This window comes from Pseudomonas sp. AC252 (assembly GCF_979258105.1).
In genome coordinates this window covers 1707551-1762449 of the sequence record NZ_OZ409837.1, presented here as the reverse complement: position 1 = coordinate 1762449, position 54899 = coordinate 1707551, and the positions used below count along the sequence as shown (strand labels likewise).

Sequence of the window (54899 nt, the reverse complement as noted above, 5' to 3'; positions counted from 1 at the left end):
GTGGTATCGCGACAACCTCATGCGCATCTTCTTTCGTCTGCACCACGCCATGCCACTGGCGGATCGCGAGCACTGGTTTGCGCCGCATCCGGATGTGCGCACCCGCGATGGCAGCTTTTGGCAGGACGGTCGCGAAGGTGCGGAGCAGGCCACCGGGTTCATGATTTATCCGGGGCAGGTGCAGGGCATTTTGGGCGAGGATATTTTGCTCGAAGACACCCTCGATCCGGGGCGGCACGCGCATTACCAAACGGCGCGGGCAGTGATTGCACGGATGGGGGGCGGCTGTCGCATGGCTCGACGTTGCTGCGCGAATTGCGCAAGCCATCGGCGGTGATGCCGCAGGTGGATCCGGCGTGGGTGGGGTGTGAGGTGTTGTATCGGGATGGTGAGTTGGAATTGATCAATTCGAAGGATGCGAAGTGAAACGACTGTTGTTGATGTGTTTGGCCTGGTTGCCGATGGTGAGCATGGCAACGGATCTGTGCAATTCGGAGACCGATACGAAGAATTTTCTCTCGCAATGGGTGGAAAGACCCGATTACGTCCTGGACATACATTCAAGTTTTCAAACTGATGGATTCAGTCTGGAGGAGGGCAAGGTGGTGTATCGCGGCGATCTCAACGGCGACGGTCAGGAGGACTTCATTTTCACCTCCTACTCAAGCCGTGGTTCAGCGGGTGACTCGACCTTCGCCTTCCTTATCCAGTGCCACGGTTACTTGAAGCATGTCGGCGGCGATTACTTCGCCGAGGTCAAGGTACTGGACGGACCGCCCAAGAACGGCGGCGATGTAAAAGACATCGAGATCTACTCCTACATCCGCGATAAGCGCGACCAGATCCGCTACAAGGGCAAAGAGGCCATGACCCGGCCCCATCTGTGGCAATTCAATCCGCAGACACAGCTTTATGAAGGGCAGTCTGAGTAAGTCGACGGCCCCCACTGCATTTACGGAGTTATTACGTGAAAGGATTTTCAGTTCTTCTCGGCAGCTTGATATTGGCTGCCGCGTCCATGGCATTCGCTGCCGATCCAGCATTCAAGGATTACACCGTCACGCCAGTTTTCACCGGCCCCAACCATAAACTGGTGCCGCAGGAAAACAGTAGCCCAATGATGGATCAGGCACGGGTGCAAGCCCTGAAAGGCAAGGTCAACTTCGCCGGCCATTACATCCTGCACAGGCTTGGCTGTGGCGGCAGCGCCATTTGCGGCGAAGTGCTGAACGTTCAGACCGGTGAAGTGGTTGGCGGTCTGCCGAATGCTTACGACGGCAGCACGTTCGGCATGGTTTACCAGCCCGGTAGTCGTTTGATTATCGTGTCCGGCATCACGCTCGACGGCGAAGAAGATGCGCAGGGGAATGCTTTGGAAAGTGGTAACCGGGACCGTTATTACGAGTTTGTGAACAATGAGTTTCGGCTGCTGAGCATGACCGACGTGGAATCGTCGCCGATGGATGAGGAGTGAGTGGATGAACCGGTTTTTCATTCGGTCTGTGCTGATTGCGCTTTCGCTATTACCTCATTCACTGCCCGCGACTGCCAGTGAAGGGAGTTGCTACGGCTACCTTACTGAGCTTGTCAGGAGCAGCGATTTTCCGTTTCGTTATGTCGGCAAGGACAAGGTCAATTTGCTGATCGATGAGGACGACGGTGAAGTAGTGCGCGCTCAGTTGTTCTTCGACACCGACGGCACCGGCACGATCGGCTGGATCAAATACACCCCGGCTACCCGTGTATTGCTCAATAGCTCGGCGGAGTTGGAGGAGCCAGTGGCATTGTCGTTCGATGCCAAGTTTGCGGACGGCTATGCGAAGTGCTTGGCGGAACAACAGGCCGGCTAACGGCGACAAGGATTTGCTATGACCAGCCTTAAGTGGGTGTTGATGATCGGCGGTTTGTTCAGCGCTACCAATGTCTTTGCCGTTGACCCGCCAATAGTGGGATCCGCCGGAAACACAGTGACGTTCCGGGCTAAAAAGTGGACGTCACCCGTCGTGGAATCTACCACTGCCTGGTTCACCGCGAATGGAAAAACGTTCCCGTTGTTTCATGCCGGCATTGGTGCCCAGGCTTATCCTGAATGGCTCAGCCCTGACAAAAAATTTCTATTGGCGACTGCGGTGGAGTACGGGGTAGTCATCGGTGAGAACGGTGAGGAAATAGCGACATCACAAGGGCATTGCGATGTGATCTCGATGGAAACCGGTTGCGTGCTTGCTGAGAGTTACGAGCGGTTTTGTGAGGGTAAATGGGTAGGCAAACAATGGGTTTCCGAAGAGGGCGGGGTGCTCAATCCTGTCTTGGAGACTAAGTCACCCAAGGACCTGCTGAAAAATGCTTCGAGTATCCAGCCTGCGCAGTCCCGAGCAGAGTCCATCGAATGGAGCCTGAGCTTTTTAAGCCCGGAATCCTACATGGCGTGTCATCCCCCGGCGCAAAATGTTCAGACTTACAACGACCTCGGTTTCTACTTGGCCGAGGGCGGCAACGATGAGTTGGCGCTGAAGTTTTATCGAGGCGTTGAAGCAGTCGGCAAACGCACGGTGCTGATGCTGAACATGGCTGATTCGCTGTGGCGACTTGATCGGCAAGAAGAAGCGCAGCGTTATTACCGCGAGTACGGCGAAGCGATGACTGCTGCTGGTAAAGCGCAGAAGATTCCGCAACGAGTCGTTGAGCGATCTGAAATTCAGGGACTGAGACAGTGAATATGTTCTTCCGCTTTATCGTGTTGAGCCTTGGGCTGCTAACCACTTCATGCGGACTCGCTGCCCCACAAGTCCTGAAGGAAATTCCGGCTAGCTTGCTGGGTGATGCATCACGGCAAAAGGTGTTTGTGCTGGCGGGCGATGCGGACGAAGTTTCTAACCGATTGTTGATTGCGCCGGAACAAGCGCGTGACGAGGACATCTTGCTCGATACGTCGAAGGCGCTGCCTCTGATCAAGAGTCAGTACTCGTCTGCGCTTCAGGGTGTATTCAGCGTCCATGTACTTAAAGGCCGCCCCGGCGTCATGACTGTCATTGATCCGCAGGCTGAGGAAGCTGTCGTGAAGCAGCCGTTCTTTGAGGAAGGGGATTACATCGCGCTGGTAACCAGCGAAGAAGATAACGCGGTTTACAACTTCAACCTGTTGTTCGCCTTCAACAGAGGTTCAAAGCAGTTTGAGCTGAAAGCTCTGCTGGAAGTGGCGAACAACGACTCCTGTGATCGGTCGCTTGTCAGCGTAGTGGAGTTGCCGGTGCAGACATTGGGCCCCATCACTCTCGCTTCTTTCGATGGGCGTGAAGCGCTGCAGAGGCTGCAGGTTGCTCGTACTGGCAGTATTGAGGGCGTTAGAAAGAAATTGATGACCGTCGATTCGGCTGATTTGCTGGATATGGCGCTGGCAGCCTACCGAAAGGGTGATGACTCTTCCTTCAAGGATACGATGAGCTACGCGTTGATGGGCGGTGGCTCGCATGACACTTGTCCCCCGGCTAGCTATATCGTCGCAAAGTATTACTACCCGCAGCGTCCCGGCTGGTCCAATGACCTCGGTTTTCTGCTCGGCGAGGCGGGTTACTACGCTGAGTCGATTGAGTTGCTCAATGCAGTGATTGCCAACCACCCAAACAGGACGGTTGCTTACCTGAATCTCGCTGACAGTTATTGGGCCGTGAACGATAAAGAGCGGGCGATGGCGGCATACAAGCAATACTCATCGCGAATATCTGAAGCGGGGAAGGCTTCGAAGATCCCGGCGAGGGTGGGTGAGCGCAGTGCTGGAGTCTCCAAGAAATGATTCGGTCCCTATTCCCGTAAAGTTCGCAGAAATGCACTTTCAATTGCCCATAAGTCGCTAAGGAATGATCGGTTTGAAATCGTCGTTTGCGTTTATTTCTGCGCTTCTGCTAATACCGCTGACTGCCCTAGGTGAGGTTACCACCGAGGTTTCCTGCTTCCGTTCGTTGGAAGGCAAGAACATCAATTTCGAGTTTCGATCCTATTACGACACCGTCTCACGTTGGAGCGGAGCAGGGGTCAAGTACACGAAGTCCCGAAAGGTCATTCCCCTTGTCTATCGGAGCGTCGAAGAGGAAGTCATGGCAGAGGGGCGGCCCTCTCAGTTCACGACAACCTGGGTGGAGGTGTCCGAAGACTCGCTGACAGGCGAATATGAAATGGTCAGCCAAGGTGCTCGAATTTACGGGATGACTTACACGAACTACAAATCCGGAAAGAAGTATTCATTTGAACAAGACATCACCGTGGATGCATCTCCAGAGACAGGCTGTCGGTGGTAAGACAGGGATCATCGAGAAAGGGGACTCAACGCCCCCACTTTTTCATCCGCGAATCTCGCTAAGATTTGGCAGCCAGGTTCCGCACTTCAATATGGTCAAGCGTCCCTTCCACCATCAATCGCACCCCGTCCGCCATTCTGCTCAGGGCCAGTGCAACTGAGCGGCGGGAGCCATCTATGTCGTCCGCAAGATCCGCAGCGATGATGCTGATGGATAGCAGGTCTTCCGAGGCGTTGGCCAGGAGGGCTTCGGCGTCGATGTCCGGGTTCAGGCTGAACAAGCCTTCGCGGCGTGGGACCGGTGGATGGCCGGGGTTGCCCAAATGGTGATCGAGGGCGCGTTCGGCGGCTTCATGTAGTTTTCTTGAATCGAAGGATTCGTAGGGGGAGGTGTCCTCGGTGTTGGTCGTTGAATTGGTCATCGGTGTAAATCCCTTGGAGTAAGAAGAAATTGCTCCCGAATTCGGACTTGCACATCCGGTCACCGAATAGCCGATGACGCAGGAAGCCTATCGGTGATCTTCAAGCTCGCCTAGTTCATGGACAGCCCCGCACTTCGCAGGAAATTTTCCATAGATTCGCGGGCCGGAAGATCAAATGATCGCAGGCTTCGCCAACTCCTACAGGGATGTGTTTCAACAGGTGTAGGAAAGGTGAAGGGGAGACGCGGAGCGTCTCGGGATGCATTCCCACGCGGAGCGGGGAACGATCAGTGGGCGAGCGCTGAATCGTGACTTGGTGGTCATCGTGCGGGAAATGGTCTGCATCCTCTTCCAATAGCGTCAGATACTGGCGTTATCGTCCGAATCCCTTACACTGCCCCGGCCGTTCATTTTCCTTTTGAGGCTGTGCGCATGAAATTTCGTTTTCTCCTGTGGATGATGGGTTTGTTGATGGGTAAGGCCAGCCGGACAAATCCTGCGTTCCAGCAGCAGTTGGGTGACAAGGATCTGGTGTTTCAGTTACAGACGCTGGACGGGAAAGTGGCGCGGCATTTCGTGGTCAAGGATCAGCGCATCACCAGCAAGTCTGGCGTGGTGGCGGAGCCGGCGTTTGCGATTGCGTTTAAAGATGCCGGTTATGGCTTTGCAACGATGCAGGCAAAGAACAAGCAGTTGGCGTTTATGCAGGGCATTCAGGACAAGTCGATCCAGCTGAAGGGTAATCCGGCGCTGGTGATGTGGTTTCAGGGGTTGATGAAGTATTTGAAGCCGAGGAAGGCCAAGCCTAAGGCTTGACGCGCCCCTTTTTGAATGCAGCGAGTAATTGCTTTGGCTTGATAAGTCGGTCAATTGGCACGAAATACCATGAACACCTGTCAGGAATGACAGGTGTTTTTGTTTGAGGGCTGAGGCTTCATGGGGCGTCCAGCAGTAAAGGGACTTAACCGGATTGGAGAATCACCGATATGACCGTACAAGCAGGCGAACTTGATTCAACATTCGGCAATGACGGCATAGTGAACTGGGAGTTTTCCGAGTTTGTCAGCGTTGTCCCCCAAGTTGTACTTTCTTTGCCCGACGGTCGGCTGCTTGTTGTGGCAGATGAGTCAGGGGTGTTCCCTGGCTTCGTAGTCGCACGGCTTACTGAAGACGGGCAGCTTGATGTTGACAACGGGTTTGGCACGAAAGGGCAAGGTTTTGCGCGGATCCTGACAGGGGAAAAACTTTTATCAGGGCAATTGAGCGCAAGCTTGCTGATTAATGGGGGCTTGCTGATTACGTTCGCTTACATGTCGCAGCCGCCTGGTATTGAAAGCGGTCTTGTTGCCATCCAGTTGCTGCGGGACGGTCGGCTAAACGACAAGTTTGGCGAAGACGGTGTGGTCTCTTTCCCGTACGATCTGGTCCCGGAAACATTAAATCCGGGGGCAGGGCTGCAGGCGCGCCTCGTGATGCATCTGGAAATATCGAGTCTGCTGTTCAGAGCACCGCCAATTCTGGAGCGTCAGGTATCGAGTTGCCAGACGGCAAAATAGCGCTGGTCTCGTTTGGCTTTGATCCTGTAACGCAACAAACCAAAGGCTTGGTCATGCGACTGAATCCCGACGGCAGTTTCGACAGGACCTTCAACAAGACCGGTTCGGCCACTATTGAATTGGCGGAGTTAAGTCCGGCAGGTGATTACGCCGCCCGTGGCGTGGCTGTCCAAGCAGACGGTGGCTTGGTGGTGTATGGCGACTTTCATGATGACGGTATCTTCGGTGCCTATGCCGTGCGCTTCACAAAAGATGGACTGCGCGACGACAAATTCAAGGCGGCCATTGTGTCCTCTGACCGGCGGCCGATTTTCCGCGATATTGCCGTGAGGAAAAAGGACGGAATGATTGCTTTGATAGGCGGCCAGGCTGGTGAAGGCTTCCGCGAGGGGGAAGGGGTGATTGTCGTACTCAGGGCGGATGGCTCACCCCACCCTATATTCAACAATGGCGAGCCGTTGTATACCAAAGTTGTGCCTGAAATCGGTCAAAATTGGTCGAGCTGCGCCTTTGGCGACGCGGATGACAGCAAATTGATTGTGGCTGGCACCAGCGGCGGAACGATTGTTACTGATGAGATGCACGCTGTCTGTGCACGTTATCGCCTTACCGGCGAGCTCGATTCGACGTTCAACGGTAGTGGATGGGTATCTTTCGATCAGGCAGAGAAACTGGAAAATTGTTTGGATCTGCACGTCACCGCGCAAAATAAAATCGTCATCTGCGGTGAGTATTGGAACGACCGATTGAGTTCGGCTACAAGCGGATGGATAGCGCGTTTCATTGCTTGATCAATAAACGACGCTCTGATGGGCCGCTCTCACGAATAAAAATGATCTCGTGAGAGCGGGTGTTTATGCCTGGCTGAACTGCGAGGCCAGTTCCCGCAGCAGCACTTCAGCCTCAAGCACTTTGCTGACCACATCGTTGGCTTTGTCACGGCTAAGGCCGACGCGTTCGAGCAGTGCATCCGGAATGTCTTCATCCGGCCCGGAGCCGATCCCGCGGCTGCGCAGCAGGCGCACGGCCAGGCAGACGAGGTTCGGGTATTCGGCGTAGGCGCCGTCGTAGCTTGGGTCATGCTGAAAGCGCAGGGCGGTGGCCAGTTCATCCGGCATGTCCCAGTAGCGCATCAGCCACGAGCCGATCTGTTCGCGGCTGATACCGAGCAGGTGTTGCTCGATGTAGCTGTGGCACAGGTGCGGGTTGACCTCCAGGTGGCGGCAGATCAGTGAGAAGTGCGGCGGGAACACGTGGGCCAGCAGCAGGTAACCGAAGTTATGCAGCAGACCAGCGAGGTAGGTCAGGCCGGCTTCCGGGCGCTGGGCGCGCGGCATGGCGCGGGTCAGGCCTTCGATGACGGCGGCGGTGTAGATTGATTGCTGCCAGTACGGTGTGGTGTGTTGCGGGTGGTCTTTGGGCAGGCTCAGGGTTTTGCCGAGGGCCAGGCCCAGCGCAAGGTTGATCACCAGATCGAAGCCGAGTACGCGGACGATCGCGTCTTCCACCGAACGGATCTTGCCCGGCGAGGCATAGTACGGCGATGCGGCCCAGCTCACCACTTGTGCAGCCAGCGCCGGATCGGTTTCGACCACGCCGGTGATGTCGTCGATGGTGGCGTTGGGGTCGACGCGCAGCTTGATGATTTTTTGCGCCGTTTCGGCCAGCGGTGGAATCTCGATGGTCGCTTCCAGGCGCTGCTGAATCCGGCGCGCGGTGAACGCCTGCACGGCCTGGGTGATTTCCTCGCGGTCATCGTCCGGGCGGTCGAGGTTGGGGCGGATACTGCTCAGGGCTTCGCCGAAGTTGGCGGCGCTGGCTTTGGTCAGCATCGATTTGAAGTCTTCGCTGCTGATTTCCAGCAGCAGGCCCGGTTCGCCGGAGTTGATCAGCAGCTTCGGCTCGCGCAGCAGGCTTTCTTCGTAGAGGCACGGCGAACTGGTCAGCGCCGGCAGGCCCGGCAGCAGACTCAGATTGTGTTTGCCGAGCATCTTTTCCAGGCGCTCGGTGGACACGGCTGTGAGTCGGCGACCAGTGAGTTCGGCGAGGCGATTGAGATCCAGCAACTGGCTCTGTGGAAACAGCACCATCAACGCGCCCACGGCGTCGTCCAGCAACACGGCCTGCACTTTGCGCGAGGCATTGAGGCCGTGGTGGTCGAGCACTTCTTCGTAGGCAACGCCCAGCTTGTTGAGCAGCAGCCGAATAACAGACGGAGCTTGCGGAGATTCGGGGACGAGAGCAGCTTCGGTCATGGTCTGTATCCGTTTTTGAAACAATGGCAGGAGTATAACCAGCTCTGTGGGAACGATCCTGCACAAACTGCGACGGTGCTCACACTTGGCCGTATTGCTGCCCATGCCGCAGCCAACGGTCGAGCAATGGGCTGACGTGAGTCGGCCAGCGTTCCAGCAAGGCTTGCGCGGCGTCACGGACGGCGGGCAGCAGGTCGGCGTCGCGCATCAGGTCGGCGACCTTGAATTGCAGCAGGCCGGTCTGGCGGGTGCCGAGCATTTCCCCGGGACCGCGCAGTTCGAGGTCTTTCTCGGCAATGACGAAGCCGTCGTTGGTCTCGCGCATGATGCCCAGGCGCTGGCGGCCGATCTGCGACAGCGGCGGATGGTAGAGCAGCACGCAATGGCTGGCGGCACTGCCCCGCCCAACGCGGCCGCGCAACTGGTGCAGCTGTGCGAGGCCGAGGCGTTCAGGGTTTTCGATGATCATGAGGCTGGCGTTGGGTACGTCGACGCCGACTTCGATCACCGTGGTGGCGACCAGCAGTTGCAGGTTGCCGGCCTTGAACTCGGCCATCACCGCAGCTTTTTCAACCGGCTTCATGCGCCCATGGATCAGCCCGACTTTCAATTCGCCGAGGGCTGCAGTGAGGTCCTCGAAAGTAGTTTCGGCGGCCTGGCAGGTCAGCTCTTCGGATTCTTCAATCAGCGTGCACACCCAATAGGCCTGACGTCCCTCGGCGCAGGCGCTGCGCACCCGTTCGATGACTTCGACGCGGCGGGTATCGGTGACCAGCACGGTGTTGACCGGGGTTCGGCCGGGCGGCAGTTCGTCGAGGATTGAAGTGTCGAGGTCGGCGTAGGCGCTCATCGCCAGCGTGCGTGGAATCGGTGTGGCGGTCATGATCAGTTGATGCGGGCACATGCGCCCGCCGACGCCTTTCTGCCGCAGGGCCAGACGCTGCTGCACGCCGAAGCGGTGTTGTTCGTCGATGATCACCAGCGCGAGGTTCTTGAACTGCACTTCGTCCTGAAACAGCGCGTGAGTGCCGACCACCATCGGTGTGCCGCTGGCGATCTGTTCCAGCGCGGCGACGCGGTTCTTGCCTTTGAGCTTGCCGGCCAGCCACGCGACTTCAATGCCCAGCGGTTCGAGCCAGCGCTTGAAGGTGATGAAGTGCTGTTCGGCGAGAATCTCGGTCGGCGCCATCAGCGCGACCTGATAACCGGCCTCCAGCGCTTGCAGCGCAGCGAGGGCGGCGACCACGGTTTTACCCGCGCCCACGTCACCCTGAATCAGCCGCAGCATCGGTTCGTGCTGGCTGAGGTCGTAGGCGATTTCGTTGCCGACTCGCTGTTGCGCACCGGTCGGGTTGAAGCCGAGGTTTTTCAGGTATTTCGGTGGCAGTTTCGTGGCTTTCGGCATTGCCGGCGCGCGCAGTGAACGCATGCTTTCGCGCAGACGCTGTTGCGACAGTTGATGGGTGAGCAGTTCTTCGAACGCCAGGCGATGCTGCGCCCAGTGATGGCCGAGGGCGAGTTCGTCGACGTCGGCATCGGCGGGCGGGTTGTGCAGGTAGCGGATCGCATCGGCCAGCGGCGCCAGTTGATAGTCGCGGGCGAGTTCGGTCGGCAGCCAGTCGGGCAGGGTGCTCGGCTTGAGCAGCGTCAGGGTCTGCATGCACAACTGGCGCAGGCGCTGCTGGGTCAGGCCTTCGGTGAGCGGGTACACCGGGGTCAGGGTTTCATCCACTGGCGGCGGTTCATCGCCGGTGATCGCGCGGTATTCCGGGTGATAGATTTCCAGGCCTGAGGCGCCGGGTCGGGCTTCACCGTAGCAGCGAACCCGCGTGCCACGCTTGAGACCTTCTTTCTGCGCGTTGCTGAAATGGTAGAAGCGCAGACTCAGTCCGCCCGTACCGTCCTGCAAGCGCACGACGAGGCTGCGACGCCGACCCATGACCACGTCGGCACCGCTGACGGTGCCTTCGACCACGGCGTCCTGCCCCGGCCGCAACGCGCCGATCGGCACCACGCGGGTGCGATCCTGATAGCGCAGTGGCAGGTGGAACAGCACGTCCTGCAGATTCTCGAGGCCGACCTTGGCCAGTTTCTCGGCCATGGCCTCGCCGACACCCTTGAGTGCCGTCACCGACACTTGCGACAGCTCCGTCATGACGCTCGCTTAACCGGCCGTAACCGGCGCGGCAGGCTTGGCTACCGAGCACAGGCGAATGGAGTCGGCAAGAATCTCGATGGCTTTCGGCCGTGGGAAGCTGGCGCGCCAGGCGATCGCCACGGTGCGGAACGGCACTGGCGCGGTCAATGGACGCACTTCGATCACGCCCGGGGCGTAGTGATGGCTGTCCACTGCCGACAGTGGCAGGATCGAGATGCCCAAGCCGGACGCGACCATGTGGCGAATGGTTTCCAGCGAGCTGGACTCGACCGTGGTGTGCTTGGCGCCGTCGTTGCCTTTGGTCAGGGTCGGGCAGGCCTCGAGAACCTGATCGCGGAAGCAGTGGCCTTCACCGAGCAGCAGCAGGCTCTTGTCGTTGAGCAGGCCGGCGTCGATGGATTCTTTCTTGGTCCACGGATGCTGGGCCGGCATGAGCACGTAGAACGGTTCATCGTACAGCGGCAGGGTCAGCACATCGGCTTCGTTGAACGGCAGGGCGATGATGATTGCATCGAGCTCGCCATTGCGCAGTTTGTCGCGAAGAACGTGGGTGAAGTTTTCTTCGATGTACAACGGCATCTGCGGGGCGACCCGGTGCAGTTGTGGAATCAGGTGCGGGAACAGGTACGGGCCGACGGTGTAGATGGCGCCGACTTTCAGCGGTGCGGTCAGTTGGTTCTTGCCGGCCTGCGCCAGTTCGCGGATGCCCTGAGCCTGTTCCAGCACCTTTTGCGCCTGGGCGACGATGCCTTCGCCGACCGGGGTCAGGCGCACGGCGCTTTTGCTGCGCTCGAAAATCAGCACACCGAGTTCGTCTTCAAGTTTCTTCACGCCCACCGACAGCGTCGGCTGACTGACGTGGCAACGCTCGGCGGCATGGCCGAAATGCTGCTCTTGGGCGAGGGTAACGATGTAGCGTAATTCTGTGAGGGTCATAGCGAGCGTCCATGAAGATGCGCCAAGCATACCGGCTGCAATCGATAGACGCACGTTATCAGACTGCGGGCTGAGTGCGACACCGGTCGAAGTCGGTTTGCCGCTGGCAGATACGCGAAAGGCACCTTTCGGTGCCTTTTTTGATTGGTTCTCTCGGCTGGCGAAGAACCTTGTGGGAGCTGGCTTGCCAGCGATTGCGGTGGGTCAGTTGATAAATCCTTCTCTGACACACAGCTATCGCTGGCAAGCCAGCTCCCACAGGTATTGCGATGTTGCTTAACGGCGGCGTTCGAGGGAGTAAACAAACGGCGCAACAATTTCGATCGAGCCGTTGTTGAGCATGTCGGCCGGTGGTTTGGGCAGCGGTTGCGCGCGGCGGATCATGTCCAGGGTGGCCCGGTCCAGATCAGCGTTGCCAGAGCGGCCCACCAGCTCGAACGACAGTACATTACCTTCGCCATCGACCACGAAGCGCAGACGATTCAAGCCCTCCTTGCCCCGCGACTGCGCACTCTGCGGGTACTTCTTGTACTTGGCCAGATGCGCGAGCAGGGTGCCTTGCCAACTGGCCTTGGCCGCCAACTGAGCCGGCGACGGACCCGGCGCAGGCTGGGCGGATTTCTCCGTTGGCGCCTGAGTCGGTTGCGTATCGGCCGGTTTCTCCTCGGAAGGTTTTTCCTTCGGCGGGTCAGGCAGCTTCTTCTCGACCGGCTTCGGCGGTTTGGGCTTTGGCTTCGGCTTGGGTTTCGGTACCGCGATTTCTGCTTTCGGTGCTTCGGCCAGTTTCGGCATCGGCAGCTCTTCCACCGGCGCCGGTGGCTGCGGCGGTGTGACGACTTTCGGCGGAGCCGGCGGTGGCGGGGCAGGCAATGGAGCCAGCTCGACCATCATTGCCTGCGGCGGCAATTCGATGGGCGGGCGGGCAGTCCAGTTCAGCGCCAGCGCGATGGCCAGCGCATGCACACCCAGCACCACGGCCAGGCTACCGCTGTAACGCGTCAGCTTATGGCGCGTCGTGATCATTTCTTGGCTGCCGTCTCGAGACCGACCAGACCAACCTTCAGGTAACCGGCGGCGCGCAGGCTGTCCATCACGCTCATCAGGTCGCCGTAATCCACGCCTTTGTCCGCCTGGAAGAAGATGGTGGTGTCTTTCTTGCCTTGGGTCTTGGCGTCGAGGGTGGCACCGAGGGTTTCGGCTTTCACTTCGTCGTCACCGAGGAACAGGCGCTGGTCAGCTTTCACACTGAGGAACACCGGTTTCTCTGGCCGCGGCGCCGGTTTGGCGGTCGAGGCGGGCAGGTCGACTTTGATGTCCACAGTGGCCAGCGGCGCGGCCACCATGAAGATGATCAACAGCACCAGCATCACGTCGATGAACGGCGTGACGTTGATTTCGTGATTCTCGGCCAGATCGTCGTCTGCGCCTTCTTTTAAATGCAGGCCCATGGCCGATTACCCCACTTTAACCATGTGCGGCTGCGAGCTGCGCTCAGGCTGGTGGTCGAGATCGCGGCTGACCAGCAGCAGGACTTCTGCCGAGGCATCGGAGACCTGCGCCTTGTAACCGGCGATGGAGCGGGCGAAGACGTTGTAGATCACTACCGCTGGAATCGCCGCAACCAGACCCAGTGCAGTAGCCAGCAGCGCTTCAGCGATACCCGGCGCGACAACGGCAAGGTTGGTGGTCTGGGTTTTGGCGATGCCGATGAACGAGTTCATGATGCCCCACACGGTACCGAACAGACCGACGAACGGCGCGGTGGAGCCGATGGTGGCAAGCACGCCGGTGCCGCTGCTCATGTTGCGACCGCAGGCCGCGACGAGGCGCTCGAGGCGGAAGCTGACGCGTTCCTTGATGCCTTCTTTCTCGCGGCTGTTGACCGACAGGCGCATTTCCTCGAGCGCGTCGTGCACCAGCAGGTTGGCGAGGGTGCCTTCCTTGCCGGCCGTGGCGCTGGCTTCTTTGAGAGTGGTGGCTTTCTTCAGTGCGGCGATCTCGCCACGCAGACGACGCTTGGCGCCCATCAGCTCGAAGCCTTTGGCGATCCAGATAGTCCAGGTGATGATCGAAGCGATGGCCAGGCCGATCATCACGATTTTCACGATGATGTCGGCGTTCTGGTACATGCCCCATGGCGACAGGTCGTGGGCCATGCCCAGGGTGTTGTCGGCTTCGAGAACTTCAGGTGCCTCGGCGGCGTCGACAGCCTGCACCGGATCGGTGGCGGCCGGTGCAGCCGGAGCGGCAGCGGGTGCGCTCTGTTCGGTGGCGGCAGGGGTGGCTGGCGCTTGAGCGTCGGCGAAGGCCGCAGTCGGTGCCAGCATCAGGCTGAGCAACAGAGCCGCGACGGCGCTCCAGGCGCGAGGTCGAGTGGTTGGCGAAGCGGGAGTTTGATTACGTGTCATGCTGGCCGGACCTGAGATAGAAAAACGTTGTTGCTCTTCCAGGCCTCGTGAGGCCGAGAACAAAAGTGGCGTGCATTATTGCAAGTAATTCTTGTTAACAAAAGTAATAGAGTATCTTTTTTTCCTTCATTGCTAGCCGTTCGTCCTCTGCCAGCGCTAGTCTGTGCCTTTCCGATGGGAGTTTTCTGATGTCCGCGCCTTCTGTTTTGATTGCCGGTTGTGGTGATGTCGGCAGTCGTCTGGCCACGCAATTGCTGGCGGCTGGCTGGCAAGTCCATGGCCTGCGCCGCGACGTTTCCAAGCTGCCGAACGGCGTCATCGGCGTCGCTGGCGATCTGTTCAACGAAGAATGCCCGGCGACCTGGCCGGTGGGTGCCGTGGATTATCTGGTGTATTGCGCTGCGGCCACCGACCACGATGAAGAGGGCTATCGCAAGGCCTACGTGCAAGGCTTGCAGAACGTGCTGAGCTGGCTGGACGACTATGGGCAAGTGCCCGAGCGACTGATCTTCGTGTCGAGCAGCAGCGTGTACGGCCAGCAGGACGGAGCATGGGTCGATGAGACCTCCGAGACTGTCGCGGCCGGATATTCAGGTCGCTTGATGCTCGAAGCCGAGCAGGTCGTGCTCAATAGCGGCATCCCTGCCAGCGTGCTGCGCCTGACCGGGATTTACGGCCCGGGCCGCGAGTGGCTGTTGACCCAGGTGCGTCGTGGCTATCGCGTGGCAGTCGAGCCGCCGCTTTATGGCAACCGGATTCATGCCGATGATGCAGCGGGGCTGCTGGCGTTCTTGCTGGAAAAAGACCGTGAGGGCGTCAAGCTGGACCAGCTCTATATCGGTGTGGATGACGCGCCGGCGCCGTTGGCTGAGGTGGTGGGCTGGTTGCGCGAGTATCTGGGGGTGACTGAATGGGCGGAAGACGCCAGCGTGCGCCGCACAGGCAGCAAGCGTTGCAGCAATGCGCGGGCGAAAGCGTTGGGGTGGGTGCCGAAGTATTCGAGTTATCGCGAAGGCTATGCAGCGATCCTGGAAGGTAAGTGCTGACTTTCTGCCTTCACAAAACAGCTGTAGGAGTGAGCCTGCTCGCGATACCGTTGTGTCAGTCGACATCAATGTGTCTGACATACCGCTATCGCGAGCAGGCTCACTCCTACATGGGTTCTATGTGAATTCAGAACCGGGTTACTGCTTTTCCAGCAACCACTTGCGCTCACCCGCGGCAAACTGCGGTTGCTCATCCGCCAGCGCAGCATTCACTGCCTGCAGAATCTCCAGCTCTTTGCCCTTGCGCACAAAGATCCAGTTGTTGCCTTGACCGTTGAGTTGCAGCCACATGCTGTCGTTGCCATTGCTCATCGATGCGCAATCACCAGCCAGACACAAGGCATAACGATCAACGCCCGGCAGGCCGGTTACTTGGCCGTCGGCCTGGAACTGTACAGTGCCGCCTTCACCCTGGCCGCTGGCGATGGTCCAGTTGCCGCCCAGATACGCTGAATACAGCGCGCGTTCGAAGCTCGCACCGATTGGCGCGCCTTCGGGCACGGGGATCTGTGCGCGATCGAAGAGTTGTTCGGGTTCGTTGTCGCTGGCAGCTTGCCGCAGGCGTCCGCCATCGCGTTTCAGTTCGCTGGCGGAGCTGCCGTAGAAATCGACTTTCCAGGCGCCGGACTCTTCGCCCAGCAGCCGTCCTTCGACGTTCTCAAAACCGTTGGTGTAGCGGGCCTGACCGGCCTTGGTGTTGACGTCCCATTCCAGGTTCGGGCCGTAGGCCTGCAGCGCTTCACGCAGGGGACCGCCCTTGGCGGCGGCATCGATCGCCACCTGGTTGATCCAGGTGCCGCTGATGTCACGGTCGGCAGGGTCGCTGGCGCAGCCGCCGAGAAACAGGGCGAGCAGCGAGAGAGCTAGCGCTTTGCGCATGGTGGAATCCTTTCAAAACCTTTTCTTGCGGCAGTCGGCGCGGCGTGAAAGCCGCGCCGTGCGCATCACTCGATGACCAGAATGGCATCCATTTCAACCTGCGCACCCTTCGGCAGGGCGGCCACGCCAATGGCGGCGCGGGCAGGGTAAGGCTGGTCGAAATACTTGCCCATGATCTCGTTGACCTTGGCGAAGTGGCTCAGGTCGGTGAGGAAGATGTTCAGTTTGACGATGTCCTTGAACGAACCACCGGCGGCTTCGGCTACGGCTTTGAGGTTCTCGAAGACCTGGACGGTCTGGGCTTCGAAGCCCTCAACCAGTTCCATGGTTTTCGGGTCCAGCGGGATCTGGCCCGACATGTAAACAGTGTTGCCTGCCTTGATCGCCTGGGAGTAAGTGCCGATGGCGGCCGGGGCCTTGTCGCTGGTGATGACGGTTTTGGTCATGTAGGACTCCTTGTAATAGGCAGGTTATGCGCGCATGCGGGTGATGCGGATCACCCCGGTCAAGGCGCGCAGTTTCTTGATCACGCGGGCCAGGTGCACACGGTCGTGGACGCTGACCACCAACTGCACGACGCTGATGCGACCATCGCGTTCGTCCATGCTGATTTTCTCGATGTTGCCGTCGGCCGCGTTGACGCTGCTGGCCAGCAGGGCGATCAGGCCGCGCTGATGTTCCAGCTCGACCCGCAGCTCGACGTTGAATTCGCCGGTGACATCCTTGGCCCATGAGAGCTGGATGCACTTTTCCGGGTTGTGCCTGATTTCGCTGATGTTGCGGCAGTTGTCCAGGTGCACGACCATGCCTTTGCCCGCCGACAGGTGCCCGACGATCGGGTCGCCCGGGATCGGCGTGCAGCACTTGGCGTAGCTGAGCACCAGACCTTCGGTGCCGCGAATCGCCAGCGGGCCTTCCGGGCTCGGCAGCTGCTCGCCTTCGCCAAGCAGACGGCGGGCGACCACGTAAGCCATGCGATTGCCCAGACCGATGTCTTCGAGCAAGTCTTCGATCAGTTCGAGGCGGTATTCGGTGAGCATCGCCTTGACCCGCTCGGCCGGGATCTTTTCCAGCGAGCTGTCGAAACCGTTGAGGACCTTGTTCAGCAGGCGTTCGCCGAGGCTGATGGATTCGGAGCGGCGCTGCAGTTTCAGCGCATGACGAATGTGCGTGCGGGCCTTGCCGGTAACGACGAAGTTGAGCCACGCCGGATTTGGCCGTGCGCCGGGAGCGCTGACAATCTCGACCGTGGAGCCGCTTTGCAGCGGTTCGGACAGTGGCGCGAGACGACGGTTGATACGGCAGGCGATGCAGCTGTTGCCGACGTCGGTGTGTACCGCGTAGGCAAAGTCGACTGCCGTGGAGCCTTTTGGCAGCTCCATGATCCGGCCTTTGGGCGTGAACACGTAGACCTCGTCCGGGAACAGGTCGATCTTCACGCTTTCGATGAATTCCAGCGAGTTGCCGGCGCGCTGCTGCATTTCCAGCACGCCTTTGACCCATTGGCGAGCGCGTGCGTGCGTGCCTTTGGGCTGCTCGTCGCCGCTGGATTTGTACAGCCAATGAGCGGCAATGCCGTTGTTGGCCATCTCTTCCATTTCGCGGGTGCGGATCTGGATCTCGATCGGTACACCGTGCATGCCGAACAGCGTGGTGTGCAGCGACTGGTAGCCGTTGGCCTTGGGAATCGCGATGTAATCCTTGAAGCGTCCCGGCAACGGTTTGTACAAATTATGCACAGCACCCAGTACGCGGTAGCAGGTATCGACCTTGTCGACGATGATCCGGAACGCGTAGACGTCCATGATCTCGTTGAAGGCCCGACGCTTGCCGCGCATTTTCTTGTAGATGCCGTAGAGGTGTTTCTGCCGACCGCTGACTTCGCCCTGGATGCCGTCGATGGCGAGGCAGTGGCCGAGGGACTCTTCGATCTTGTTGACGATTTCCTTGCGGTTGCCCCGGGCGCGTTTGACCGCCTGGTAGATCCGCGCGGAACGCATCGGGTGCATGGCCTTGAAACCGAGGTCTTCGAATTCGATGCGGATCGCGTGCATGCCCAGGCGGTTGGCAATGGGCGCGTAGATTTCGAGGGTTTCCTTGGCGATGCGCCGGCGTTTTTCGCCGGACAGCACTTCCAGCGTGCGCATGTTGTGCAGGCGGTCGGCGAGTTTGACCAGGATCACGCGAATGTCGCGCGCCATGGCCATGGCCATCTTCTGGAAGTTTTCGGCTTGGGCTTCGGCCTTGGTCTCGAAATTCATCTGGGTCAGTTTGCTGACCCCGTCGACCAGTTCGGCCACAGTTTCACCGAACTGCGCCTGCAGCGCTTCCTTGGCGATACCGGTGTCTTCGATCACGTCATGCAGCATTGCGGCCATCAGGCTCTGATGGTCCATGTGCATGTCGGCAAGAATATTGGCCACGGCAAGAGGATGCGTGACGTACGCCTCGCCACTGCGACGGCGTTGACCGTCATGGGCTTGTTCGGCGTAGAAATACGCTCGGCGGACCAGGTTGACCTGGTCATTGCCGAGGTAGGTCGATAAGCGGTCGGCGAGGGCGTCTATGCTCGGCATGATGAATCCTGCCGAAAGCTCTGACCCCGCGCCGTGCTACGTCGACCAGGCATAGGCTTAGACGGCCTCGTTCGACTCGTCCTCGAACGCTGCGAACAGCGGTTCATCCTGGACGATTTCCTGCTCGGCGATGTACTCGTAGCTCATCACGCCTTCAGCAATTTCACGCAGCGCGACAACGGTCGGCTTGTCGTTTTCCCACTGAACCAGTGGCTCTTTGCCGCCGGTGGCCAGTTGACGGGCACGCTTGGTAGAGAGCATGACCAGCTCAAAGCGGTTTTCCACGTGTTCTAGGCAGTCTTCAACGGTTACGCGGGCCATGGTATTCCTCGGAGCGAATGCAATATGCGCGCTGCCCGGTTGGGCGAGCGGACTGAGCAGTTTAAAAATCACCAGCGATTAGGGAAGCGCTGATTTTTTGACCAGACCCTTCAACGCGCTGCAAGCACCAATGTAAAGCGCCTGCGGGCATTTTGGGAAGTGTTGATTTAACCGAGCAGTTCAGCCAGCAATTTGCCGAAACGTACTTGCTGACGTTTCTGTTGCAGCTGATTGGCGCGGAAAATTGCCTTGAGATCGTCCAGCGCGTGGGCGAAATCGTCGTTGATGATCAGGTAGTCGTAATCGACGTAGTGGCTCATCTCGCTGACTGCTTCACGCATGCGGCCGTCGATGATTTCGTCGCTGTCCTGGCCGCGGTTGGTCAGGCGCTGGTGCAAGGCTTGCAGCGACGGCGGCAGGATGAAGATCGAGCGCGCCTGCGGCATCAGCTTGCGCACTTGCTCGGCGCCTTGCCAGTCGATTTCCAGAATCAGGTCGTGTCCTTCGTCCAGTGTCTGCTGCAGGCGGCTTTGCGAGGTGCCGTAGAAGTTGCCGAAGACTTCGGCGCGCTCAAGAAAGTCGCCATGCTCGCCCATCTTCACGAACTCCTCGCGAGTCACGAAGTGGTAGTTCACGCCGTCCACTTCACCCGGGCGCATGGCGCGGGTGGTGTGCGAAACGGAAACGCGGATCTCCGGATCGGCGTCGGTCAACGCCTTGACCAGACTGCTCTTGCCCGCGCCCGACGGCGCAGAAATGATGTACAGGGTGCCGGTGTGTTGGGTCATGTCAGGGTAGCCTTACTCAATATTCTGCACTTGTTCGCGCATCTGCTCGATCAACACTTTGAGGTTGACGGCGGCCTGGGTGCTGCGCGGGTCGAAGGCTTTGGAGCCCAGTGTGTTGGCTTCGCGGTTGAGCTCCTGCATCAGGAAGTCCAGGCGCCGCCCGGCGGCACCACCGGACTTGAGCACCCGGCGAACTTCGATGATGTGCGTGCTCAGGCGATCCAGTTCTTCGGCCACGTCGCTTTTTTGCGCGAGGATGACCATTTCCTGTTCCAGACGCTGCGGGTCGAGCTCGGCCTTCATGTCGGCGAAGCGATCGAGGACTTTCTGGCGCTGGGTGGCGAGCATCTGCGGGACCAGTTCACGCAGGGTCACGACGTCTTCTTCGATGGAAGTCAGACGATCATTGATCAAGCGAGCCAGCTCCGCACCTTCGCGCTCGCGGCCAGCCTTCAAGTCCTTCAAGCCCTGATTGAACAGCGCCAGCGCTTCGGCGTTCAGCGCTTGCGGGTCGGACGCATCGGCTACCAGCACGCCGGGCCAGGCCAGCACTTCCAGTGGATTCAGCGCAGCGGGATTCTTGATCAGCCCGGCTACGGTCTCCGCAGCGGCAACCAGTTGCGCGGCGCGTTCGCGATCGACTTGCAGCGGCTTGCCGGTGCTTTCCTCGGTGAAGCGTAGCGTGCACTCCAGTTTGCCTCGCGACAGGCCCTGACGCAGCGCTTCACGCACGGCACCTTCGAGGTCGCGAAACGATTCGGGCAAGCGCAGGTGCGGCTCCAGATAGCGGCTGTTGACCGAGCGCAGTTCCCAGCTCAGGGTGCCCTGAACGCCGGCTTTCTCGACGCGGGCGAAGGCGGTCATGCTATGCACCATGGCGGTGACCTCGTAATGCAGATCGGCGCGAAACGCTGTTTCGCAGGCGCGATTCCAATGAATATAAGCCGACTGGCAGCAAAGGCGCAGGATTGTAGCGCAGTGCGGCGAATGCGCCCAAACACACGGTGTGACAAAGCGCTGCAGCCCGTCGGTTATGCGCGTTTGAGGGGTTTCGGTCGTCGGCCGGCGGTTTTAACCAGTGCCCACTCGCGGTGCAGCGCTCTATAATGCTCGGCAGTTTTCCGTCCTCAGTACAGGTATCCCTATGAAACGTCCAAGTGGTCGCGCTGCCGATCAGCTCCGCTCGATCCGCATCACCCGCAACTACACCAAACACGCCGAGGGATCCGTACTGGTCGAATTCGGTGATACCAAAGTCATCTGCACCGTCAGCGTCGAGAATGGCGTACCGCGCTTCCTCAAAGGCCAGGGCCAGGGCTGGCTGACTGCCGAATACGGCATGCTGCCGCGCGCCACCGGCGAGCGTAACCAGCGTGAAGCCAGCCGTGGCAAGCAGGGCGGTCGTACGCTGGAAATCCAGCGTCTGATCGGCCGCTCCCTGCGCGCAGCGCTGGACATGTCTAAACTTGGCGACGTGACCCTGTACGTCGATTGCGACGTGATCCAGGCCGATGGCGGCACCCGCACCGCGTCCATCACCGGCGCCATGGTTGCGCTGGTCGATGCACTGAAAGTGATCAAGAAGCGCGGCGGCCTGAAAGGCGGTGACCCGCTCAAGCAGATGATCGGCGCGGTCTCGGTGGGCATGTACCAGGGCGAGCCGGTGCTGGATCTGGACTATCTTGAAGATTCCGCAGCCGAAACCGACCTGAACGTGGTGATGACCAGCACCGGCGGTTTCATCGAAGTGCAGGGCACCGCTGAAGGTGCGCCGTTCCAGCCTGACGAGCTCAATGCCATGCTGGAGCTGGCCAAGCAGGGTATGAACGAAATCTTCGAATTGCAGAAGGCCGCACTGGCCGACTGAGGTTCTTGACCACAAGGAGAGCGTGATGAGTGACGAGCAAGAATTGCTGCCCAAGCCGAGCCAGGAGGTTCGCCAGTGGGCGATGTTCTGTCACTTGTCCGCCTTGCTGGGGATCTGGATTCCGTTCGGCAACCTGATCGGGCCGCTGATCCTTTGGCAGATGAAGCGCGAGAAAGACCCTTTCATCGATGCGCAGGGCAAAGAGGCGCTGAATTTTCAGATCACGGTGGCGATAGCCTCAATGATCTGCTTCTTGCTTATGCTGCTGATCATCGGTTTCTTCCTGTTTGGTTTGCTGGCGATCGCCGCACTGGTCCTGACGATCATTGCAGGGGTCAAAGCCAACGAAGGTTTCCCGTACAGATATCCGTTCACTTGGCGACTGATCAAGTGAAAGTTTGTTGTATCGCAATATGAAAATGCCCCGACTTATCGGGGTATTTTTATTTGTGCAACTTAATAATTGGTTTTTGTTGTAGGACTAGTCTGTTAACGATGTGCGGTTTGGCATTTATTTGCTGATATTTCTCTATTACATCTTTGGTCACAACTAAGTGGGCAAGTGTATATCCCTGTCCTTGTTATTCGCGCGAGCTGGTTGTTAAAGTTGCCCGACGCAATGTTTCGATTGAAACATTTCGATATGTTCAAGGCATCGATGGCACTTGAATTCCCCAGTAATCAGTGTTGAGAAAATCAGCCGGTTCACTAGTCGGGCTCAGGTAAATGCTCGCCTCGTGAATACTTAGCCAAGAATAATCCACATGATTGAGCTCGATTTCTACGGCACGCTCGTGGCCGCTTCTTTAGTACTACTGCTCGGACGCGGACTTGTTGCGCGTGTTGGCTTTCTGCGAAGTTACAATATTCCTGAACCGGTAGCGGGTGGCCTGGTGGTTGCCGTGCTCCTGTTGATATTGCGTACTTTCGATATTGAAGTCCGCTTCGATACATCATTGCAAACACCCTTGATGTTGGCTTTCTTTGCCACGATTGGCTTGAGTGCCGACCTTGCCAGTCTGAAAAAGGGCGGCCGCATAGTCGGTATCTTCCTGCTGGCGGTCATTGGCTTGCTCGTGGTGCAGAACGCCATGGGCATCGGATTGGCGACCCTGCTCGGTCTCGATCCTTTGATGGGCTTGCTGACGGGTTCGATCACATTGGCCGGCGGCCACGGTACTGGCGCCGCATGGGGCGCGGTATTCAGCGAGAAATATGGCCTGGCCTCGGCTTCGGAGCTGGCGCTGGCCTCAGCGACGTTCGGTCTGGTGCTCGGTGGGCTGATCGGTGGGCCCGTCGCCCGGTTGCTGATCAAGCGCGTGCAAGTGCCGGGCTGCACACCCCAGCAAGCGCCGCGACTGCCAAGAGGTTTTGAACAGCCGAACAAGGAACGTTCGATCACGCCGTTTTCGTTCGTCGAGACGCTGGCGCTGATTGCCGTCAGCCTGCTCGCTGGCAATCTCTTGAATGGCTTGCTGCATGGCACTGCGTTCGAACTGCCGACGTTTGTTTGCGTGCTGTTTGTGGGTGTGGTGTTGCGCAACAGTCTGTCAGCGCTTGGCTTGTATCAGGTATTCGAGCGTGAAGTGTCTGTGCTCGGCAATGTCAGCCTCTCGCTGTTTCTGGCAATCGCGCTGATGTCGCTGAAGTTGTGGGATCTGGCGGCGCTGGCATTGCCGATCTTCATCATTCTGGCCGTGCAGGCGCTGGTCATGGCGCTGTTCGCGATTTTCGTGACGTTCCGGGTGATGGGCAGCAACTACGATGCCGCAGTGCTGGCTGCAGGACATTGCGGCTTCGGTCTGGGCGCCACGCCGACGGCGATTGCCAACATGCAAGCGGTGACGCAGCGCTATGGGCCATCGCAAATCGCGTTTCTGGTAGTGCCGATGGTAGGAGCGTTCTTCATCGATATCGTCAACGTCATTGTGATCAAGCTGTACCTGACCCTGCCATTCTTCGCTGCGATCTAGAAAAGGACAGCACATAAAAAATGCCCGCATCTCACGATGCGGGCATTTTCTTTGGCTGCGATACGACGCTTAGATGGTCAGCGTCCAGTCGTAGTCGACGATCAACGGCGCGTGCTGTGAAAACCGTGGCTGACGCGGCAGGCGCGCACTGCGCACCGAGCGACGCAGGCCCGGGGTCAGGATCTGATAATCGAAACGCCAGCCCAGATTGAGCATCTCGGCCTGTTCGTTATCCGGCCACCAGCTGTACTGATCGCCTTCGCGACTGACTTCGCGCAGCGCATCGACATAGCCCATGTTGCCGACAATCTCATCCATCCAGGCGCGTTCCGGCGCCAGGAAGCCTGGAGATTGCTGGCTGTCGCGCCAGTTCTTGATGTCGAGTTTCTGCTGCGCAACGTACAGCGAGCCACAATAAATGTACTCGCGACGTTTGCGTCGCTGTTTGTCCAGGTACTTGCCGAAATCGTCCATGAGCTTGAACTTCTGGTTCAAGTCCTCATCGCCGTTCATCCCCGAAGGAAACAGCAAGGTGGCAATACTGACTTTGTCGAAATCTGCTTGCAGGTAGCGCCCGTAGCGGTCGGCCGTCTCGAAACCGAGACCGCTGATGACAGCCTTCGGTTGCAACCGCGAGTACAAAGCCACGCCGCCTTGGGCAGGGACTTCAGCATCGCAGGCATAAAGGAAGTAGCCATCCAGTTGGAAGGCTGGGTCATCCAGTTCAAAGGCGGAGGCACGGGTGTCCTGCAGGCAGATGACGTCGGCATTCTGGGCTTGCAGCCAACTGAGCAAACCGCGCTCGACTGCCGCCTGAATACCATTGACGTTCACACTGATGATCCGCATAAATGGCCCCAAAAATCGCGTGCGTGTATGATACACGGCGTCAAGCTAATTAGCTAAATCCGTGGTATTTGGGGTTTTTTTCATGCAAGCGTATCAGCGCGATTTCATTCGTTTTGCCATCGATCGCGGCGTTTTGCGCTTCGGTGAGTTCACCCTGAAGTCCGGGCGCACCAGTCCCTACTTCTTCAATGCCGGCCTGTTCAACTCGGGTTCGGCCCTGGCGCAGCTGGGGCGTTTCTACGCCGCCGCCATCGCCGAGAGCGGCATTTCTTTCGACGTTCTGTTTGGCCCGGCTTATAAAGGCATTCCGCTGGCGGCCACGACCGCCGTTGCGCTGGCCGAACATCACGGCCGTGACCTGCCATGGTGCTTCAACCGCAAGGAAGCCAAGGCCCACGGCGAGGGCGGCAGCCTGGTCGGCGCACCGCTGACTGGCGAAGTCTTGATCATCGACGACGTGATCACCGCTGGCACTGCCATTCGCGAAGTGATGCAGATCATCGCTTCCCAGGACGGCGCCAAGGCCGCCGGTGTGCTGATCGCATTGAACCGTCAGGAGCGTGGCAACGGCGAACTGTCGGCGATTCAGGAAGTCGAGCGCGACTTCGGTATTCCGGTGATCAGCATCGTCTCGCTGAATCAGGTGCTGGAGTTCCTCGCCGATGATCCGCAGCTCAAGCAGCATCTGCAAGCCGTGGAAGCGTATCGCGCCCAATTTGGCGTTTGACCAATGTGGGAGCGAGCCTGCTCGCGAATGGCCGTCACCTATCAGCGGTGAGGCAAATTACGCTTTCGCGAGCAGGCTCGCTCCCACAGTAAAAAGACCCGGTTCAGTCAGGCTGAACCGGGTCGTTTTTGTTGGCGATCAACGCAGACTTCGCCATTTCATGAGCAGCCTCAGCGCCAATCCGATATTGACCAGCGCAAACACCAGCAGCGCAACTACCACCATGACGTACAGCGTGCGATCCACATCGAAATCCCACAGATCCAGCGTGCTGCTGCGCACGATTCCGACTGCCGCCGGCAAGTTAACGTAAAACAGCGCCACAAAAGCACACGTCAACGGCAATGCTCGCCAGTAGACAGTGGCCAGAATCCTGTCTCGACTACGTTTTCGAGCCTGCGAACCCTTTTGATATTCATCCTCAGCCAACGCTTCGTTGAGCGCTGGCCACGCCAGATTGAACATGAACGTGGTCAGGGTCAGCAGCAAGCCACTGACCGCGACAATGTCACTGAACGGCATTCAGCCCCAGCGTTGCGCAGAGCAATGCGTGGGAATCTTCGCTGATTTCGAACTGTCCGGCGCTGCCCTTGCGTTTGGTGATGGGTTTGAAGGTCGGCTCGTTTTGGGTAATGAGCATGTTCAGTTCGTCGCGAATCACGTCCGAGCTGATCACCACCAGATACACATTTTGCGCATGTTCGGCGGACTCGATCACCGCGCGCATACTGTGCTGCAGGATGTCGTCGAGTTGGTTGCGAAAGCGCGAAACGGTGTTCTTCAGCAGGGTTTTGCTTTGGCTCTGGGTCAGTTGAAAGATCGTCGATATCTGCGATTCGGTCGGCAGGGTTTGCCCGAAGTAACTCTGGATCAGATACAGCAGGCGATCCTGTTTGGCTTCATCAGCCCGGCTGGGCATGCCGCCCTCGACCAGCATTTTCAGGTACTCGGTCAGGCTGGCCTTGGCGATGCGCTCCAGCGCATGGGCGATTTCAGCGTCGCCGATGCGCAAGGTCTTTTTCACCGGTTCTTTCTGTTCCTGCTCGAAAGCGTCGGCGTCGATCGTGAACGAGATCTGCATGGCTCGGGCGCTCCGGGATTATTTTTTGCTGGCGGCTGGTGTTTCGGATTTCTCCGGGTACGGATCCTGTGGCGCGTCACCTTGGCCGGTGAGGGTTTTCCAGCCGTTCAGGACATGCGCCGATTTGCGAAACTGCGGGCAGGGCGGCATTGAAGTCTTGGCTTGATTGGAATAACGATGGCCGCAGTCCACGCATTCGTAGGTGCCTGCTGAAACATCGCTGCCGTAAGGAACGTAATCTTTCTGCATGAGTGAATCTCCGTTGGATGAGAGGAAGATCCTATGGAGATTTGTTCTGGAGGGATGTCGGACGTTTCGCTGTGTCGAGTCAGGCTTTTCCTGCGCGCACAAAAAGATCGCAGCCTTCGTCAGTTCCTACAAAAGCGGATTCTCGCGTGTGCGAAATCCCTGTAGGAGCTGTTGAAGGCTGCGATCTTTTGCTTCACCGATTGGCGATCAAGGACGCTTGCGATTACTGATCAGCGTGCCCACACCGGTATCGGTGAAGATTTCCAGCAGGATCGCATTCGGCACACGACCATCGATGATCAACGAACTGCCAACCCCACCTTGAACCGCTTCCAGTGCACAACGGATCTTCGGCAGCATGCCGCCGTAGATCGTGCCGTCAGCGATCAGATCGTCGACCTGCTGCGTGCTCAGGCCGGTCAGCACGGTGCCCGACTTGTCCATCAGGCCGGCAATGTTGGTCAGCAGCATCAGCTTTTCAGCTTTCAGTGCTTCGGCAACCTTGCCCGCCACCAGGTCGGCATTGATGTTGTACGACTCGCCGTTCTCACCCACGCCAATCGGCGCGATGACCGGGATGAAGTTGCCTTTGACCAGCAGGTTCAGCAGTTCGGTGTTGATGCCGACGACTTCGCCGACGTGGCCGATGTCGATGATTTCCGGCTGAGTCATCTCCGGGGTCTGACGGGAGACGGTGAGCTTCTTCGCCCGGATCAGCCCGGCATCTTTACCGGTCAGGCCGATGGCGCTGCCGCCATGGCGGTTGATCAGGTTGACGATGCTCTTGTTGACCTGACCGCCGAGAACCATTTCCACCACGTCCATGGTCGCGGCGTCGGTGACGCGCATGCCGTCGACAAAATGGCTTTCGATCGACAGACGCTTGAGCAGATCACCGATCTGCGGGCCGCCACCGTGCACGACTACCGGGTTGATGCCCACGGCTTTCATCAGCACGATGTCGCGGGCGAAGCCGGTTTTCAGCTCCTCGCTTTCCATCGCGTTGCCGCCGTATTTGATCACCAGGGTCTTGCCGACGTAGCGTCGGATGTAAGGCAGCGCTTCGGACAGGACCTTGGCAGTGTTGGCGGCGGCTTCGCGTTCGAGGGTCATTCAGGGCTCCGGGTGGATCAGAACGGTAGTTGGAGATCAGGTGCAACGCGTTTCAGTTGGGCGTGGAACACATCCTTGATGCGCTGCAATTCAGCCTCGTCATCGGCCTCGAAGCGCAGCACCAGCACCGGTGTGGTGTTGGATGCGCGCACCAGGCCCCAGCCTTTGGCGTAATCGACCCGCACGCCGTCGATGGTGGTCAGGTCGGCGCCTTCGCCCCACTGAGCATCGTGCAGTGCATCAATGATGCTGAATTTGCTCTCTTCGGTCACATGGATATTGATTTCCGGCGTGGAAATATCGTTCGGGAAGGTCGCAAACAGCTCTTCCGCAGTGGATTTTTCCTTGCTGAGGATCTCCAGCAGACGTGCGGCGCTGTAGATGCCGTCGTCGAAACCGAACCAGCGCTCCTTGAAGAAGATGTGCCCGCTCATTTCGCCGGCCAACAGCGCGCCGGATTGTTTCATTTTCTTTTTGATCAACGAGTGACCGGTCTTCCACATTAGCGGCCGACCGCCGTATTCCTTGATCAGCGGCACCAAACGGCGGGTGCATTTAACGTCGAAGATGATTTCCGCGTCCGGGTTGCGTGCCACCACGTCGCGGGCGAACAGCATCAGCAGACGGTCCGGGTAGACGATGCTGCCGGTGTTGGTCACCACACCGACGCGGTCGCCGTCACCGTCGAAGGCCAGGCCGATATCGGCGTTGGTTTCCTTGACCTTGGCGATCAGGTCGACAAGGTTCTCCGGTTTGCCCGGGTCCGGGTGATGGTTCGGGAAGTTGCCGTCGACTTCGCAGAACAGCGGGATGACTTCGCAGTTCAGCGCTTCGATCAGTTGCGGGGCGATCACGCCGGCAGCGCCGTTGCCGCAGTCGACCACGACTTTCAGGCGACGAGCGAGTTTGATGTCCTGGACGATTTCGGTGTTGTAGCGGTCGAGGATTTCGACTTGGGTGACGCTGCCCTGGCCAGTGCTCAGGTCGTTGTTCTTGATGCGTTCGTGCAGCACCTGAATCTGTTCGTTGGCGAGAGTGTCGCCGGCGATGACGATTTTGAAGCCGTTGTAGTTCGACGGATTGTGGCTGCCGGTGAGCATCACCCCGGACTTGCCGGCCAGTACGTTGGCCGCGTAGTACAGCGCTGGAGTTGGCACCAGGCCGACATCGCTGACGTGGCAACCGCTCTCGGCGATGCCGCGAATGAGTTCCGCGACCAGCTCCGGGCCGGACAGGCGACCGTCGCGACCGACCGACACATTCGGTTCGCCCTGGGCCAGGCTCTGCGAGCCGATGGCGCGGCCGATCCAGTAGGCGGTTTCACCGTTGAGGTATTCCGGCACGGTGCCACGAATGTCGTAGGCGCGGAAAATGCTGTCAGGCAGCTTCGGGGCGATCTTGGCGGGGGTATTCATCTGCGGAAATGCTCCATCTCGAAAAGGGCGGGACAGACCGGCGAAATCTTCGACGGCAGGCTCAAACTGAAGGGTATGACGGCGTTTTCCACAGAGAGTTCGTGCTATGAAAGGGCCATGACGCCTCGCCTGGCCGGGCTCGCGGCCGGCAAAACCTTGATTTTCCGCGCTTAACCGTTCTGGTGAATCTGCACAAATTTCCGTGTAGGAGTTGCCGCAGGCTCGGGCCGCGATCGGACGATCTTTTGATTTTGCTTTTTAAGATCAAGATCAAAAGATCGCAGCCCGAGCCCGCGGCAGCTCCTACAGGGCGGTGCCAATCATTTGGTGCCAGTGTGGCCAAAGCCGCCGGTGCCGCGCTCGGTCTCGACGAACTCTTCAACCATTTCGAAATGCGCCTGCACCACCGGCACCAGCACCAATTGCGCCAGACGTTCGCCGACGGTCATGGTGAAGTCGCTCTGGCCGCGGTTCCAGCAGGAGACCATCAGCGGACCCTGATAATCCGAGTCGATCAGTCCGACAAGGTTGCCCAGTACGATGCCATGTTTGTGGCCCATGCCCGAGCGCGGCAGGATCAGCGCGGCGAGGTTCGGGTCACCGATGTAGACCGACAGCCCGGTGGGGATCAGCACGGTTTCACCCGGTTTGATCACGATGTCCTGTTCCAGCATGGCGCGCAGGTCGAGGCCGGCGGAGCCCGGTGTGGCGTATTGTGGCAGCGGGAAATCTGTGCCGATGCGTGGGTCGAGGATCTTGGCTTGCAAAGCGTGCATGTAAATTAAACCTGGTTCAGACGTTCGGCGATAAAAGTGACCAGTTGGCGAGCGATCTTGCTCTTGCTGGTCTGGGCGAAAACCGTGGCGTGCAGCTCACGGTCGATGACGCTGCAAGCGTTTTCCTCACTGTTGAAACCGATGCTCGGATTGGCGACGTCGTTAGCGACGATCAGATCGAGATTCTTGTCCTTCAGCTTGCGTGCAGCGTAGTCGAGCAGGTGTTCGGTTTCGGCGGCGAAGCCGACACTGAACGGACGGTCGGGACGGGTCGCGATGGTGGCGAGAATGTCCGGATTGCGCACCATTTGCAGGACGAAGCCGTCGCCGCTCGTAGGATCTTTCTTGAGTTTATGCGGCGCGACGACTTCGGGGCGGTAGTCCGCCACCGCTGCCGACGAAATGAACACATCGCAAGGCATGGCCGATTCGCAGGCGGCGAGCATGTCGCGGGCGCTGACCACGTCAATCCGCGTCACGCGATCAGGCGTCGGCAGGTGCACCGGGCCGCTGATCAACGTCACACGGGCGCCGGCTTCCACGGCTGCTTCGGCGAGGGCAAAGCCCATTTTTCCCGAGCTATGGTTGGTGATGTAGCGCACCGGGTCGATGTTTTCCTGAGTCGGGCCGGCGGTGATCACCACATGCTTGCCGGTGAGGGCCAGGCGCTGGAAGCAATCGGCGGCGAGCAGCGCCAGATCGGTGGCTTCCATCATGCGGCCCATGCCGACGTCGCCGCAGGCCTGACTGCCCGAGGCCGGGCCGAAAGTCTTCAAGCCACGGCTTTCCAGCAGTTGCAGGTTGGCCTGGGTCGCCGGATCGCGCCACATCGCCTGATTCATCGCCGGCGCGACAGCAACCACAGCGTCGGTGGCCAGCACCAGTGTGGTCAGCAGATCATTGGCAATGCCTTGGGCCAGACGAGCAATCAGGTCGGCGGTGGCGGGGGCGATCAGTACCAGATCGGCCCATTTCGCCAGCTCGATATGGCCCATGGCGGCTTCGGCGGCAGGGTCGAGCAAGTCGAGGTGAACCGGGTGCCCCGAGAGGGCCTGCATGGTCAGCGGGGTAATGAATTCGGCGCCGCCATGGGTCATGACCACGCGCACTTCCGCACCCTGATCGATCAGGCGGCGAACCAGATCGGCGCTCTTATAGGCCGCAATGCCGCCGCCGACGCCCAGAACGATGCGTTTCCGATACAGCCGCTGCATAGGTCTGCCTTTCATTTCGTTGATGACGGCGGCGCGATACCCCTCCCCAGGGTTGAATCGACCGCCAAAAAGATGGGCTACGATATCACAGCGACCGCTACGGAACAGCGGCGCCCACAGACAAGGAGGTGCTATGAGTATTCGCGATTGGCCGGCGGCGGAACGGCCGCGGGAAAGGCTGTTGGAGCATGGGGCAGGGAGTCTTTCGGATGCTGAGCTGTTGGCGATTTTTCTGCGCACCGGATTGCCCGGAAAAAGCGCTGTTGACCTCGCCAGACATCTGCTGACGCAATTCGGTGGCCTGCGTTTGTTGCTCGAGGCCGATCAGGACGCATTCAGCAAACAAATGGGCCTCGGCCCGGCCAAGTTCGCCCAGTTGCAAGCCGCTCAGGAAATGAGCAAGCGCCATCTGGCCGAGCGTTCACGACAGAAACCGGCCCTGGAGAACCCTCAGGTCGTCCGCGATTACCTCAAGGCAATGCTGCGGCATGAGCCGCACGAGGTGTTCGGCTGCCTGTTTCTCGATTCAAAGCACCAGGTGCTGAATTTTGAGGCGCTGTTTCGCGGCTCTATCGACAACACCAGCGTGCATCCTCGGGAGGTGGTGAAGCGCGCGCTGGCCAATAACGCCGCAGCGGTGATCCTCTGTCACAACCACCCGTCCGGCAATACCGATCCAAGTCAGGCCGATCGGCTGCTGACCAAGCGCCTGCAGAAAGCGCTGGAGCTGATTGACGTGCGAGTGCTCGATCACTTCATCATCGGAGACGGCGAACCGCTGTCGATGGCCGAGTGTGGCTGGATGTAAAAGAGCAGCGGCAAGCCTCTAGCTGCAAGCGGCAAGCTGGAGCCGTGCGCGGAGTGCTCTAGCTTGCCGCTTGCCGCTTGCCGCTTAGGGCTTGAGGCTGATTTTTGAATAATCCTGCCGGCCAAACGGGCTGACGGAGTAACCCTGAACATCCTTGCGCGTCAAAGCGTAGGCCGTCGGGTGCGCCAGTGGCAGCCACAACGCCTGCTGCTGGATCTGCGCCTGTGCCTGTTCATACAGCTTGGTCCGTACGCCTTGCTCGCTGGTGGTCTTGCCGGCGCTGATCAGCTTGTCCAGATCGGCGTTGCAGTACCGCGCGAAGTTGGTGCCGGACTTCACCGCCGCGCAGGAAAACTGTGGGGTGAGGAAGTTGTCCGGGTCGCCGTTATCGCCGGCCCAGCCCATGAACAGCAGGTCATGTTCGCCGGCCTTGGCGCGTCGAATCAGTTCGCCCCATTCGATCACACGGATCTCAGCCTGAATGCCGATCTCGGCCAGATCCGACTGCAGCATCTGCGCGCCGAGGCTCGGGTTCGGGTTGAGCAGGCTGCCCGATGGCCGCGTCCAGATCGTCGTCTGGAAACCCTCCTTCAAGCCGGCCTTGGCGAGCAGCGCCTTGGCTTTGGCGACGTCGTGCGGATAGCCCGGCAGGTTCTTCGCGTAGCTCCAGGTGTTCGGCGGGTACGGGCCGTTGGCCGCCTCGGCGGTGTCTTCGAACACGGCTTTGATGTAGTTGGCCTTGTCGAAAGCGAGGTTGATCGCCTGGCGCACTTCCGGTTTGTCCAGTGGCGGATGCTGGCTGTTGATGCCCACGAAAGCGGTCATGAACGCGTCAGTCTTTTCGACTTTCAGCGTCGGCTCCTTCAGCGCAGCCTGTACGTCCAGTGGTTTTGGCGACAGGGCGATCTGGCATTCATTGCGCCGCAGCTTTTGCAGGCGCACGTTGGCGTCCGGCGTGATAGCGAAGATCAACGGGTCGACGGCAGGCTTGCCACGGAAATATTCCGGGTTTGCCTTGTAGCGGATCGCTGCGTCTTTCTGAAAGCGGTTGAACACGAACGGGCCGGTGCCGATCGGCTGGCTGTTGAGTTTGTCGGTGGCGCCGGCCTTCATCAGTTTGTCGGCGTATTCGGCGGAATAAATCGAGGCGAAGCCCATGCTCAGGGTCGCGAGGAAAGTCGAATCCGGATGGTCGAGAGTAAAACGCACGGTGAGCGGGTCGAGGGCGTCGATCTTCTTGATCAGCGTCGGTAGTTGCATCGACTGCGCATGGGGGAAGCCGCTCTGGGCGACTTTGTGCCACGGGTTGGCCGGGTCGAGCATGCGGTCAAAGCTGAACTTGACGTCTTCAGCGCTCAGCTCGCGGCTCGGCTTGAAATAATCGGTTGTATGAAATTTCACCTGCGGGTGCAGCTTGAACACGTAGGTCAGGCCGTCGGTGCTGACTTCCCAGCTATCGGCGAGGCTCGGGATGACCTTGCCACTGGCGGTGTCGAAATCCACCAAGCGGTTCATCAGTACGTCAGCCGAAGCATTGGTGGTGGTCAGCGAGTTGTACTGCACCACGTCGAACCCTTCGGGACTGGCCTCGGTACAAACGCTCAACGCGGCGGCCAGGGCGAGGGGGCTCAGCAACAGCGGAGCGAGTAACAGGGGTAGGGCAGCGAGGCGCATGGTCGGTTTCCTTTACAGATCGAAGGCCCATCTGCAAGTGCAGTCTGGAAAAGTCCTACCCTAGAGCTCTGAATTGCAAATGACTATCCCCTTTTTGCATTTTCAGGCGCACTCTTGCGCGGTGTCGAGCATGGGCAGCGAAATGAAAAGTCCGAATTGCCGGTAGGAGCGGATTTCTGCGACGAGTGGTCAAAACCGGTCGCGGCCTTTGTTCAAAGCGTTCGCAGGCCGAAAAAGCGGCATTTTATTGATTCATTGCACAGCGATTGTTGTTGCACCCCGGTCTTTCTGGTATAAAGCAGCGCTCTTTTCTAGGGGCCCGGTTCCTTCACTGTAGGTGTAGCCGGTAAGACCTCTAAAGAAACGCGGCGCCTGGCGCCAAATGACTGAGAGATTAAGCGGCCAACCCATGCCGGGTTGGGCATGTGGTTTTAGAGGGCTGAGGCATGTCGAGAGTATGTCAAGTTACCGGTAAGGGTCCGGTGACTGGGAATAACATTTCCCACGCAAACAACAAAACCCGTCGTCGTTTCCTGCCGAACCTGCAGCATCACCGCTTCTGGGTTGAAGAAGAGAAACGTTTTGTGCGTCTGCGCGTATCTGCCAAAGGCATGCGTATCATCGACAAGCGTGGCATCACTGTCGTGCTCGCCGAACTTCGCCGCGATGGCAAGATTTAAGGGAGCTAATCATGCGTGAATTGATTCGTTTGATCTCGAGCGCCGGTACTGGTCACTTCTACACTACCGACAAGAACAAGCGTACTACCCCGGACAAAATCGAGATCAAGAAATATGATCCGGTTGTTCGCAAGCACGTGATGTACAAGGAAGGCAAAATCAAGTAATTGATTTTTCCTGACTGCGAAAAAGGCCCGTATCGTGAGATACGGGCCTTTTTTGTTTGCCGTGGATTCTGCGGTGACCGGTTGGGCCTCATCGCTGGCAAGCCAGCTCTCACATTGATTGCCGGTCTTCAAAGAACCTGTGTCATGCACAAAACCTGTGGGAGCTGGCTTGCCAGCGATGAGGGCCGATCAGTCAGCAAACATCTCAAGCCTTCTGTTCAAAGATCACATAAACCTTGCGGCAAGCCTCCAGCACTTCCCAGGTTCCGCGAAACCCCGCCGGAATCACGAAGCGATCGCCAACGCGCAAGGTCTTTGCATTGCCATCGCTGTCACGCAATACCGAAACCCCCTGCAAAATCTCGCAGTACTCATGCTCGGTGTAATTCACCGTCCACTGACCCACCGCGCCTTCCCACACACCCACGCCCATTTGCCCACAAGGGCTGTCGTATTGATGAAACACCGCCTGCTCAGGATCGCCCTTGAGCACCTTCGCCGGGTCCGGGCGATAGCGCTCGGCTTCGCTGCTGGCGAGGCTGATATCGACGACGTTCTGGATGTTCATTGTTGTTTTCTCCGCTAGTGACGGCGCGTTGGCTGGAATGGGCCAAAGTCTATGTTTATTAAAATGAACACCGCAAGGCCGTATGGCCAGCTTATGTCAAATATATTGAAACAAACCCGGCCGCTGGTTTAGGGTGGCGGGTGCCTCGGGCCGAAAGTGCAGGCTGGCCGGGCAGAATTCTTGAACAGCGCCGCAGCGCTTGTGGCGCTCGTATTCAATAAGAGGAGGACACCCGAATGACCACCCTGACTCGTGCCGACTGGGAACAACGCGCCCGCGATCTGAAAATCGAAGGCCGCGCCTTCCTGAATGGCGAATACACCGACGCCGTCTCCGGCGAAACCTTCGAGTGCATCAGCCCGGTCGATGGCCGCCTGCTCGGCAAGATCGCCAGTTGTGATGCCGCCGATGCTGACCGTGCTGTAGAAAACGCCCGCGCTACTTTCAATTCCGGCGTCTGGTCGCGCCTGGCGCCGACCAAACGCAAAGCCACCATGATTCGCTTCGCCAGCCTGCTGAAACAGCACGCCGAAGAACTGGCGCTGCTGGAAACCCTCGACATGGGCAAGCCGATCAGCGATTCGCTGTACATCGACGTACCGGGCGCGGCCCAGGCGTTGAGCTGGAGCGGCGAAGCGATCGACAAGATCTACGACGAAGTCGCCGCGACTCCACATGATCAACTGGGTCTGGTGACTCGCGAGCCAGTGGGCGTAGTCGGCGCTATCGTGCCGTGGAACTTCCCGCTGATGATGGCCTGCTGGAAGCTCGGCCCGGCGCTGTCGACCGGTAACTCGGTGATCCTCAAGCCGTCGGAAAAGTCGCCGCTGACTGCCATCCGCATCGCTGCGCTGGCCATTGAGGCGGGTATTCCCAAAGGCGTTCTCAACGTGCTGCCGGGCTATGGCCACACCGTCGGCAAGGCGCTGGGTCTGCACAATGATGTCGACACGCTGGTGTTCACCGGCTCGACCAAGATTGCCAAGCAACTGATGGTCTACGCCGGCGAATCGAACATGAAGCGTGTCTGGCTGGAAGCCGGTGGCAAGAGCCCGAACATCGTCTTCGCCGATGCGCCGGACCTGCAGGCCGCCGCTGAATCCGCTGCCAGCGCCATCGCTTTCAACCAGGGCGAGGTGTGCACCGCCGGTTCGCGTCTGCTGGTCGAGCGTTCGATCAAGGACAAATTCCTGCCGATGGTGATCGAAGCGCTGAAAACCTGGAAGCCCGGCAATCCGCTCGACCCGGCGACCAATGTCGGCGCTCTGGTCGATACCCAGCAGATGAACACCGTGCTGTCGTACATCGAGTCCGGCCATAGCGATGGTGCCAAACTGGTCGCCGGCGGCAAGCGCATCCTCCAGGAAACCGGCGGCACCTACGTCGAGCCAACCATTTTCGATGGTGTGAGCAATGCGATGAAGATTGCCCAGGAAGAGATTTTCGGCCCGGTGTTGTCGGTGATCGCTTTCGACAGCGCCGAAGAAGCCATCCAGATCGCCAACGACACGCCATACGGTCTGGCTGCAGCGGTATGGACCCAGGACATCTCGAAGGCCCACCTGACCGCCAAGGCTTTGCGCGCCGGTAGCGTGTGGGTCAACCAGTACGACGGCGGCGACATGACCGCGCCGTTCGGTGGCTTCAAACAGTCGGGCAACGGTCGCGACAAATCGCTGCACGCCTTTGACAAGTACACCGAGCTGAAAGCGACGTGGATCAAGCTGTAAGCCGTTAACGGCAGCCCGGCCGCTCCGGGCTGCCTGAGCAAACAGAGATCCCCTGTGGGAGCGAGCCTCTGTGGTGAGGGGGATTTATCCCCGTTCGGCTGCGAAGCAGTCGCTAAACCATTGCACGCGGTGTACCTGGTACATCGTGGTTGCCGGTTTTGGGGCCGCTGCGCGACCCAACGGGGATAAATCCCCTCGCCACAGGGGCTCGCTCCCACAGTGTTTTGGATGAACACAAAAAGAATATCCACAGGAGCGTGGAACATGCGGTGGGCGACGTATTTCGCCGTGTTGGCGTCTGTCTTGAGTGTCGGCCTGGCCCTGGGGGTCAGCATGCCGCTGGTGTCGTTGCGTCTGGAGGGCTGGGGCTACGGCTCGTTCGCCATCGGTGTGATGGCAGCCATGCCGGCAATCGGTGTGCTGCTGGGGGCGAAGATTTCCAGCCATCTCGCCGCGTATTTCGGCACGGCGAACCTGATGCGTCTGTGCCTGTGGGCCGGGGCACTGTCGATCGGCCTGCTGGCGCTGCTGCCGAGTTATCCGATCTGGTTGCTGCTGCGCCTGCTGATCGGGGTGATCCTGACCATCGTGTTCATCCTCGGCGAGAGCTGGATCAATCAACTGGTGGTCGAGCAGTGGCGCGGACGTCTGGTAGCGCTGTATGGCAGCAGCTATGCGCTGAGCCAACTGTCCGGTCCGTTGCTGTTGGGCGCGCTGGGCACCGAGCATGATTACGGTTTCTGGGTCGGGGTCGGTCTGCTGACGCTCTCGCCTTTTCTGCTGCTGGGTCGCAGTGGCGCCCCGAGTAGCGAGGCCAACAGCGTCACGTTTGGCGCTCTGTGGGGTTTTGCCCGAGAGCTGCCGGCGATTGCCTGGGCGGTGTCGTTGTTCGCCGCGTTCGAGGCGATGATTCTGACGCTGCTGCCGGTGTATTGCCTGCAACAAGGGTTCACCGCCGAAATCGCGCTGGCAATGGTCAGCACCGTGGTGGTCGGCGATGCGCTGCTGCAATTGCCGATCGGCGCATTGGCCGATTATCTGTCGCGACGCACGCTGTTCGCTGGATGCGCGGTGGTGTTGATGCTGTCGAGTCTGGCCATTCCAATGTTGCTCGACACGCTGCTGATCTGGCCGCTGTGGGTGCTGTTCGGCGCCAGTGCTGGCGGCTTGTTTACCTTGTCACTGATTCTGATTGGCGAGCGCTACCGTGACGATGCGCTGGTCCGCGCCAATGCGCATATTGCCCAGTTGTGGGGTGTCGGTTGTCTGGTCGGGCCGTTGGCGGCAGGGGCGGGCAGTCAGTGGATCAACGGGCATGCGTTGCCGCTGTTGATGGCGGCGGGGGCGTTTGGCCTGGTGCTTTTGTTGTTGCGCCAAGGAGCCTTTGGCACAACGGCGGAAGCTGCCTGAGCGCATTCCTGTGGGAGCGAGCCTGCTCGCGAAAGCGGTGCATCAGTCAGCTCATTTGCTGGATGTGAAACCGTTTTCGCGAGCAGGCTCGCTCCCACAAGGGATCACCAACTTATAGCATCCGCTCGAGGCCAACGCTGGTGCTGAACCATGCGTTGAAGCGCCGCCACCAGCTCCCCGGTTCCTTGGTCAGGGTATGCATCTGGCCGTTGTCCTCGGTGACCCAGACGACCTTACCGTCCTCGAGTTTCGCCTGATAACTCAGGGTCGGCGCCATGCCTTGCAACGCCAGTGCGCGCACGTGCTCGGCCAGTTCCGGGCTGTCGACGAGCACGCCGACTTCGGTGTTCCACAGCACCGAGCGCGGGTCGAAATTGAACGAGCCGATAAACGATTTGCGCCGGTCGAAGATCATCGCCTTGCTGTGCAAACTCGAATCCGAACCGCGAAACGACTTGCTGTAGAACACCCGCGGACCGCTGCCATAGTTATCCCCAGGCTGGCGGCGCAATTCATAGAGTTTCACCCCGTGTTCAAGCAACGCCTTGCGATAGGGCGCGTAACCGCCATGCACCGCCGGCACGTCGGTGGCCTCCAGTGAATTGGTCAGCAGGTTCACGGAGACCCCGGCATCGGCGCGCCCGGTCAGGTAGACCAGCCCCGGCTGGCCGGGCACGAAGTACGCGGAAATCATGATCAGCTCTTTGCTGACACCGGTCAGTTCCGGCGCCAGTTGTGTGGTCAGCAACAGATGCGGATCGGGTTCGCCCTTGGACAGCACCTTGCTCGGCGCATCCCACAACGCCTGGTTCCAGGCCCAGATCAGTTCTTTGCGCCAGATATCCATGCGCGGGTCGGTGGTGAATTTCATCAACTGTTGATACAGCGCGTGGTTCTGCTTGCGGGTTTCTTCCAGTGATTCTTCCAGGCGCGTGCGGGTGTTTTGCAGGTCGGCGGCGGTCGGTTGGCTGGAGAGGAATTCGTCGATCGGCTTGCTCAGCGCGCTGTTCCAGTACTGGTCGAAACTGTGCCCGAGCTGCTCGGCGACCGGGCCGATGCTGAGCATGTCGATGTCGGTGAAATTCAGGTTGGGTTCGGCGTCGAAATATTCATCGCCCAGATTGCGCCCGCCGACGATGGCCGCGCTGTTGTCCGCCAGCCACAGCTTGTTGTGCATGCGCCGGTGCTGCACGGACAGATTGAACAGTCGCCCGGCCGCACGCGTGACGCCGGTGCTGCGACCCAGGTGCAGGGGATTGAACAAACGAATCTGGATCTGCGGATGCGCCGCCAGGGTCGCGATGATCTGGTCGAGGCCGTCGCTGGTGGTGTCGTCGAGCAGGATGCGCACGCGCACACCACGGTCGGCCGCCTTGAGCACTTCCTCCACCAACATCCGCGTGCTGATGCCGTCGTGGACGATGTAGTACTGCAAATCGAGGCTGACCTGGGCATGGCGAATCAGTTCGGCCCGCGCGGTAAACGCCTCGCCACTGTCGGAGAGCAGGCGAAACCCCGACTGCCCTTTGTAGGGCGCGGCCTGAGCCTGAATCGAACGGCCGAAGCTGGAGTCCGACGCTGGCAGTGCCTGGCTTGGTTCGCGCGGCACATCGAGGCTGGCGCAGCCGCTGAGGAACGAGGCGAGTATCAGTAAAGCGAGTAGGGGCTGTCTGAAGCTCACGTAGGATCGTTCCGGTTGGCGGTTGAGGTCGGCATTTTGGACGCCAGGGTCGCAAAAAAGGTCAGTCGGTCTCAGCGAGTAATTTGATCGCCGCGGCGCCGACCTTGCGCACCGCTTCTTCGATCTGTGCTGTTGGTTTGGCAGCGTAGTTCATGCGCAGACAATTGCGGTATTTGCCCGAGGCGGAAAAGATGCTGCCGACGGCAATCTGTACGCCTTGATCGTGCAGCGCGCGATTCAGTTTCAGGGTGTCGAAACCCTCAGGCAGTTCTACCCAGAGCATGAAGCTGCCCTGCGGGCGACTGGCGCGAGTGCCGGCGGGAAAGTAGCGCGTCACCCAGTCGATCATCGCGTCACGATTGCGCTGGTACTGCATGCGCATGCGCCGCAAGTGCGGCTCGAAATGGCCGGCCTTGATGAATTCGGCAATCGCGATCTGCGGCTGCGGCGCGGTGGATCCGGTGCTGATGTATTTCATGTGCAACACCCGCTCGAGATATCGGCCCGGCGCCACCCAGCCGATGCGCAGCCCCGGCGCCAGGGTCTTGGAGAACGAGCTGCAGAGCAGCACGCGGCCGTCTTCGTCGAAGGATTTGATCGTTCGCGGACGCGGATAGGTGTAGGCCAGTTCGCCGTACACATCGTCTTCGATGATCGCCACGTCGAAACGCTGGGCCAACGTCAACAGCGCGCGTTTGCGCGATTCGGGCATGACGTAGCCGAGCGGGTTGTTGCAGTTCGGCGTGAGCTGAATGGCCTTGATCGGCCACTGTTCCAGCGCCAGTTCAAGGGCGTCGAGGCTGATCCCGGTGAGCGGGTCGGTGGGGATTTCCAGAGCTTTCATGCCCAGGCCTTTGAGGGTCTGCATGGCGCCGTGGAAACTTGGCGAGTCCACCGCGACGATGTCGCCCGGCTCGCAGATCGCGTGGATGCTGGTGGACAGCGCTTCGTGGCAACCGGTGGTGATCACCAGCTCGCTGGCGCTCAACTGGCAGCCGGAATCAAGCATCAGACGCGCGATCTGTTCGCGCAGTTCTAGGTTGCCGTGGATGTTGTCGTAATACAGACCGGGCATGTCCTGCCGGCGGCTGATTCGCGCCAGTCCGCGCAGCAGCGGCTTCATGGTGGGTGAGCCGACATCGGGCATGCCACGGCCCAATTGCACGACATCCTTGCGCGGTACCGCGCGAATGAGTTCCAGCACTTGATCCCATTGCGAAATCTCGACTGGCCGCTGCGCGGGGCGGCCTACGGCGGGGAGCTCCGGCAACTCGCGGCCGACTGGGACAAAGTAGCCAGACTTGGGTTTCGGCGTGGCGAGGCCGCTGTCTTCAAGCACGCGATACGCCTGCTGCACCGTGCTCAGACTGACTCCGTGTTCGACGCTCAAGGCGCGCACCGACGGCAAGCGATCACCGGGGCGATAGAAGCCTTGTTCGATACGGGTGCCGAGCAATTCGGCGAGATTTACATACAGAGTCATGGTGGCCTCGGTGCGTCTTGGTGGAAACCAGTACAGATGCGGCAAAAATCGATCATTCAGTCGGCGAATCGGCAAATCTGTATGGAGTTAATACAGGTTCTTTGAGTCTGTAATGGTTTTGCTTGCCCGCGCATCATGGAATCTCTGGCTACCCAAGTAAACAGGAGCAACGAAAATGAACGGCTTGAGCGATGTGCGGCTGACGTTACACAGTCAGGAACTGGCGGCAGGGCAGAAGGACAGCGCGCGCAATCTGCTGCGTAACGCACCGTCCGGCCTCAGTCGCTGGGGCCTGTTCTGGCATCGTCTGCACACGCGCAAGGCGTTGCTCGGCCTGACACCGGAGCAACTCAGGGATGTCGGGCTGACGCGAGAGCAGGCAAGGGAGGAGGGGTTGAAGCCGTTTTGGCGGATCTGAATAACACAGATCGTTCCCACGCTCTGCGTGGGAACGCCGCCCCGGACGCTCTGCGTCCGCTGTGACGCAGAGCGTCACTGGATGCATTCCCAGGCGGAGCGTGGGAACGATCCTGATTCGTCAGACCAACTCTTTCAGCCGATGCCACAGCATCCCCAACGCCAACAACGGCGAGCGCAAGTGCTTGCCGCCGGGAAAGGTGATGTGCGGCACCCTGGCGAACAGATCAAAGCCGCCGCCATGCTGCCCGCTGATCGCCTCGGCCAGCAGCTTGCCGGCCAGGTGGGTGGCATTCACTCCATGCCCGGAATACGCCTGGGCGTAATACACGTTCGGCTGCTCGGCGAGCCGGCCAATCTGCGGCAAGCGGTTGGCACCGATGCCGATCATCCCGCCCCACTGATAATCGATTTTCACCCCGGCCAATTGGGGGAACACTTCAAGCATCTTCGGCTGCATATAGGCGCCGATATCCTTCGGATCGCGTCCCGAGTAATGACACGCGCCGCCGAACAGCAAGCGTCGATCCGCCGAGAGCCGGTAGTAATCCAGCGCTACCCGCTGGTCGCAGACCGCCATGTTCTGCGGCAGCAGGTTGTGCGCCTGCTCTTCGCTGAGCGGTTCGGTGGCGATGATGTAGCTGCCGGCGGGCAGGACCTTGCCGCTCAGTTGCGGGTTGAGGTCATTGAGATAGGCATTGCAGCCCAACACCAGCGTCTTCGCTCGCACCGAGCCTTGCGCGGTGTGTACCTTCACTTCGGGGCCGTAATCGATGCGCGTCACGGCCGAACGCTCGAACAACTGCACGCCCAGTTGCTGCGCCGCTGCCGCTTCGCCCAGCGCCAGATTCAGCGGATGCAGATGCCCGGAGCCCATGTCGATCAAGCCGCCGACATAGCGTTTGGAACCGACCACGGTGTGCATTTCACTGGCCTGCAACAGACGGATTTCGTAGCTGTAACCGAGGCCGCGCAACTCTTCGGCGTCTTCGGCAAAACCGTCGAGATCGGAAGGCTTGTTGGCGAGGTCGCAGTAGCCCCAGGTCAGGTCGCAGGCAATGCCGAAACGCTCGACGCGCCGGCGGACAATCTCCACCGCTTCCAGGCCCATGAGTTTCATCTCGCGCACGCCTTCGGCACCGATGACATTGGCGAACTGATCCAGGCCATGGCCGACACCGCGAATCAACTGCCCGCCGTTGCGACCGCTGGCGCCCCAGCCGATCCGGTGCGCTTCCAGTAAAACCACGCTGAAACCGCGTTCGGCGAGTTCCAGCGCGGTATTCAGCCCGGAAAAGCCGCCGCCGACCACGCACACATCCGCCACCACCTCGCCTTGCAGCATGGGATGGTCAGGCTGCGGCAGGCTGCTGGCGGCGTAATAAGAGGCAACGTGGGGTTGGCTCGCGGTGGTCGGGGCGCGGGCGGTCATGGGCATCATCCAACGGCTGAGTGTCGAGAAAATTTGACGGAGCATAAGCCGCACGCCCGAACGTGGGCAACATCGGTCGGCCTCCGGTTTCTGGATCCGGGCTTTTGCGGCACAATCATCAGCCCGCCACTTTGGTCACCGTTTCAATGAGCTGCAACAGCCAGAAAATCCGCACCCTGCGTCAGCAGATTCCCACGTTCAACTGCGTGCCGGGCTGCCACGACTGCTGCGGGCCGGTGACCACTTCGCCTGAGGAAATGGCCCGGCTGCCGCGCAAGACCCGCGCCGAGCAGGATGCCGCGCTGGAAGAACTCAACTGTGTGCATCTGGGGCCGAATGGTTGCACTGTGTATGAAGAGCGGCCGCTGATCTGTCGACTGTTTGGTACGACCAATACCCTGCCATGCCCGAACGAGCGGCGGCCGGTGGAGTTGATTCATCCACGGGCGGAGAAGCAGATATTTGAGTACATGGCGGCGAATCGGCAGGTGTTGGTTTAGCTGTTGCGTTCAGTTCAGACCGAGTCGACGTCTTCGCGAGCAGGCTCGCTCCCACAGGAGATTGCATTTCAAATGTGGGAGCGAGCCTGCTCGCGAAGGGATCAGCGCATATCTCAATCCGGAATCGGCAGGGACAGGCTTTCTTTCACCTCTTCCATGACGATATAGCTCTTCGATTCACGCACATGCGGCAGCTTCAAGAGAATGTCGCCGAGCAGTTTGCGATACGACGCCATCTCGGAAATCCGCGCCTTTACCAGATAGTCGAAATCCCCCGACACCAAATGACACTCCAGCACATGCGGCAGCTTCAGCACCGCGCGTCTGAATTCTTCGAATGTGTCGCCGGATTTGTAGTCGAGGCTGATCTCGACGAACACCAGCAGGCTACCCTTCAAATGCTGCGGATTGAGCCGGGCGTTGTAGCCCATGATGATCCCCTCGCGCTCCAGACGCCGCACGCGCTCGGTGCACGGCGTGGTCGAGAGGCCGACCTTTTCCCCCAGTTCGGTGAAGGAAATCCGCCCGTCCGCTTGGAGGATGCGCAGGATATTGCGGTCGATCTTGTCCAGCTCACGTTTGGTCTGAGTGTTGGTACGCATAGGGGATGCGCCTCCGTGAAAAGGGTTTTTGCCGAGAATTGTCGCCAAATATAGGCGCTTATATAGTGAAAAGCACTGGCATTTCTTTTTTACACTGCGCCCATCATTGCTCTAACAAACAGTTCGGCGAAAAGCCGCGATGAGGGATTGAAAATGCGCGTCATGGTCTTGGGTAGCGGCGTCATCGGTACCGCCAGTGCTTACTATCTGGCGCGTGCCGGGTTCGAAGTGGTGGTGGTCGACCGGCAGCCTGCTGCGGCCATGGAGACCAGTTTCGCCAACGCCGGCCAGGTCTCGCCGGGTTACGCCTCGCCGTGGGCCGCGCCGGGCGTGCCGCTCAAGGCCATCAAGTGGCTGCTGCAACGCCATGCGCCATTGGCGATCAAGGCCACCGCCGATATCGACCAATACCTGTGGATGGCGCAAATGCTGCGCAACTGCACCGCCAGCCGTTACGCGGTGAACAAGGAGCGCATGGTGCGTCTGTCCGAGTACAGCCGTGACTGCCTCGATGAATTGCGCGCCGAAACCGGTATCGCCTACGAAGGCCGCAGCCTCGGCACGACGCAGTTGTTCCGTACTCAGGCGCAACTGGATAACGCCGCCAAAGACATCGCCGTGCTGAAAGAGTCCGGCGTGCCGTTTGAAGTCCTCGACCGCGCCGGCATCGCCCGCGTCGAGCCGGCTCTGGCCGGCGTGACCGATATTCTCGCTGGCGCGCTGCGTCTGCCCAACGACCAGACCGGCGACTGCCAGATCTTCACCACCCGTCTCGCCGTAATGGCGCGCAAGCTCGGTGTGGAATTCCGTTTCGGCCAGGACATCCAGAAACTCGACTACGCCGGTGATCGCATCAACGGTGTGTGGATTGACGGCAAGCTGGAAACCGCTGACCGCTACGTGCTGGCGCTCGGCAGCTACTCGCCGCAGTTGCTCAAGCCGTTGGGCATCAAGGCTCCGGTGTATCCGCTCAAGGGCTATTCGCTGACCGTGCCGATCACCGATCCTGCCATGGCGCCGACGTCGACCATTCTCGACGAGACCTACAAGGTTGCGATCACCCGTTTCGACAACCGCATCCGCGTCGGCGGCATGGCCGAGATCGCCGGTTTTGACCTGTCGCTGAACCCGCGTCGGCGCGAAACCCTGGAGATGATCGTCAACGACCTTTATCCTCAGGGCGGCAATCTGGCCGAAGCGAGTTTCTGGACCGGCCTGCGCCCGACCACGCCGGACGGTACGCCGATCGTTGGCGCCACGCCGTTCAAGAATCTGTTCCTCAACACCGGTCACGGTACGCTCGGCTGGACCATGGCCTGTGGTTCCGGCCGTTTGCTCGCCGACCTGATGGCGAAGAAAAAGCCGCAGATCAGCGCCGAAGGCCTCGATATTTCCCGTTACGGCAACCAGACCCAGGAGTCCGCAAAACATGTCAATCCAGCGCCAGCTCACCAATGAGCGCATGAGTCAGATCGTCAGCCACAACGGCACCGTGTATCTGGCCGGGCAGGTCGGCGACGACTTCGACGCCGGAATTGAACAGCAGACCCGCGACGTGCTCGCCAATATCGAGCGCTTGCTCGATCTGGCCGGGACCGACAAGCAGCATCTGTTGTCGGCGACAATCTATTTGAACGACATCGAAGCGCACTTCGCCGGGATGAACGCGGTGTGGGACCAGTGGTTGCCAAAAGGCGCTGCTCCGGCCCGCGCCACCGTCGAAGCGAAGATGGCCAAGCCGAGCATTCTGGTGGAGATCTCCATCGTCGCCGCGCTGCCATAACGGTTCCAAGATCCCTCTCCCGGTGCTGTTGGAGGTTCACGCCGTCAGTCAGCGCCGGTTTTTCTTCCCATGACCGCCCAGAAGTCTGCCGCCATGCGTCCTGCCCGTGCCCTGATCGACCTTCAAGCCCTGCGTCACAACTACCGAATTGCCCGTGAAGTCACCGGCGCCAAGGCGCTCGCGGTGATCAAGGCGGACGCCTATGGCCATGGCGCGGTGCGTTGCGCCCAGGCGCTGGAAGCCGAGGCTGACGGATTTGCGGTGGCCTGCATTGAAGAAGCACTGGAGCTGCGTTCCGCTGGGATTCGCGCGCCGGTATTGCTGCTGGAAGGCTTCTTCGAAGCCGACGAGCTGGCGTTGATCGTCGAGCATGATTTCTGGTGCGTGGTGCATTCGCTGTGGCAGCTCGAAGCGATCGAGCAGGCAGTCCTGAGCAAACCGATCACGGTATGGCTCAAGCTCGATTCCGGCATGCACCGCGTCGGCCTGCATCCGAAAGACTACCCAGCGGCCTATCAGCGTCTGCTGGCCAGCGGCAAGGTGGCGAAAATCGTGCTGATGAGCCACTTCGCCCGCGCCGATGAACTGCATGCGCAAAGCAGTGCCGAGCAGGTCGCGGTGTTCGAAGCGGCGCGTCAGGGTCTGGCGGCGGAAGTCAGCTTGCGCAACTCGCCAGCCGTGCTTGGGTGGCCAGAAATTCAAAGCGACTGGGTACGCCCGGGCATCATGCTCTACGGCGCGACCCCGTTCGAAGAAGCCAACGCCGTCGCTGAACGCCTGCAACCGGTGATGACCCTCGAATCGAAAGTCATCAGTGTGCGTGAATTGCCGGCCGGTGAACCGATCGGCTATGGCGCCAGATTCATCACCGACAAGCCAATGCGCATCGGCGTGGTCGCCATGGGCTACGCCGACGGTTACCCGCGTCAGGCGCCGACCGGCACACCCGTGCTGGTGGCGGGCAAACCCAGCCGCCTGCTGGGGCGCGTGTCGATGGACATGCTCTGCATCGATCTGACCGACGTAGCGGAAGCGGGGCTTGGCTCGACCGTCGAGTTGTGGGGTAAGAACATCCTCGCCAGCGACGTGGCAAAGTGGGCCGATACCATCCCGTATCAGATCTTCTGCAACCTGAAGCGGGTGCCAAGGCTCTATTCCGAGGGTTGACGCCGCTGCGGGGGCCAAGTGTTGTAAATACTGAACGCTGTCGCCATGATAACGCTCAATATTCTTACAACATCAGGAGGCTCCCGCCTTGGACGTCGGTGAACGACTGCAATCGATCCGCAAGCTCAAAGGGCTTTCCCAGCGTGAACTCGCCAAACGCGCGGGCGTCACCAACAGCACCATTTCGATGATCGAAAAGAACAGCGTCAGCCCTTCGATCAGTTCGCTGAGAAAGGTGCTCGGCGGGATTCCCATGTCGATGGTCGAGTTCTTTTCCGAAGAGATCCTGCAGGACCAACCGACCCAGATCGTCTACAAGGCCAACGAGCTGATCGACATCTCCGACGGCGCCGTGACCATGAAACTGGTCGGCCGGGCCCATCCGAGCCGCGCCATCGCCTTCCTCAACGAAATCTACCCGCCGGGCGCCGACACCGGCGAAGAAATGCTCACCCACGAGGGCGAGGAAACCGGGATTCTGGTGGAAGGTCGCCTCGAGCTGGTGGTAGGGCTGGAAACTTTTATCCTCGAAGCTGGCGACAGCTACTATTTTGAAAGTACCAAGCCGCATCGTTTCCGTAACCCGTTCGACGTACCGGCGCGACTAATCAGCGCAGCCACGCCGGCGAATTTCTAAGCAGAAGGCGCCAGGCCAATACGGCAGAGGCCCCCGAAACGATTTACCGATGCGCTACAAGACCCCTCTAACCATGGGGTTGTTTCAGTACAGCGGCCTACCCGCTATACTTGCGCCCGCCTGCGAACCGTGGCCGCAGGCGTGAATAGCCACCATTGAGGGTGAACGCGTGAACCTAATTATGAAAATGCTGGCCGCACCAGCAACCGTACTGGCCCTCTGGGCTGTCAGCGCTCAAGCTGCGACAAATGACGACATCGCCAAACGCCTCGAGCCCGTCGGCCAGGTGTGTGTCCAAGGGCAGGAATGCAAGGGTATGGAAGTGGCCGCGACGGCTGGCGGCGGTGGCGGGGCGAAGGCACCTAAAGACGTGATCGCCAAGCACTGCAACGCTTGCCACGGCACGGGCCTGCTTGGCGCGCCGAAGATCGGCGATAAGGCAGCCTGGAAGGAGCGGGCCGATCATCAGGGTGGTCTGGACGGCATCCTCGCCAAGGCCATCACCGGCATCAACGCCATGCCGCCGAAAGGCACCTGCGCCGATTGCTCCGATGAAGAGCTCAAGGGCGCGATCAAAGAGATGTCCGGTCTGTAATCAGCGCCGGCTTTGAAAAAAACCGTCTTCGGACGGTTTTTTTGTGCCTGTGGTTTCTGGTTTCCGATTCATTCAGGCCCTGATCCCTCCAAACCAAATGCTGTCCTTTGCAGCAAACTCAAGGCAATCTCGGTCTACCCCTATCAACGGAACGGGCGGGAGGCTTCAGATGGTGCAGTTGTGTTCGATCGAACAGGCGGTGGACGATGTGCTGGCGCGTTTGCCGGCGCACATCCACATGGGCCTGCCGCTGGGGCTGGGCAAGCCGAATCACTTCGTCAACGCGCTGTACCGGCGGATCAAGGAGCTGCCCGAACGGCAGCTAACGATCTATACCGCGTTGTGCCTCGGTCGGCCGAATCTGGGCGATGGCTTGCAGAAGCGTTTTATCGAGCCCTTTGTAGAGCGGGTGTTTGATGATTATCCGGAGTTCGATTTTCTCGCCGATCTGCAGCGCGACAGCCTGCCCGCCAACATCCGTATCCAGCAGTTTTTCATGCAGCCTGGCAGTCTGCTCAACAGCGCGCCGGCGCAGCAGGATTACGTCAGCAGCAATTACAGCCATGCCGCCCGCGACATCAACGCCGCGGGCCTGAACCTGGTGGCGCAATTACTGGCCAGCAGCAGCGAACATCCCGATCGTCTGAGCCTGAGTTGTAACCCGGACATCACCCTCGACCTGTTGCCGATGATCGCCAAGCGCCGTGAGGCGGGGGAGACCATCGTGCTGGTCGGCCAGGTGCATACTGATCTGCCGTACATGCCCGGCGATGCGGAAGTCGACATCGACACGTTTGATCTGCTAATCGACGAGAAGGACAGCAGCACGCTGTTTTCCACGCCGAACATGCCGGTGGGGTTTCAGGATCATTTCATTGGCTTGCATGCGAGCACGCTGGTGCGCGATGGCGGCACGTTGCAGATCGGCATCGGTTCGATGGGCGATGCGTTGACCGCCGCGTTACTCGCGCGGCAGGCCGATAACGCCGGCTATCAGGCGTTGCTCGATGACATCAACCTCAGCCAATGGGCGCAATTGATCCAGCGCGAGGGTGGCACCGCGCCATTTGCCAAAGGCCTTTACGGCTGCAGCGAAATGTTCGTCAACGGCCTGCTGGTGCTGGCGGATGCCGGGATCATTCGGCGCAAGGTCTATCCGGATGTGCCGACGCAGGAGCAGGCCAACGCCGGTACCCTCGACGAAGCCGCGCAGCCCGACGGTATCTCGGTGCACGGCGGCTTCTTCCTTGGCCCGCGCAGTTTTTATGAACGGCTGCGCGAGTTGCCGCAAAGCAAGCTGCTGGAATTCAACATGACCCGCATCAGCTATATCAACGAGCTGTACGGCCAGGAAGAGCTCAAGCGCTTGCAGCGCATCGATGCGCGCTTCATCAACACCGTGTTCACCATGACTCTGCTCGGCGCCGGCGTGGCTGATCAATTGGCAGACGGACGCGTGCTCAGCGGTGTCGGTGGGCAGTACAACTTCGTTGCCCAAGGCCACGCGCTGGAGGGCGCGCGATCGATGTTGATCCTGCGCAGCTGGCGCGAGTCCGGCGGCGAGGTCAGCTCCAACATCGTCTGGGATTACGGCCACTGCACGATTCCGCGGCATCTGCGTGACATCGTCGTTACCGAGTACGGCATCGCCGACCTGCGCGGCAAATCCGACGCAGCGGTGATCGAAGCGCTGCTTAATATCAGCGATTCACGCTTCCAGCCGGGACTGATCGAACAGGCGCAAAAAGTTGGCAAGCTGCCGAAGGATTTTCGCCTCGATCCACGTTTCGCCGACAACACACCGCAGCGCTTGCAGGCGATTGCCGCACGGCATCCGAACCTGTTTCCGGAGTATCCGCTGGGCTGTGATTTCACCGCGATCGAACGGGATCTGCTGCGGGCGCTGAACTGGCTGAAGAGCAAGTTCAAGCTGACCGAGATTCTCGACTTGGGCAAGGCAGCGCTGGATGCGCCGGAGGCCTCAGCGTTCCCGGAACATCTTGAGCGGATGCAGCTGACGAATCCGGAAGGCTTGAAGGAGGACCTGTTTCAGCGCCTGCTGCTCACCGGCCTCAAAGCCACCGCACAGTAACTGCCGCCACAAAACCGAATGTGGGAGCGGGCTTGCTCGCGAAAGCTGTGTGTCATTCACTCAACAGGGTGACTGAGACAATGCCTTCGCGAGCAAGCCCGCTCCCACAAGGATATTGCATGGTTACTCGATGAAGGTAACGACGCCATCCTTCAGCGATTGCACGCGGGCCAGCGATTCAACGCGGTAGCCCTGCGAGTCCAGTTCGGCGCGGCCGCCCTGGAACGACTTCTCGATGACAATGCCCAGACCGGCCACGGTGGCGCCGGCCTGTTTGATGATCGAAATCAGCGCTTGCGAGGCCTTACCGTTGGCCAGGAAGTCGTCGATGATCAGCACGCGGTCGCTGCTGGTCAGGTGGCGCGGGGAGATGGCCACGGTGCTTTCGGTCTTCTTGGTGAACGAGTAGACGGTCGCCGAGAGCAGGTTTTCAGTCAGGGTCAGGGACTGTTGCTTGCGGGCGAAGATCACCGGCACGCCGAGGTTCAGCCCGGTCATGATCGCCGGGGCGATGCCCGAGGCTTCGATGGTGACGATCTTGGTGATCCCCGAATCCTTGAACAGCGCGGCGAATTCGTCACCGATCAGCTTCATCAGGGCCGGGTCGATCTGGTGGTTCAGGAAAGCGTCGACTTTCAGGACTTGATCGGAAAGCACGATGCCTTCTTCGCGGATTTTTTTGTGCAGTGCTTCCACAACAGCTTCCTCTGTTGGCGCGATGGGCGCCGAAGGTAGATTAAAAAGTAGTCGATTCTAGCGCTTTAACATCGCGCGTATATCGGCCAATGCGCTATTGCCACGCACGGCTTTGACTTCAGTCGGGGTGTCGTCGTTGCCTTCCCAGGCCAGATCGTCCGGCGGCAGCTCATCCAGAAAGCGGCTCGGCGCGCAGTCGATGATTTCACCGTACTGCTTGCGCTTGGCAGCGAAGGTGAAGGCCAGGGTCTGGCGGGCGCGCGTGATGCCCACGTAGGCCAGGCGGCGCTCTTCTTCGATGGTGTCGGCTTCGATGCTGGAGCGGTGCGGGAGGATTTCCTCTTCCATGCCCATGATGAACACGTAGGGGAATTCCAGGCCTTTGGAGGCGTGCAGCGTCATCATTTGCACGCCTTCGGCGCCGTCCTCTTCTTCCTGCTGGCGCTCGAGCATGTCACGCAGCACCAGTTTGCCGATGGCGTCTTCGACGGTCATTTCGCCGTCTTCGTCTTTCTCGAGGGTGTTTTTCAACGCCTCGATCAGGAACCAGACGTTGCCCATGCGGTAGTCCGCCGCCTTGTCGCTGGAGCTGTTGGTACGCAGCCAGTTCTCGTAGTCGATGTCCATGACCATGCTGCGCAGCGCCGAGATCGGATCTTCGCCGGCGCACTGCTCGCGAACCTTGTCCATGAAGCGCTTGAAGCGCGCCAGGCGATCAGTAAAGCGGCTGTCGAGATGTTCGCCGAGGCCAATTTCGTCGGTGGCGGCGTACATCGAGATCTTGCGCTCGGTCGCGTAGTTGCCGAGCTTTTCCAGGGTGGTCGAGCCGATCTCGCGGCGCGGCACGTTGATCACGCGCAGGAAGGCGTTGTCGTCATCCGGGTTGACGATCAGGCGGAAGTAGGCCATCAGGTCCTTCACTTCCTGGCGACCGAAGAAGCTGTTGCCGCCGCTCAGGCGATACGGCACCTGATGGTGCTGCAGCTTCAATTCGATCAGCTTGGCCTGATAGTTGCCGCGATAGAGAATCGCAAAATCGCTGTACGGACGATCGGTGCGCAAGTGCAGGCTGAGGATTTCCATGGCCACGCGCTCGGCTTCGGCGTCCTCGTTGCGGCAGCGAATCACGCGGATCTCGTCGCCGTGGCCCATCTCGCTCCACAGCTGCTTTTCGAATTCGTGCGGGTTGTTCGAAATCAGCACGTTGGCGCAACGCAGGATGCGGCTGGTGGAGCGGTAGTTCTGCTCGAGCATCACCACTTTCAACGACGGATAGTCGTCTTTGAGCAGCATCAGGTTTTCCGGGCGCGCGCCACGCCAGGCGTAGATCGACTGGTCGTCGTCACCCACCACGGTGAACTGGTTGCGCTTGCCGATCAGCATCTTCACCAACAGGTACTGGCTGGCGTTGGTGTCCTGGTATTCGTCGACGAGCAGGTAGCGCACCTTGTTCTGCCACTTTTCGAGAATGTCGGCGTGTTCCTCGAAGAGCTTTACCGGCAGCAGGATCAGGTCGTCGAAGTCCACCGCGTTGAACGCCTTGAGCGTGCGCTGATAGTGGGTGTAGACGATGGCGGCAGTCTGTTCCTTGGGATTGCGCGCATTCTCCAGGGCCTGAGCGGGCAGGATCAGGTCATTTTTCCAGGCGCCGATCATGTTCTTGATTTCGTCGACGCCGTCGTCGCCTGCGTATTCCTTCTGCATGATGTCGGTCATCAGGGCTTTGACGTCGGTCTCGTCGAAGATCGAGAAACCGGGTTTGTAGCCCAGCCGCGCATGCTCCTTGCGGATAATGTTCAAGCCCAGGTTGTGGAAGGTGCAGACCGTCAGGCCGCGCCCTTCGCCGGCACGCAACAGGGTGCCGACCCGCTCTTTCATTTCGCGCGCGGCCTTGTTGGTAAAGGTCATGGCGACGATGTACTGGGCGCGGATGCCGCAGTTCTGGATCAGGTGCGCGATCTTGCGCGTGATCACGCTGGTCTTGCCGGAGCCAGCACCGGCGAGCACCAATAGAGGGCCGCCGACGTAGTTCACGGCTTCTTGCTGCCGGGGATTGAGTCGGGACATACGAAAATTCGGGAGTCGTTGACGAAATGGGCCGGCATTTTAACAGGCTCAGCGATTTCTGCTGCTCTGTCCGACTTGTGACGCAGCACGCGATTCAGATTTGCCGGTTTTGTTACTTTCACGCAGGATGCGCGGGGATTTTGCGGCTAATGTTCTCCTTCTGACGCAAAATAACGTTTTGATGCCGTTGTCATCAGACAACACATTGGTCATTGTTCAGCACAACGGCATAATGCCCCGCCTACATCATTGCAGAGTCTAGGGAGTCAGCTTGTCTACGCCTGTCGAACCCTTGCGTTTGCTGCTACTGGCCGAAGAGCCAGCGTGGACAGCGTTGTTGCGTGAGTGTCTGGCTCCGATGGGGAGCGCGGCGGTGCTGATCAGCGCGCCGAATTGGGATTCGGTCAGCCGCCTGTTCGAGGACAACCGCCACGCGGTACTGCTGACCCTGCCAGCGTTGCAACCGCCGCCCGGGCGTTGCAGCCTGCCGACCGTTCTGCTGCTGGAGCACGAACCGGCCACCGCGCCGATCGGTGTCAGCGACTGGCTGGTGTTCGACGCCCTCGATGCCGGCATGCTCCAGCGTTGCCTGCGCCATGTGCGCGAACGCGGCGTGCTGGAAAACACTTTGCAGCGCCTGGCCGAACAGGACCCGCTGACCGGCATCGCCAACCGTCAGGGCTTTCAGACCCTGCTCACCGCGCGTCTTGCCGAAGGCGACGGTCGCGGTCTCGCTCTCGGCCACCTCGATCTCGACAATTTCCGCCATGCCAACGACGCCCTTGGTCATCAGGCTGGCGATCGCTTGATCCTGCAAGTTGTTGCGCGGCTGAAAAGTCAGCTGGAGGCCGGCGATCAACTGGCGCGGCTGGGCAGTGATGAATTCGCTTTGCTGATCGACACCCGCCGAGCGCCGCAACGCGCCGAGTGGATGGCTGAACGCATTACCGAGGCCTTGGCCGAACCTTATTGGGTCGACGGCGAGAGTCTGCTGATCGGTTCCAGCCTCGGCATCGCCCATGCCCGCGCCAATGGCGGCGCCGATCCGCTGATGTGGCACGCGCACATCGCCATGCAGCAGGCCAAGAGCACACAGGGCTGCACTTTTCATATCTTCAACGAACGCATCAACCGCAACGCGCGCAGCATGGCCGACCTCGAAAGTGAACTGCGCCGGGCCTTGCGCCGCGATGAACTGGAACTGCATTACCAGCCACGCCTGAATCTTGCGGACGGCCAGATTGTCGGCCTTGAAGCGCTGGTGCGCTGGCGTCATGGCGAACGCGGTCTGTTGCCGCCGAGCGAATTCGTGCCACTGGCCGAACAGAGCGGTCTGATCGTGCCGCTGGGTTACTGGGTGATCGCTCGCGCGCTGCGTGACATGCAGGCATTGCGCGAACAGGGTCTGGCGCCGCTGCACATGGCGATCAACCTGTCGTTCCGGCAGTTTCAGGACAGCCAGTTGCTACCGACGCTCAGTCGTCTGATTGCCGAACGCGGCGTCGAGGCGCAGTGGCTGGAATTCGAACTGACCGAAACCGCGGTGATGCGGCGCAGCGATCTGGTCAAACAGACCATGGACGCCCTCGGCCGCCTCGGCGTGCGCTTCTCGCTGGACGATTTCGGCACCGGGTTTTCGTCGTTCGTGCACCTCAACAGCCTGCCGATCACCTTGCTGAAGATCGACAAGAGTTTCGTCGGCGGCATGGAACAGCGCGAAGAGAACCGCAAACTGGTACACGCGATGATCAACCTCGCGCACAACCTGCATCTGGAAGTGGTTGCCGAAGGGGTCGAGACGCCAGAG

At 59.7% G+C, this 54899-nt stretch carries 56 protein-coding genes and 2 pseudogenes (2 of these 58 running past the window's edge); 29 read left to right on the top strand and 29 right to left on the bottom strand.

Features of this window, described 5'->3' with window-relative positions:
* The 7 genes and pseudogenes from ACZZZ4_RS08280 to ACZZZ4_RS08250 form a co-directional block, all read left to right on the top strand.
* Positions 1–426 (top strand): annotated as a pseudogene (locus ACZZZ4_RS08280) (alpha/beta hydrolase) (it extends 2024 nt beyond the left edge of the window).
* Positions 423–932 carry a hypothetical protein gene (locus ACZZZ4_RS08275; RefSeq protein ID WP_224796879.1) on the top strand — a complete coding sequence of 170 codons (510 nt, stop codon included), beginning with the start codon at positions 423–425 and terminating at the stop codon, positions 930–932. The pseudogene ACZZZ4_RS08280 and the gene ACZZZ4_RS08275 overlap by 4 nt, the downstream one beginning before the upstream one ends.
* Before the next feature lie 86 nt (positions 933–1018).
* Positions 1019–1474, top strand: a complete 456-nt coding sequence (locus ACZZZ4_RS08270) for a hypothetical protein (RefSeq protein WP_243432840.1) — start codon at positions 1019–1021, stop codon at positions 1472–1474.
* Positions 1475–1478: 4 nt separating this feature from the next.
* Positions 1479–1850, top strand: a complete 372-nt coding sequence (locus ACZZZ4_RS08265; RefSeq protein ID WP_134784998.1) for a hypothetical protein — start codon at positions 1479–1481, stop codon at positions 1848–1850.
* An 18-nt stretch (positions 1851–1868) separates the two neighbouring features.
* The gene (locus tag ACZZZ4_RS08260) at positions 1869–2717 is read left to right on the top strand and encodes a tetratricopeptide repeat protein (RefSeq protein WP_463547597.1); all 849 of its coding nucleotides are present in this window, start codon (positions 1869–1871) and stop codon (positions 2715–2717) included.
* A 2-nt stretch (positions 2718–2719) separates the two neighbouring features.
* Positions 2720–3793, top strand: a complete 1074-nt coding sequence (locus ACZZZ4_RS08255) for a tetratricopeptide repeat protein (protein WP_463549260.1) — start codon at positions 2720–2722, stop codon at positions 3791–3793.
* A 73-nt stretch (positions 3794–3866) separates the two neighbouring features.
* Complete coding sequence (locus tag ACZZZ4_RS08250) at positions 3867–4295, top strand: hypothetical protein (RefSeq protein ID WP_463547596.1); 429 nt, start codon at positions 3867–3869, stop codon at positions 4293–4295.
* Positions 4296–4353: 58 nt separating this feature from the next.
* Here ACZZZ4_RS08250 and ACZZZ4_RS08245 read toward each other — a convergent pair whose 3' ends face one another.
* The gene (locus ACZZZ4_RS08245; RefSeq protein ID WP_426156245.1) at positions 4354–4716 is read right to left on the bottom strand and encodes a DUF6124 family protein; all 363 of its coding nucleotides are present in this window, start codon (positions 4714–4716) and stop codon (positions 4354–4356) included.
* Between the two features lie 432 nt (positions 4717–5148).
* Between ACZZZ4_RS08245 and ACZZZ4_RS08240 the strand changes: the two genes are divergently transcribed.
* From ACZZZ4_RS08240 to ACZZZ4_RS08230, 3 genes are all read left to right on the top strand, one after another.
* Positions 5149–5532, top strand: a complete 384-nt coding sequence (locus tag ACZZZ4_RS08240; protein WP_039757355.1) for a helicase — start codon at positions 5149–5151, stop codon at positions 5530–5532.
* Between the two features lie 170 nt (positions 5533–5702).
* Positions 5703–6272 (top strand): NHL repeat-containing protein, encoded by a 570-nt coding sequence (locus ACZZZ4_RS08235; protein WP_463547595.1) that lies wholly within the window; start codon positions 5703–5705, stop codon positions 6270–6272.
* Positions 6254–7063 (top strand): NHL repeat-containing protein, encoded by an 810-nt coding sequence (locus tag ACZZZ4_RS08230; protein ID WP_463547594.1) that lies wholly within the window; start codon positions 6254–6256, stop codon positions 7061–7063. The genes ACZZZ4_RS08235 and ACZZZ4_RS08230 overlap by 19 nt, the downstream gene beginning before the upstream one ends.
* 63 nt (positions 7064–7126) lie before the next feature.
* On the opposite strand, the gene ACZZZ4_RS08225 is transcribed toward ACZZZ4_RS08230, so the two are convergent.
* The 6 genes from ACZZZ4_RS08225 to exbB all read right to left on the bottom strand — a co-directional run bounded on the left by ACZZZ4_RS08225 (position 7127) and on the right by exbB (position 14029).
* Complete coding sequence (locus tag ACZZZ4_RS08225) at positions 7127–8527, bottom strand: aminoacyl-tRNA deacylase and HDOD domain-containing protein (protein WP_041476626.1); 1401 nt, start codon at positions 8525–8527, stop codon at positions 7127–7129.
* Between the two features lie 79 nt (positions 8528–8606).
* Positions 8607–10682, bottom strand: coding sequence for an ATP-dependent DNA helicase RecG (recG, locus tag ACZZZ4_RS08220; protein WP_041476627.1), 2076 nt, complete (start codon positions 10680–10682; stop codon positions 8607–8609).
* A 9-nt stretch (positions 10683–10691) separates the two neighbouring features.
* Positions 10692–11621: a hydrogen peroxide-inducible genes activator gene (locus tag ACZZZ4_RS08215; protein WP_024014805.1), complete on the bottom strand. Its 930-nt coding sequence runs from the start codon at positions 11619–11621 to the stop codon at positions 10692–10694.
* Positions 11622–11897: 276 nt separating this feature from the next.
* Positions 11898–12644 carry a TonB family protein gene (locus ACZZZ4_RS08210; protein ID WP_463547593.1) on the bottom strand — a complete coding sequence of 249 codons (747 nt, stop codon included), beginning with the start codon at positions 12642–12644 and terminating at the stop codon, positions 11898–11900.
* A complete protein-coding gene (gene exbD / locus ACZZZ4_RS08205) occupies positions 12641–13069 on the bottom strand; it encodes a TonB system transport protein ExbD (protein WP_016772535.1) in 429 nt (142 codons plus the stop codon). Before exbD ends, ACZZZ4_RS08210 begins: the two co-directional genes overlap by 4 nt.
* 6 nt (positions 13070–13075) lie before the next feature.
* The gene (gene exbB / locus ACZZZ4_RS08200) at positions 13076–14029 is read right to left on the bottom strand and encodes a tonB-system energizer ExbB (RefSeq protein WP_415761073.1); all 954 of its coding nucleotides are present in this window, start codon (positions 14027–14029) and stop codon (positions 13076–13078) included.
* Between the two features lie 188 nt (positions 14030–14217).
* Between exbB and ACZZZ4_RS08195 the strand changes: the two genes are divergently transcribed.
* Positions 14218–15075, top strand: coding sequence for an SDR family oxidoreductase (locus tag ACZZZ4_RS08195; RefSeq protein ID WP_463547592.1), 858 nt, complete (start codon positions 14218–14220; stop codon positions 15073–15075).
* A gap of 138 nt (positions 15076–15213) precedes the next feature.
* On the opposite strand, the gene ACZZZ4_RS08190 is transcribed toward ACZZZ4_RS08195, so the two are convergent.
* From ACZZZ4_RS08190 to ACZZZ4_RS08165, 6 genes are all read right to left on the bottom strand, one after another.
* Complete coding sequence (locus ACZZZ4_RS08190) at positions 15214–15954, bottom strand: hypothetical protein (RefSeq protein WP_039757362.1); 741 nt, start codon at positions 15952–15954, stop codon at positions 15214–15216.
* A gap of 65 nt (positions 15955–16019) precedes the next feature.
* Positions 16020–16400 carry a RidA family protein gene (locus tag ACZZZ4_RS08185; RefSeq protein ID WP_014340863.1) on the bottom strand — a complete coding sequence of 127 codons (381 nt, stop codon included), beginning with the start codon at positions 16398–16400 and terminating at the stop codon, positions 16020–16022.
* A gap of 24 nt (positions 16401–16424) precedes the next feature.
* Complete coding sequence (gene spoT / locus ACZZZ4_RS08180; RefSeq protein WP_007920338.1) at positions 16425–18530, bottom strand: bifunctional GTP diphosphokinase/guanosine-3',5'-bis pyrophosphate 3'-pyrophosphohydrolase; 2106 nt, start codon at positions 18528–18530, stop codon at positions 16425–16427.
* A gap of 57 nt (positions 18531–18587) precedes the next feature.
* Positions 18588–18851: a DNA-directed RNA polymerase subunit omega gene (gene rpoZ, locus ACZZZ4_RS08175; RefSeq protein WP_039757363.1), complete on the bottom strand. Its 264-nt coding sequence runs from the start codon at positions 18849–18851 to the stop codon at positions 18588–18590.
* Between the two features lie 167 nt (positions 18852–19018).
* Positions 19019–19639, bottom strand: coding sequence for a guanylate kinase (gmk, locus tag ACZZZ4_RS08170; protein WP_039757364.1), 621 nt, complete (start codon positions 19637–19639; stop codon positions 19019–19021).
* Positions 19640–19651: 12 nt separating this feature from the next.
* Entirely contained in the window at positions 19652–20515 is an 864-nt protein-coding gene (locus tag ACZZZ4_RS08165; RefSeq protein WP_039757365.1) for a YicC/YloC family endoribonuclease, read from the bottom strand.
* Between the two features lie 268 nt (positions 20516–20783).
* Here ACZZZ4_RS08165 and rph point away from each other — a divergent pair, with 268 nt between their 5' ends.
* The 3 genes from rph to gltS all read left to right on the top strand — a co-directional run bounded on the left by rph (position 20784) and on the right by gltS (position 23479).
* Positions 20784–21506, top strand: coding sequence for a ribonuclease PH (gene rph / locus ACZZZ4_RS08160; protein WP_024014799.1), 723 nt, complete (start codon positions 20784–20786; stop codon positions 21504–21506).
* Positions 21507–21531: 25 nt separating this feature from the next.
* Complete coding sequence (locus tag ACZZZ4_RS08155; RefSeq protein WP_016772541.1) at positions 21532–21900, top strand: DUF4870 domain-containing protein; 369 nt, start codon at positions 21532–21534, stop codon at positions 21898–21900.
* Between the two features lie 370 nt (positions 21901–22270).
* Positions 22271–23479 (top strand): sodium/glutamate symporter, encoded by a 1209-nt coding sequence (gene gltS / locus ACZZZ4_RS08150; protein ID WP_463547591.1) that lies wholly within the window; start codon positions 22271–22273, stop codon positions 23477–23479.
* 69 nt (positions 23480–23548) lie between these two features.
* Here gltS and ACZZZ4_RS08145 read toward each other — a convergent pair whose 3' ends face one another.
* Positions 23549–24328, bottom strand: a complete 780-nt coding sequence (locus tag ACZZZ4_RS08145) for an exodeoxyribonuclease III (protein ID WP_016772543.1) — start codon at positions 24326–24328, stop codon at positions 23549–23551.
* Between the two features lie 82 nt (positions 24329–24410).
* Here ACZZZ4_RS08145 and pyrE point away from each other — a divergent pair, with 82 nt between their 5' ends.
* The gene (pyrE, locus tag ACZZZ4_RS08140) at positions 24411–25055 is read left to right on the top strand and encodes an orotate phosphoribosyltransferase (RefSeq protein ID WP_463547590.1); all 645 of its coding nucleotides are present in this window, start codon (positions 24411–24413) and stop codon (positions 25053–25055) included.
* A gap of 138 nt (positions 25056–25193) precedes the next feature.
* Here pyrE and ACZZZ4_RS08135 read toward each other — a convergent pair whose 3' ends face one another.
* The 7 genes and pseudogenes from ACZZZ4_RS08135 to coaBC all read right to left on the bottom strand — a co-directional run bounded on the left by ACZZZ4_RS08135 (position 25194) and on the right by coaBC (position 30903).
* Entirely contained in the window at positions 25194–25577 is a 384-nt protein-coding gene (locus ACZZZ4_RS08135; protein WP_039757368.1) for a hypothetical protein, read from the bottom strand.
* The gene (locus tag ACZZZ4_RS08130) at positions 25564–26136 is read right to left on the bottom strand and encodes a hypothetical protein (RefSeq protein ID WP_039757369.1); all 573 of its coding nucleotides are present in this window, start codon (positions 26134–26136) and stop codon (positions 25564–25566) included. Before ACZZZ4_RS08130 ends, ACZZZ4_RS08135 begins: the two co-directional genes overlap by 14 nt.
* A gap of 18 nt (positions 26137–26154) precedes the next feature.
* A complete protein-coding gene (locus tag ACZZZ4_RS08125) occupies positions 26155–26385 on the bottom strand; it encodes a hypothetical protein (RefSeq protein WP_039757370.1) in 231 nt (76 codons plus the stop codon).
* Between the two features lie 207 nt (positions 26386–26592).
* Positions 26593–27498 carry an acetylglutamate kinase gene (gene argB, locus ACZZZ4_RS08120; protein ID WP_016772548.1) on the bottom strand — a complete coding sequence of 302 codons (906 nt, stop codon included), beginning with the start codon at positions 27496–27498 and terminating at the stop codon, positions 26593–26595.
* Positions 27499–27515: 17 nt separating this feature from the next.
* Positions 27516–28892: pseudogene (locus tag ACZZZ4_RS08115) on the bottom strand (phosphomannomutase/phosphoglucomutase); the annotation flags it as partial.
* Between the two features lie 341 nt (positions 28893–29233).
* Positions 29234–29689 carry a dUTP diphosphatase gene (dut, locus tag ACZZZ4_RS08110; RefSeq protein ID WP_008086463.1) on the bottom strand — a complete coding sequence of 152 codons (456 nt, stop codon included), beginning with the start codon at positions 29687–29689 and terminating at the stop codon, positions 29234–29236.
* Positions 29690–29694: 5 nt separating this feature from the next.
* On the bottom strand, positions 29695–30903 hold the full coding sequence (gene coaBC / locus ACZZZ4_RS08105; RefSeq protein WP_039757372.1) for a bifunctional phosphopantothenoylcysteine decarboxylase/phosphopantothenate--cysteine ligase CoaBC: 1209 nt from the start codon (positions 30901–30903) through the stop codon (positions 29695–29697).
* 133 nt (positions 30904–31036) lie between these two features.
* On the opposite strand from coaBC, the gene radC reads away from it, so the two are divergent.
* On the top strand, positions 31037–31711 hold the full coding sequence (gene radC / locus ACZZZ4_RS08100; RefSeq protein WP_039757373.1) for a RadC family protein: 675 nt from the start codon (positions 31037–31039) through the stop codon (positions 31709–31711).
* Positions 31712–31795: 84 nt separating this feature from the next.
* Here the strand turns inward: radC and ACZZZ4_RS08095 are convergent, their stop codons facing one another.
* The gene (locus ACZZZ4_RS08095) at positions 31796–33385 is read right to left on the bottom strand and encodes an ABC transporter substrate-binding protein (RefSeq protein WP_463547589.1); all 1590 of its coding nucleotides are present in this window, start codon (positions 33383–33385) and stop codon (positions 31796–31798) included.
* A 446-nt stretch (positions 33386–33831) separates the two neighbouring features.
* Here ACZZZ4_RS08095 and rpmB point away from each other — a divergent pair, with 446 nt between their 5' ends.
* Positions 33832–34065 (top strand): 50S ribosomal protein L28, encoded by a 234-nt coding sequence (rpmB, locus tag ACZZZ4_RS08090; protein WP_007920377.1) that lies wholly within the window; start codon positions 33832–33834, stop codon positions 34063–34065.
* An 11-nt stretch (positions 34066–34076) separates the two neighbouring features.
* Positions 34077–34232 carry a 50S ribosomal protein L33 gene (gene rpmG, locus ACZZZ4_RS08085; protein WP_016772554.1) on the top strand — a complete coding sequence of 52 codons (156 nt, stop codon included), beginning with the start codon at positions 34077–34079 and terminating at the stop codon, positions 34230–34232.
* 205 nt (positions 34233–34437) lie between these two features.
* Here rpmG and ACZZZ4_RS08080 read toward each other — a convergent pair whose 3' ends face one another.
* Positions 34438–34800, bottom strand: a complete 363-nt coding sequence (locus ACZZZ4_RS08080) for a cupin domain-containing protein (protein ID WP_016772555.1) — start codon at positions 34798–34800, stop codon at positions 34438–34440.
* Positions 34801–35036: 236 nt separating this feature from the next.
* Here ACZZZ4_RS08080 and ACZZZ4_RS08075 point away from each other — a divergent pair, with 236 nt between their 5' ends.
* Both ACZZZ4_RS08075 and ACZZZ4_RS08070 read left to right on the top strand, forming a co-directional pair.
* Positions 35037–36530, top strand: a complete 1494-nt coding sequence (locus ACZZZ4_RS08075) for an aldehyde dehydrogenase (RefSeq protein ID WP_041476638.1) — start codon at positions 35037–35039, stop codon at positions 36528–36530.
* A gap of 264 nt (positions 36531–36794) precedes the next feature.
* The gene (locus ACZZZ4_RS08070; RefSeq protein WP_039757376.1) at positions 36795–37940 is read left to right on the top strand and encodes an MFS transporter; all 1146 of its coding nucleotides are present in this window, start codon (positions 36795–36797) and stop codon (positions 37938–37940) included.
* Positions 37941–38052: 112 nt separating this feature from the next.
* Here the strand turns inward: ACZZZ4_RS08070 and ACZZZ4_RS08065 are convergent, their stop codons facing one another.
* Positions 38053–39621 (bottom strand): phospholipase D family protein, encoded by a 1569-nt coding sequence (locus tag ACZZZ4_RS08065; protein WP_039757377.1) that lies wholly within the window; start codon positions 39619–39621, stop codon positions 38053–38055.
* A gap of 61 nt (positions 39622–39682) precedes the next feature.
* A complete protein-coding gene (locus ACZZZ4_RS08060; protein WP_073470921.1) occupies positions 39683–41104 on the bottom strand; it encodes an aminotransferase-like domain-containing protein in 1422 nt (473 codons plus the stop codon).
* A 175-nt stretch (positions 41105–41279) separates the two neighbouring features.
* On the opposite strand from ACZZZ4_RS08060, the gene ACZZZ4_RS08055 reads away from it, so the two are divergent.
* Positions 41280–41522: a DUF1127 domain-containing protein gene (locus tag ACZZZ4_RS08055; protein ID WP_122692327.1), complete on the top strand. Its 243-nt coding sequence runs from the start codon at positions 41280–41282 to the stop codon at positions 41520–41522.
* Positions 41523–41642: 120 nt separating this feature from the next.
* Here ACZZZ4_RS08055 and ACZZZ4_RS08050 read toward each other — a convergent pair whose 3' ends face one another.
* Complete coding sequence (locus tag ACZZZ4_RS08050; RefSeq protein WP_463547588.1) at positions 41643–42953, bottom strand: NAD(P)/FAD-dependent oxidoreductase; 1311 nt, start codon at positions 42951–42953, stop codon at positions 41643–41645.
* A 146-nt stretch (positions 42954–43099) separates the two neighbouring features.
* Here ACZZZ4_RS08050 and ACZZZ4_RS08045 point away from each other — a divergent pair, with 146 nt between their 5' ends.
* A complete protein-coding gene (locus ACZZZ4_RS08045) occupies positions 43100–43453 on the top strand; it encodes a YkgJ family cysteine cluster protein (protein WP_463547587.1) in 354 nt (117 codons plus the stop codon).
* Between the two features lie 113 nt (positions 43454–43566).
* On the opposite strand, the gene ACZZZ4_RS08040 is transcribed toward ACZZZ4_RS08045, so the two are convergent.
* Positions 43567–44055, bottom strand: a complete 489-nt coding sequence (locus ACZZZ4_RS08040; protein ID WP_003177284.1) for an Lrp/AsnC ligand binding domain-containing protein — start codon at positions 44053–44055, stop codon at positions 43567–43569.
* Positions 44056–44208: 153 nt separating this feature from the next.
* On the opposite strand from ACZZZ4_RS08040, the gene dadA reads away from it, so the two are divergent.
* The 6 genes from dadA to ACZZZ4_RS08010 all read left to right on the top strand — a co-directional run bounded on the left by dadA (position 44209) and on the right by ACZZZ4_RS08010 (position 50329).
* Entirely contained in the window at positions 44209–45513 is a 1305-nt protein-coding gene (gene dadA, locus ACZZZ4_RS08035) for a D-amino acid dehydrogenase (protein ID WP_463547586.1), read from the top strand.
* Positions 45485–45838, top strand: coding sequence for a RidA family protein (locus tag ACZZZ4_RS08030; RefSeq protein WP_016772564.1), 354 nt, complete (start codon positions 45485–45487; stop codon positions 45836–45838). Before dadA ends, ACZZZ4_RS08030 begins: the two co-directional genes overlap by 29 nt.
* A gap of 93 nt (positions 45839–45931) precedes the next feature.
* Positions 45932–47005: an alanine racemase gene (gene alr, locus ACZZZ4_RS08025; protein ID WP_051600813.1), complete on the top strand. Its 1074-nt coding sequence runs from the start codon at positions 45932–45934 to the stop codon at positions 47003–47005.
* Between the two features lie 88 nt (positions 47006–47093).
* A complete protein-coding gene (locus ACZZZ4_RS08020) occupies positions 47094–47642 on the top strand; it encodes a cupin domain-containing protein (protein ID WP_016772566.1) in 549 nt (182 codons plus the stop codon).
* A gap of 181 nt (positions 47643–47823) precedes the next feature.
* Positions 47824–48237 carry a c-type cytochrome gene (locus tag ACZZZ4_RS08015; RefSeq protein WP_039757383.1) on the top strand — a complete coding sequence of 138 codons (414 nt, stop codon included), beginning with the start codon at positions 47824–47826 and terminating at the stop codon, positions 48235–48237.
* A 169-nt stretch (positions 48238–48406) separates the two neighbouring features.
* Positions 48407–50329, top strand: a complete 1923-nt coding sequence (locus ACZZZ4_RS08010) for an acetyl-CoA hydrolase/transferase C-terminal domain-containing protein (protein ID WP_463547585.1) — start codon at positions 48407–48409, stop codon at positions 50327–50329.
* 123 nt (positions 50330–50452) lie between these two features.
* Here ACZZZ4_RS08010 and ACZZZ4_RS08005 read toward each other — a convergent pair whose 3' ends face one another.
* Both ACZZZ4_RS08005 and rep read right to left on the bottom strand, forming a co-directional pair.
* A complete protein-coding gene (locus ACZZZ4_RS08005; RefSeq protein WP_016772573.1) occupies positions 50453–51025 on the bottom strand; it encodes a xanthine phosphoribosyltransferase in 573 nt (190 codons plus the stop codon).
* Between the two features lie 57 nt (positions 51026–51082).
* A complete protein-coding gene (rep, locus tag ACZZZ4_RS08000; RefSeq protein ID WP_016772574.1) occupies positions 51083–53092 on the bottom strand; it encodes a DNA helicase Rep in 2010 nt (669 codons plus the stop codon).
* A 271-nt stretch (positions 53093–53363) separates the two neighbouring features.
* Between rep and ACZZZ4_RS07995 the strand changes: the two genes are divergently transcribed.
* Positions 53364–54899, top strand: the 5' portion of a protein-coding gene (locus tag ACZZZ4_RS07995) for a putative bifunctional diguanylate cyclase/phosphodiesterase (protein ID WP_129997930.1). Its footprint extends 135 nt past the window's final position; the window shows 1536 of its 1671 coding nt (coding positions 1–1536); it begins with the start codon at positions 53364–53366; its stop codon lies off the right edge, out of view.

Excerpts from the sequence above, each read along its gene's own strand:
- ACZZZ4_RS08270 (WP_243432840.1), top strand. The coding sequence starts at position 1,019 with ATGGCATTCGCTGCCGATCCAGCATTCAAGGATTACACCGTCACGCCA.
- ACZZZ4_RS08265 (WP_134784998.1), top strand. The coding sequence starts at position 1,479 with ATGAACCGGTTTTTCATTCGGTCTGTGCTGATTGCGCTTTCGCTATTA.
- ACZZZ4_RS08260 (WP_463547597.1), top strand. The coding sequence starts at position 1,869 with ATGACCAGCCTTAAGTGGGTGTTGATGATCGGCGGTTTGTTCAGCGCT.
- ACZZZ4_RS08255 (WP_463549260.1), top strand. The coding sequence starts at position 2,720 with ATGTTCTTCCGCTTTATCGTGTTGAGCCTTGGGCTGCTAACCACTTCA.
- ACZZZ4_RS08245 (WP_426156245.1), bottom strand. The coding sequence starts at position 4,716 with ATGACCAATTCAACGACCAACACCGAGGACACCTCCCCCTACGAATCC.
- ACZZZ4_RS08240 (WP_039757355.1), top strand. The coding sequence starts at position 5,149 with ATGAAATTTCGTTTTCTCCTGTGGATGATGGGTTTGTTGATGGGTAAG.
- ACZZZ4_RS08235 (WP_463547595.1), top strand. The coding sequence starts at position 5,703 with ATGACCGTACAAGCAGGCGAACTTGATTCAACATTCGGCAATGACGGC.
- ACZZZ4_RS08225 (WP_041476626.1), bottom strand. The coding sequence starts at position 8,527 with ATGACCGAAGCTGCTCTCGTCCCCGAATCTCCGCAAGCTCCGTCTGTT.
- recG (WP_041476627.1), bottom strand. The coding sequence starts at position 10,682 with ATGACGGAGCTGTCGCAAGTGTCGGTGACGGCACTCAAGGGTGTCGGC.
- ACZZZ4_RS08215 (WP_024014805.1), bottom strand. The coding sequence starts at position 11,621 with ATGACCCTCACAGAATTACGCTACATCGTTACCCTCGCCCAAGAGCAG.
- ACZZZ4_RS08210 (WP_463547593.1), bottom strand. The coding sequence starts at position 12,644 with ATGATCACGACGCGCCATAAGCTGACGCGTTACAGCGGTAGCCTGGCC.
- exbD (WP_016772535.1), bottom strand. The coding sequence starts at position 13,069 with ATGGGCCTGCATTTAAAAGAAGGCGCAGACGACGATCTGGCCGAGAAT.
- exbB (WP_415761073.1), bottom strand. The coding sequence starts at position 14,029 with ATGACACGTAATCAAACTCCCGCTTCGCCAACCACTCGACCTCGCGCC.
- ACZZZ4_RS08195 (WP_463547592.1), top strand. The coding sequence starts at position 14,218 with ATGTCCGCGCCTTCTGTTTTGATTGCCGGTTGTGGTGATGTCGGCAGT.
- ACZZZ4_RS08190 (WP_039757362.1), bottom strand. The coding sequence starts at position 15,954 with ATGCGCAAAGCGCTAGCTCTCTCGCTGCTCGCCCTGTTTCTCGGCGGC.
- ACZZZ4_RS08185 (WP_014340863.1), bottom strand. The coding sequence starts at position 16,400 with ATGACCAAAACCGTCATCACCAGCGACAAGGCCCCGGCCGCCATCGGC.
- spoT (WP_007920338.1), bottom strand. The coding sequence starts at position 18,530 with ATGCCGAGCATAGACGCCCTCGCCGACCGCTTATCGACCTACCTCGGC.
- rpoZ (WP_039757363.1), bottom strand. The coding sequence starts at position 18,851 with ATGGCCCGCGTAACCGTTGAAGACTGCCTAGAACACGTGGAAAACCGC.
- gmk (WP_039757364.1), bottom strand. The coding sequence starts at position 19,639 with ATGACCCAACACACCGGCACCCTGTACATCATTTCTGCGCCGTCGGGC.
- ACZZZ4_RS08165 (WP_039757365.1), bottom strand. The coding sequence starts at position 20,515 with ATGGTGCATAGCATGACCGCCTTCGCCCGCGTCGAGAAAGCCGGCGTT.
- rph (WP_024014799.1), top strand. The coding sequence starts at position 20,784 with ATGAAACGTCCAAGTGGTCGCGCTGCCGATCAGCTCCGCTCGATCCGC.
- ACZZZ4_RS08155 (WP_016772541.1), top strand. The coding sequence starts at position 21,532 with ATGAGTGACGAGCAAGAATTGCTGCCCAAGCCGAGCCAGGAGGTTCGC.
- gltS (WP_463547591.1), top strand. The coding sequence starts at position 22,271 with ATGATTGAGCTCGATTTCTACGGCACGCTCGTGGCCGCTTCTTTAGTA.
- ACZZZ4_RS08145 (WP_016772543.1), bottom strand. The coding sequence starts at position 24,328 with ATGCGGATCATCAGTGTGAACGTCAATGGTATTCAGGCGGCAGTCGAG.
- pyrE (WP_463547590.1), top strand. The coding sequence starts at position 24,411 with ATGCAAGCGTATCAGCGCGATTTCATTCGTTTTGCCATCGATCGCGGC.
- ACZZZ4_RS08135 (WP_039757368.1), bottom strand. The coding sequence starts at position 25,577 with ATGCCGTTCAGTGACATTGTCGCGGTCAGTGGCTTGCTGCTGACCCTG.
- ACZZZ4_RS08130 (WP_039757369.1), bottom strand. The coding sequence starts at position 26,136 with ATGCAGATCTCGTTCACGATCGACGCCGACGCTTTCGAGCAGGAACAG.
- ACZZZ4_RS08125 (WP_039757370.1), bottom strand. The coding sequence starts at position 26,385 with ATGCAGAAAGATTACGTTCCTTACGGCAGCGATGTTTCAGCAGGCACC.
- argB (WP_016772548.1), bottom strand. The coding sequence starts at position 27,498 with ATGACCCTCGAACGCGAAGCCGCCGCCAACACTGCCAAGGTCCTGTCC.
- dut (WP_008086463.1), bottom strand. The coding sequence starts at position 29,689 with ATGCACGCTTTGCAAGCCAAGATCCTCGACCCACGCATCGGCACAGAT.
- coaBC (WP_039757372.1), bottom strand. The coding sequence starts at position 30,903 with ATGCAGCGGCTGTATCGGAAACGCATCGTTCTGGGCGTCGGCGGCGGC.
- radC (WP_039757373.1), top strand. The coding sequence starts at position 31,037 with ATGAGTATTCGCGATTGGCCGGCGGCGGAACGGCCGCGGGAAAGGCTG.
- ACZZZ4_RS08095 (WP_463547589.1), bottom strand. The coding sequence starts at position 33,385 with ATGCGCCTCGCTGCCCTACCCCTGTTACTCGCTCCGCTGTTGCTGAGC.
- rpmB (WP_007920377.1), top strand. The coding sequence starts at position 33,832 with ATGTCGAGAGTATGTCAAGTTACCGGTAAGGGTCCGGTGACTGGGAAT.
- rpmG (WP_016772554.1), top strand. The coding sequence starts at position 34,077 with ATGCGTGAATTGATTCGTTTGATCTCGAGCGCCGGTACTGGTCACTTC.
- ACZZZ4_RS08080 (WP_016772555.1), bottom strand. The coding sequence starts at position 34,800 with ATGAACATCCAGAACGTCGTCGATATCAGCCTCGCCAGCAGCGAAGCC.
- ACZZZ4_RS08075 (WP_041476638.1), top strand. The coding sequence starts at position 35,037 with ATGACCACCCTGACTCGTGCCGACTGGGAACAACGCGCCCGCGATCTG.
- ACZZZ4_RS08070 (WP_039757376.1), top strand. The coding sequence starts at position 36,795 with ATGCGGTGGGCGACGTATTTCGCCGTGTTGGCGTCTGTCTTGAGTGTC.
- ACZZZ4_RS08060 (WP_073470921.1), bottom strand. The coding sequence starts at position 41,104 with ATGACTCTGTATGTAAATCTCGCCGAATTGCTCGGCACCCGTATCGAA.
- ACZZZ4_RS08055 (WP_122692327.1), top strand. The coding sequence starts at position 41,280 with ATGAACGGCTTGAGCGATGTGCGGCTGACGTTACACAGTCAGGAACTG.
- ACZZZ4_RS08050 (WP_463547588.1), bottom strand. The coding sequence starts at position 42,953 with ATGACCGCCCGCGCCCCGACCACCGCGAGCCAACCCCACGTTGCCTCT.
- ACZZZ4_RS08045 (WP_463547587.1), top strand. The coding sequence starts at position 43,100 with ATGAGCTGCAACAGCCAGAAAATCCGCACCCTGCGTCAGCAGATTCCC.
- ACZZZ4_RS08040 (WP_003177284.1), bottom strand. The coding sequence starts at position 44,055 with ATGCGTACCAACACTCAGACCAAACGTGAGCTGGACAAGATCGACCGC.
- dadA (WP_463547586.1), top strand. The coding sequence starts at position 44,209 with ATGCGCGTCATGGTCTTGGGTAGCGGCGTCATCGGTACCGCCAGTGCT.
- ACZZZ4_RS08030 (WP_016772564.1), top strand. The coding sequence starts at position 45,485 with ATGTCAATCCAGCGCCAGCTCACCAATGAGCGCATGAGTCAGATCGTC.
- alr (WP_051600813.1), top strand. The coding sequence starts at position 45,932 with ATGCGTCCTGCCCGTGCCCTGATCGACCTTCAAGCCCTGCGTCACAAC.
- ACZZZ4_RS08015 (WP_039757383.1), top strand. The coding sequence starts at position 47,824 with ATGAAAATGCTGGCCGCACCAGCAACCGTACTGGCCCTCTGGGCTGTC.
- ACZZZ4_RS08010 (WP_463547585.1), top strand. The coding sequence starts at position 48,407 with ATGGTGCAGTTGTGTTCGATCGAACAGGCGGTGGACGATGTGCTGGCG.
- rep (WP_016772574.1), bottom strand. The coding sequence starts at position 53,092 with ATGTCCCGACTCAATCCCCGGCAGCAAGAAGCCGTGAACTACGTCGGC.